The organism is Sporacetigenium sp. TC11 (assembly GCF_058146105.1).
The window spans coordinates 57,672-115,342 of the sequence record NZ_JBYVNY010000008.1; the positions used below are offsets into that span (position 1 = coordinate 57,672).

A 57,671-nucleotide genomic window follows, 5' to 3' on the forward strand; every position below is an offset into this window, starting at 1 on the left:
GTAGTTATCGCCTTTTACTTCTCTAACTTCAAATTTCTCCTTTATTTTTTCAATAAATTCACTGTCTGTTAGCCCATTTAAATCTTTTAAAACTCTATTATAGTCTAGTATCATCAATTCATTATCTGGTGCAATCATTGCTAAATAGTAATTAAATTCTTCTTTGCCTGTATAGTTTGGATTATCTGTTCTCATTTTCTTAGCTATATTTTCAGCAGAAGCTGATCTATGATGACCATCAGCTATATATAAATATGGAACTTTTTCAAATTCCTCAACTAATGAATTTAAAATTTCTTTATCTTCTATTTTCCATATTGTATGAGATATATTATCTGAAGTTGTAAAATTATATATAGGTTTATTATTATAAGCGTAGTCTTTTACTATCTTATTTATTATTTCTTTATTTTTATATGTTATAAGAATTGTTCCTGTGTTTGCGTTGCAATATTCTATATGATTTGTTCTATCTAATTCTTTATCTGGTTTGGTATACTCATGTTTTTTTATTGTACCATTTAAGCTTTCATCAACTGATACACATGCTACTATCCCTGTTTGACTTCTGCCATCCATAACTTGTTTATAAATATATAAACACTCTTCTTCTTCTTTTATTAAAATATTATCATCCCTAAATTTATTTAAATTTTCACTAGCTTTAATATATACACTTTCATCATACTCATATATATCTTTATTTAAGTCAATTTCAGCTTTATCTATATGCAAAAATGAATAAGGATTATCTTGTGCTAGAATTCTAGCTTCTTCACTATTCATTACATCATAAGGCAGTGCTGCGACATTCTCTGCTAAATCATCTCTTGGTCTAATTGCTTTAAATGGTTTAATTGTTGCCATTTGTATTCCCCCTAATTTATATTATTTTTCATTAATATCAAAGTGATCTTTTATTATATTAATAACCTCGTCACCTATTTTTTCTTGTGCTTCTTTTGTAGAAGCTCCTATATGAGGAGTAACTGATACCCTTGGATGATTTAATAATTCTAGATTTTTAGTTGGCTCTATTTCAAAAACATCTAAGCCTGCACCCCTTATTTTTCCACTATTTAAAGCTTCAAGCAGATCATCTTCACGTACAAGTGGACCTCTTGCACAATTTATAATGTATACTCCATTCTTCATACTTTTTATTTCTTCATTAGTTATAATAGGACCTATTTGTTTATCATAAGGAATGTGTAATGATATAAAATCTGACTTTTGTATTATTTCATCAAATGAACAAAATTTATATTCATTATACCCATCAAATTTTCCTAAAGTATCATTATATATAACCTTCATACCTAAGGCATTAGCTTTCTTAGCAACTTCTTTTGCAATCCTTCCAAATCCTATAAGGCCTAATGTTTTTCCATTTATTTCAGTTCCATTGTAACTTTTCTTTTCCCACCTACCTTCTCTCATCTCTACATTTGAAATATTTATAAATCTAGCAAGTGAAAATATATGACCAATAGCAAGTTCTGCAACTGATTCACTACTTGCATTTGGTGTATTTGCTACTTTTATTCCTTTTAAGTTTGCATAATCTACATCAATATTATCTAAACCAACTCCAGCCCTTATTATTAACTTTAGTTTGTTGTATTCACAAGCTTTATCTATTATATCTTTTGTTATTTTAGTAGCTGAACGTACTATAATAACGTCTATATCATCGAGGTTATTACCTAGTTCATCTTGTTTATAAAATTGTTCTATAATATTAAACTCTAACTCTCTTAGTTTATTTATAGCATTTTTATCAAATCCATCTGTAATTAAAATATTATACATATTATTCCCCCCTATGCATTCACCAATATATCTTTATTAAGACCTAATATATCTTCAATATTATTTAATAATTCTTGTATATCTTCTAATGTATAATCACCCATATGAGATATTCTAAATGTTTTTTCTTTTAAATCGCCATACCCATTAGCAATTTGACATCCTCTTTCTTGAAGTTTTTTATTTAAATTTGATACATTTATTTCTTTTGTATTTTTTATTACAGTAAGAGTATTTGATAAATAATTTTCATCTGTAAATATTTCAAAATGTTTTCTAGCCCAATTTCTTACTAAATTTGCCATATCCTCATGTCTTTTAAATCTATTGTCTAATCCTTCTTTTAATATTTCATCTAATTGATAGTCTAAAGCAAACATATGAGAAATAGATGGTGTTGAAGGATATTGATGATTTTTCTTTAAAATATACTCATACATTGCTAATAGATCAAAATATACACCTCTATTAGGAATTTGTTTTGCTCTTTTAATAGCCTTATCAGAAAAAGTGCATATTGCCATACCTGGAGGTAACCCTAATGCCTTTTGTACTGAAGTTATACATATATCAATACCTATTTTATCAACTTCTATTTTTATTCCTGCTGCTGAACTAACTGCATCTACACAATATATAATGTCATCATATTTTTTTATAATTTCTCCAATTTCTTCTATAGGATTTCTTACACCTGTAGAAGTCTCATTATGTGTAATAGTTATAACATCGTATTCACCAGTTGCTAATACTTTTTCAACCATTTCTATATCTACTGCTTTGCCATCTTCAACTTTAAATAAATCTGCAGGTACATTATTTGCTATAGCCATTTTGTACCATCTGTCTCCAAATGATCCAGTTGAAAATACAGCTGCCTTCTTCAATGTAGCACAACGAATTGCACCCTCCATCAAACCCGTACCTGATGATGTTGATAATAATACAGCATTATCGGTATAAAATAGTTTTTGTAGTTTCTCACTTACACCCTTTTGAAGATTAGATGCATCACCACCTCTATGGCCTATCATAGGTGTAGCCATTTTTTCAAGTACCTCCCTTTTCACATCTATAGGCCCTGGTATAAATAATTTTTTTCCCATATCTATTTCCCCCTTTAATAATATAAAAATATATAAAAAAAGACCCTCGTACCCTATAAAAAGGGACGAAAGTCTTTATTCCGCGTTGCCACCCAAATTGGTTATATAAATATAACCCTCTTAGACCTGTAACGTAGGTTTACGTCTAATCTTACTATTATTTCCGATTAGAAGCTCTGGAATGGATTCAAAAATCGTTGTAATGAGTTCTCACCAACCACTCACTCTCTGAATACAAACTTATTTTTTACTATTTTCCTTCTTAGCTTTTTGCCTATTTTTTATTTAATAATGATTATATTCTGTATGGTAAATATATGTGATAATTTTTTTATATATATTTTTTTTATTATATAAATATATAAAAAAAGACCCTCGTACCCTATAAAAAGGGACGAAAGTCTTTATTCCGCGTTGCCACCCTAATTGGCTATATATAATATAACCCTCTTAGACCTGTAACGTAGGTTTACGTCTAATCTTACTATTATTTCCGATTAGAAGCTCTGGAACGGATTCAAAAATCGTTGTAATGAGTTCTCACCAACCACTCACTCTCTGAATACAAACTTATTTTTTACTATTTTCCTTCTTAGCTTTTTAGCTATTTTTATTTAATAATTATTATATTCTGCCTTTTAAATATTATGCTAATTTTTTATATAAAAAAAGACCCTCGTACCCCTATAAAAAGGGACGAAAGTCTGTATCCGCGTTGCCACCCTAATTGGTTATATAAAATATAACCCTCTCAGTCCTGTAACGTAGGTTTACGTCTAATCTTACTGTTATTTCCGATTAGAAGCTCTGGAATGGATTCAAAAATCATTGTAATGAGTTCTCACCAACCACTCACTCTCTGAATACAAACTTATTTTTTACTATTTTCCTTCTTAGCTTTTTGCTTATTTTTTATTTAATAACAAGTATATTATATATGGTAAATATATGCAACCCTTTTTTTGAAAATTTTCTATTTTTTATTTTTATAATTAATCCATTCCTATTAGCTCAAGTCTTTTTATGCCTTTTATCTCCCCTATATGACCAAGCATATTCTCAATACTAATTTCTATATCTGACATATCAAAGGTTATACTAACATTGGCAACATTATCTATTGGAATATCCTGATTTATGGTGAGTATATTCCCTTTATATTTAGATATCATATTAAGAATATTAGATAATACTCCTATCTCATGACTTAATAAAAATGACAATGTAACTTTTTTACCAAACCTTTGCTCGGATAAGGTAAATACATAATCTTTATATTTATAAAAAGCACTTCTACTAATTCCAACACTTTTTACTGCCTCTGTAACTTCCTTAACTTCACCTGTTCTAATTAATTTCTTAACCTCGATTACTTTCTCAAAAATATCTGGTAGTATTTCTTTATCTATTACTAAGTATCTGTTTTCCATAGTATAATCCTCTCCATATTTTTTTCTCTTAGTATATTATACCTTAGATTTCTGATTTATTTGTCGGATTAATGACTAAAATGTTTTTAAAAATCCTATTGCTTTCTCCATCTTATATGATATAATGTTCTTCATATAAATACAAGTGTATTTCATTCAAATACACTTTTGAAAAGGGGTAGGTATAGATGATAAAAATAGGATTGCTAGGATTCGGTACAGTAGGTTCAGGTGTATACGAAATAATAAACAATAGCAAAGGTCAATTAAAAGAATCCACTGGACAGGATTTATATATTGAGAAAATTTTAGTTAGGGATATAGAGAAATATAAAAATCTCGATGTAGACTCTTCTCTTTTAACTGTAGATCCTTCAGAAATATTAAACAACCCAGATATTGATCTTATCGTTGAGGTAATGGGAGGTATAGAACCGGCATTTAGTTATATGAAGTCAGCTCTTTCCAATGGAAAACATCTTGTAACAGCCAATAAAGCAGTTGTATCTAAACATCTAGAAGAACTTTCTCAGCTGGCTCAAAAGAACGATAGGGGATTTCTTTTTGAAGCAAGTGTAGGAGGAGGAATTCCAATAATTAAATCATTAAAGGAAAGTATACAACTAAACAATATTAGTTCAATAAAAGGTATATTAAATGGCACAACAAACTTTATTCTTTCAAAAATGTACGATAATGATTTGGATTTCGATGCGGCATTAAAGCTTGCGCAAGAATATGGCTATGCAGAGGCTGATCCTACATCTGATGTTGAAGGGCATGATGCAGCAAGAAAGGTTGCCATTTTATCTTCGTTGGCCTTTAAAGTTCCTGTAGACTTTGATGACATCTCTTGTTCTGGTATCACTTCTATTTCACCATTAGATATTGGTTTTTTCAAAGATATGGGGCTTTCAGTAAAACTAGTAGGCAGTTCAATTTTTAAGGATAATCAAATGTCAGCTTCTGTTGAACCTGTTTTAGTGAATGAATCCTCTCCTTTTGCTTCTGTTAAAGATGCATTTAATATCGTTTCTATTGTTGGAGATACAGTAGGAGAACTTCAATTTTATGGTCAAGGAGCTGGTAAAAAGCCTACAGGTAATGCTGTTGTATCCGACATTATAGATATACTAAAGAATCAATACGACATAGCTAAATTTTCATTTGATTCTTCTGACTATAGTATGAATAAAGAACTATTGAATGGAAAGTATTATGTGAGATTTAGCCTTCCTTCTAAGAATCAAGCTGTTACTATAATGGATAAATTGGATAATCATAATTTAAAATGCGAAGTTTTATCTATGGATGAAAATCTAGTTTTGATTACAGAAGAATTATCTGCACCAGATATAGATCGAATCACTTCAGATCTAGGTGTTGACAAACATAACTTGTGTTATGCGAGAATAGAAAGTTAATAGGCTAAATCTTAAGGTATAGTTTAGGGGGTAATTAATTATGAAAGGTATAGTAGTTCAGAAATATGGTGGTACATCTGTAGGATCTATTGATAGAATCAAAAATGTTGCAAAAAAAGTTATTGCAACTAAAAATAAAGGTAAAAAGGTAATCGTTGTTGTATCTGCTATGGGAGATACAACAGATGATCTAATAGAAAAAGTAAAACAGATAACCCCCCATTCTTCACCTAGAGAGTTTGATATGCTGTTATCTACAGGCGAGCAAATTTCAATTTCTCTTTTAGCCATGGCAATTCAGGCTTTAGGTCATAAATCTATCTCACTTACAGGGGCACAATGTGGTATATTTACTAATGATAACCATAGATCAGCTCGTATAGAAAAAATAGATAAAGCTAGAATAGAGAAAGAATTGAACAGTGATCATATTGTAGTTGTCGCTGGATTCCAGGGATTAGATAATGAGGGAGATGTAACAACTCTAGGCAGAGGAGGTTCCGATACCTCTGCAGTAGCTTTAGCTGCAGCATTTGAGGCAGAGTCATGTGAAATATTTACAGATGTTGATGGTGTTTATACTACAGATCCTAGGATTGTACCTAAAGCAAAGCTTATCAATAAAATTTCCTATGATGAGATGTTAGAACTTGCTAGACTAGGTGCAAAAGTATTGCATCCTAGATCTGTTGAAATAGCAAGAAAATACAAGGTTCCTCTTATGGTAAAGTCGAGTTTTAACGATAACTCAGGAACACAAATTATAGGGGTGGATACTATGGAACAAGCTATTGTAAGAGGAGTTACATTAGATGAAAATATTGCTAAAATTTCTGTTCTTAAGGTTTTAGATAAACCAGGTATAGCTTTTAAACTATTTTCTCATTTGGCATCAAACAATATTTCTCTTGATATGATTATACAAAACGTAAATACAGATTCGGTAAACGATATTTCCTTTACTGTAGCAAAGGATGATTTGAATCAAGCCATTAAAGTAGTGGAAATGGTTATGGATGAAATCGGTGCAAGTAAAATTATCCATGATAATTCTGTAGTTAAACTATCTATAGTAGGCTCTTCTATCTTAGGAGATCCTACTATCGTCTCTCAGTTTTTCGAGACATTTTATGAATTAGGAATTAATGTTCAGATGATAAGTACCTCTGAAATTAAAATATCTATAATTATCGATCAAGAAAAAGCAAAATACGCTCTTAATAACTTGCATAATAAGTTTGATTTAGATTGCTATGAAGAAATTGAACTAAGTACAATATAAAATGAATATATGTAGTATAAAAAGAGGCTGTCTCTATAATGATTTTTAAAAATCATCTTGAAACAGCTCTCTAATATTATTACATCATTATACTGATTTGAGTCATCTTATTTGCCAAAATTCCGTATGGATTTCCTGAATTCAATCCAAACTAGTAATCCTTATCATTCCCTGCAAACGGTTCTCCCAATGTATTCTTTAGATCTGATATAATTTGCTCATTCTCTCCAACATATAGAATAATAATATTTCCCTTTTTGTAAAAATGAGGAATTGAAATCCAATCTATAGACATTGAATTATTTCCATCGCTATACCCCCATCCATCCATATTTATATTCTTTGCATCAGCTTCCATTTCTTTGTTACTACCGTATGAATAAATATCTAATGATTCCTCACCTATTATCATCCTTTTTCTTGGTGCTTTAAGAAAATCTTTTTCTGCATCTTGTAATTCAAAATTATAGTTCTGTGCTTTCATTTCGCTTTGAAATTGCTCTAAATTGAAAATATCTTGTGATTCTTTTCTGATGCTGCAGCCTATCAGCATTGTAATTGCTAATAACGATAGAGTAAGAAATACAATATACTTATTTAACTTCCTCATAATGCATTATCCCCTTTTCTTAATTTTCATCTCAACTAAAGATATATAAACATTGTGATTTAACTAGAATACTACTTGGGCTCACTGTGAATGGTATGCGAGCGAGGGGACTTATTCATTTACATCAGATAGTAAAATTAAACTTACTAGCTATGATAAAAATAACAGAAAAAAAATAGCAGATACTGGTGTTTATGACTTCACTATTAACGGAAATACTCTTACTCTAACAAGTGAAGGTGGTGATTCACTAACACTTGAAAGAACTAAATAAAACTAATAATCACTTTACAATATATCATAATATACAATAAAAAAGAGCATGATCTGCTGAATAGACCCTGCTATGTGTGAAATTATCACTACATTCAAATAAAAGGTATTTAAGTTATTTGAACTAGATAAATGTATTATGTGTACATACTCTATTAATATTTCTAAAACAAAATTTAAGAGCTATATTTTAGAAGATTTTAGGTTTTCTTTATTAACTCACCTAGGTCATAGCTACTATTCTTGTGTAGGTATTCCATACTTTTCAGGCTGACCCATATACTCATCAAAATCAATATTCCCTTTATATTCAAAGGACTTAGTTTTTTCATTATAATCAAATATTAATAATACATCCTTATCACCAATAACGCTTCTATCTGCCATTATACCTATCCTATTAGGTGCAATTTGAATAGGTTTACTGCTCTCATTTAGTTCAACTGATGCAGCAGGTACATTTATAGATTCTAAGCTAGGTTTAGAAGCTATTATTGCTAAGCAAATCAGAATCCCCGTTAAAAGTCCTATTACAATTTCTTTTGTATATTTATCCATAACACTCCTCCTATAAAACATTATAATTTCTATATATGAAATGAAAATACAGGATAAATAATTCATATTAAACTATCTATCCTGTATGTATATTTTCTACATTTCAACTATTAGTGAAGTTCCCATTCCTCCACCGATACAAAGAGTTGCAAGTCCGTACTTACTATTTCTTCTCTTCATTTCATGTAAAAGAGTAACAAGTATTCTAGCACCTGAGGCACCTATTGGATGACCTATTGCTATTGCTCCACCATTTACATTTACTTTACTCATATCAAAGTTTAATTCCTTTGAAACAGCTAGTGCTTGAGCTGCAAATGCCTCATTTGCTTCAATTAAATCTATATCTTCTAACTTTAAGTTTGCCTTATTTAATGCCTTTTTCACTGCATCTACAGGTCCTATTCCCATTATAGAAGGATCTACCCCTGCTGAAGCATAACTAACTATTTTAGCTAAAGGCTTGAGTCCTAAGCTTTCACATTTTTCTTTACTCATTATAACAAGTGCTACTGCTCCATCATTTATACCTGATGCATTTCCTGCTGTAACAGTTCCATCTTTTTTAAATGCTGGTTTTAACTTTTGTAATCCTTCTATAGTAGCCCCATGTTTTATAAATTCATCATTTTTAAATACTATAGGATCTTTTTTTCTTTGTGGTATAACTACTGGAACAATTTCTTCATCAAACTTTCCATCAACTTGTGCTTTTTCTGCTTTATTTTGAGAAGAAAGCGCAAATTCATCTTGCTCATCTCTACTTATATTGTATTGAGTGGCTAAGTTTTCTGCTGTAATTCCCATATGGTAATCGTTAAATGCATCCCATAATCCATCTTTTATCATTACATCTTTCATTTCTGCATTGCCCATTCTATATCCCCATCTTGCACTATCTAATACATATGGAGCCTTTGACATATTTTCAGTTCCACCAACAACTACTATATCATTATCTCCAGAAAGAATAGTTTGAGCACCTAATGATACAGTTCTAAGACCTGACCCACAAACCTTATTTAATGTCATTGTAGGAACAGTAACTGGTAATCCTGCATCTAATGCACATTGTCTACTTATATTTTGACCAAGTCCTCCTTGAAGAACAGATCCAAATATAACCTCATCAACATGACTTCCTTCAATACCCGCTCTGTTTAATGCTTCTTTAATAACTGTACTTCCAAGAGTTCTAGCATCAACATCCTTAAGACTTCCTCCATAGCTTCCAACTGCTGTTCTAACAGCAGATACTATTACTGCTTCCTTCATTTTTATTCCCCCTTAATATTTATGTTAATAAATAAACAATGCCTTTTCAGCACGAAAGCCACTCTACTAATCTAAGATTAATATAATGGCTTTCTTTATAACTTATTTAGTTGTAGTCATAGAAACCTTTTTTAGTTTTTCTTCCAAGTAAGTTACCTCTTACCATTTTTCTAAGAAGTGGATGAGGTCTATATTTGTCATCTCCAAATTCACTATGAAGTATTTCCATTATATATAAAACTACATCGTTTCCTATTAAGTCAGAAAGCTCAAGTGGTCCCATAGGGTGCCCTGCCCCTAGCTTCATAGCTGTATCTATTTCTTCCTTACTTGCAACACCATCTCCAAGTATTCCTACTGCTTCATTTATCATAGGAATAAGTATTCTATTTACTATAAACCCTGGAGCTTCATTTACCTTTACTGGAGTTTTGCCTATACTTTCACATACTTTATATATAGTATCAAAAGTTTCATTTGATGTTGATATTCCATTTATAATTTCAACTAATTTCATAACAGTTGCTGGATTGAAAAAATGCATTCCTATTACCTTGTCTGGTCTTGTAGTAGCTAGTGCTATTTCTGTTATACTTAAAGAAGATGTATTAGTTGCAAGTATTGCTTCTTTTTTAACTACTTCATCTAATTCCTTAAATATTACTTTTTTTAGTTCCATATTCTCAACTGCAGCTTCAATTACTATATCAACATCTTTTAAGTCATTTATATCTGTTGATGCATTTAATTTTTTAAATATATTTTCTTTTTGCTCTTGTGTTAACTTTCCTTTTTGAACCTTTTTACTTAAGTTCTTTTCTATTGATTCCAATCCTTTTTGTATAGATTTTTCTGTATTAGCTCTCATTACTACTTCATATCCATTTTCTATAAATACTGAAGCTATTCCGCTTCCCATTGTTCCGCTTCCTATAACCCCTATTTTCATAATCCCACTCCTTATTTATTTTTAAATTCAGCCTTTCTTTTTTCCATAAATGCACTCATACCTTCTTTTTGATCTTCTGTGCAAAAACAGTTTCCAAATACTTGAGCTTCATAGTCAAAATTTAAGTTTTTAGAATATGAAAAGTTTATGGCCTTTTTGGATTGAATTAAAGCTAAGTATCCATTTTTAGCTATTGTATTACCCATATTTACTGCTTCTTCAAATGGATTTTCACTTAATTTATTTAACAATCCTATTCTTAAAGCTTCATCCCCATTTATCATAGACCCTGTAAATATTAATTCCTTAGCTTTTCCTACTCCTACAACATTAAACAATCTTTGTGTTCCACCAAATCCTGGTGTTATTCCAAGACCTACCTCTGGTTGACCAAACTTAGATTTGCTATTTCCTATTCTTATATCGCAAGATAATGCAAGTTCCATGCCTCCACCTAAGCAGAATCCATTTATGGCACCTATTACTACCTTATCTAGGTTTTCTATTTTTTCAAATACATAATTTCCAAACTTAGAAAACTCAGTGGCATCTATTGCATTCATATCCTTCATTTCCTTTATGTCTGCTCCTGCTACAAATGCCTTTTCACCTTCTCCAGTAATAATAAGGACATATACACTTTTATCACACTTTATTTCATCTAATATAGAGTTTAGTTCTTTTAGTGTTTCATAATTTAATGCATTTAAAAATTTAGGTCTATTTATTTTTAAAACTCCTATATTTTCCCCTAATTTTTCATAGCTTAAATTAATCATATAGTTGCCCCCTGATTCATAAGGTTTCTATTTACTATTTCAGTTACAGCAAATGAAGCAACATCATCAGCATATTTTCCTGGACCAAATCCAGCATCATATCCAAGTTCTTTAGCTAACTCATGGCTTATTCTAGGTCCGCCACATACTAATATAACCTTATCTCTTAATCCTTCTGCTTCAAGTAATTCAACTAAATTAGTTAGGTTTTGTATATGAACATTTTTTTGAGTAACAGTTTGAGATACTAATAATACATTGGCATTAAGCTCTATTGCCTTTTTTATAAACTCTTCATTAGGAACCTGACTTCCTAAATTATATGCCTCTAACATTTCATATCTTTCTAGTCCATAATGACCTGCATACCCCTTCATATTCATAATTGCATCTATTCCAACAGTATGTGCATCAGTTCCTGTACTTGCACCTACTATTACAACTTTTTCCCCTATATTTTCTTTTATATATTCATTTACTTCTTCCATATCCATAGTGTCTACATCTACGCTTTCAACATGGATTTGAGTATAGTCTACACTATGAGTTAAGCTTCCATAAACAACATAAAATGTAAATTCCTTGTCAAGACTACCATGATGAGCTACATTTGGTTCATTAAGCCCCATTTTCTTGGCAAGAATCTTAGCAGCTTCAATACCTTTTTCGTTGTCTTCAACTGGTAGAGTAAAGCTAACTTGAACTTTTCCATCATTCATAGTGTCTCCATATGGAGTTACTTTTGTTAAATCCAAAGTTTTATCAAATTCTTTTGCATCCATTGAATAAAGACCGCTGCTCATTAGTTTTCCCCCTTTAACATTAAATCTATAAATGGATTGAAGTAGCTCTTTTCCTTTTCAACTACTCCATCAAGTCCTTTTCCTCCATTAATAGGTCTTTTAACCCCTGCAAATATTCCTTTTTCTAATGTTGTAAATAACCCTTGTTTTTCTATTTCAGTTAATAATTCATAAGACTTATTTAAAACCTCATCAGCTCTACTTTGAATTATTCCACCTTCTTTGAATGTTATTTCTTCACCAAAAGAACTCATATTATTAAATATATATTGTGCATTGTCTATAGATAAAGCTCTATCAGACATAAATGGAGTATGGATAGCTTCTGTTAACATTCCTAATAAATGAAGCTTTTGACCAGTCATTATAGTTACCATATTGAATAATGTATTTTGAACGTGACCCTTAAATACATCTCCAGTCATGAATTTAGTTGGAGGCATATACTTTAGTGGAGCCTTTGGGAATATTTCTCTAGCCATTTGTGCTTGAGAAAGTTCAAGTAAAAATCCGTCTTTAATATCTGGATGTATTTCAAATGCATGACCAAGACCCATTTGTTCTTCAGGAAGTCCTGCAGTAAGTGCAAACTGCTCATTTATAAATTGAGAAGCAAGTACTGTATGTGCTTCTTCTACTGCATCTGCTGTAGTTAAATAGTTGTCTTCTCCAGTATTTATAATTACACCTGCAAACCCATTTATTATTCTTGAGAAATATTGGTCTACCATAGTTCTTTTCATATTTATATCTCTAAATAATATTCCATATAATGCATCATTAAGCATTACGTCTAATCTTTCAATTGCTCCCATTGCAGCTATTTCTGGCATACAAAGACCAGAACAATAGTTACAAAGTCTTATATATCTTCCTAATTCTTCTCCCACTTCATCAAGGGCAGCTCTCATTAATCTGAAGTTTTCTTGAGTTGCAAATGTACCTCCAAAACCTTCAGTAGTTGCTCCATATGGTACATAATCAAGTAAACTTTGTCCAGTAGTTCTTATAACTGCTATTATGTCTGCACCTTGCTTTGCAGCAGCCTTAGCTTGAATTATATCTTCGTAAATATTGCCCGTTGCAACTATTACATATAAGTATGGTCCACTTTTATCTCCAAATTCATTTAAATATTCTTCTCTTTTTTCTCTATTTCCTTTTATTTTATGTACAGTTTCTTTTGCAACTTTGTTAACTGCCATTTTAATTTCAAATGAATCTCCTGTAGGAATTTTAGTAAGATCTATTTCTCCACTTGCAACCTTCTCAGCTATTTCTTGAGGAGTAAGGTTTAGGTTGATCATTGCATTTCCAATGAAAAACGATGCTCCAATAGATAGTCCATTTCCCTTTGCAATATTATCTACAACTATATTTGGAAGTGGTACTCCAAACTCATCTACCCCATCAATTCCAAGTAACCTACATATAGTTCTTTCAACTGCAACAGTAGTATGTTGATCTATAAACTCTTGTGTGCCATATGCTATGTTTTTTGCTGACTCTCTTGCTTTTTCTACTACTCCCCAATTTAAGTTTAATTTACTTTGCATATTCATCCCCCGTTTCATAAAAGTTTTTGGCTATGTCTACAATAGATTTTTCAAGTCCTAACAATATGGATATATTAAGTGCATCCTTTGGAACCATATTGTTTGCACAAACTTTTTCTAATTTATAGTCCATATGCTCTTGAATTATTTCTATAGAACTTCCTTTATTCAAATCTATTTTGTATCTTAAAGAATCAAAATTTACATTTTTAAGTCCTACAACTTGATAATGAACTATGTCATCTTCTACTACTCCATCATAGTGAGTAGAAACTAAGCTAATAGTATTAAAATCGTTTAAGTATTTAGTAAGGGATTTTACTAAGAAGTAACCTTCCTTTGGATTTGTTCCCCTAGCAAATTCATCTAATGCAACAAAACCATTTTCCCTTTTGACACATTCTACAACTTCCTTTAACTTAACTATTTCTGCTCCAAAGGTGCTCAGTCCCTTACTTATAGACTGCATATCATCAGATATAAAGTATATAAAATCTAAAATTGAAAATCTTAAATCCTTAGCAAATACGAAAAATCCGCTTTGAGCAAGAAGTAAGTTTAAAACTATTGTTTTTAATGTAACGCTTTTTCCCCCCATATTAGCTCCAGTAATTACACTGACTCCATTTTTAAGAGATATACTAATTGGAGTAAATGTCTTTCCTTTTTTACTTAATATATTTTGGATATATGGATTAAATGAATCTTTTATATAAATACTATCTTCAATACATATATTAGGTTTTTTACCGTTAAATTTAATTGATAGCTTTCCTTTTCCTATTAAAAAATCTAGCTCTCCTAAAGAACTTATATTTTTTTCTAATAAATCTATATATCTTCTTATTTTTTCACTTAAATATTCTTTAATATTAAGCTCTTCTTTTTCTTCTTCGATAACAATATCTAGTCTTTTTTCTTTTAATATTTTTATTTTTTCTTCATCAGATTCTTTAAATATTTTCTCTTCTATTGCTCTTTTTTCATTTCTTATATTTTTTAAAACTTCACTATAAGAATCATATATGTAAAATGTATGTATTTTCTTATTTTCAGGATCTAGTAAAGATATAATATCTTTTAAAGAGTTATATTCTATATTATCTATATCTAGATTTATAATTTTGTATACATTTATTAACTCTTCCATTACAATTGAAAAGTTTTTTAATTCATAAAGTTCTACTTCATCTAATACAACAAATTCTCTACATCTTTTTAAGGAATTTCTTATATCCTTAAACTTACAAAACAATCTTTCTATATCTATATAAAGTTCTTTATTATCATTTATACTTGCTACTATTTTTTCAACATTATTTAATTCATTTATTAATTCATCTTTTTCATTTTTCTTAAAGACTCTTATTTTCTTCTTTTTATCTACTCCATATGGTGTAATTACATCTAATTTTTCTATTATAAAATTAAATCCAATAGCTTCTCTTTGATCTTTATCTAAAAATTTCATATTATTCACCCCCTAGGATATCAAATATAGGAAGGTCTATTTCACCTTTAAGTAGATTTAAAAACTTATCCTTATCAAATTCATATCCGAAAGGTGACTTTGGATTTGCAGTTATGCAAATTATATTTATTGGAGATAAGACGTTTATCTTTCCCCCAGTTTTTTCAAATTTATATAAAACTTCTTTACTTAAAAATAACTTTGTTCCATCTTGAACTAAAAATGTAATCCCTTTATATTTAGTACTGTTCTTCATTATGCTATCTAGAAGCTTATCTCCTAATATTCCATTAATAACAACATAATCTGAAGCCTCATCTAAGGCTTCTATTATTTCACTTGATGAGTCTAGAGCTGTTTTTAAATCTAAACTTTTTATATTTTTATACTTATCTATTATTGATACTTTAGATAAGTTTGAAATTTCTTTTGCTAGCTTTAAAACTTCTTCATTTTCTTCCTTATGTGTAGACAACAACTTAACTGCATGTGCTGTTTCGTCTACAACTTTGTATATATTTTTATTCAATGATGCTCCAGTGCAAAGTATAGTTCCTTTAGTAACACTTGGGGATGCTAGACTTTTTCTTGAAATAGCTCCATCTGCTATTACAATATCACAACCTAATTTTTGTAATTCACTACATATATGTTCTAGGTAATAATTAAATGAAGGACCTGCAAGTTGAACATATCCATCACTTAATGCCCTAAATATAATAATCTCTCCCATAGGGGTGTTAATTCCTGTTGTAGCTATTATTTCATTTGTTACATCACTGTCTAAAAGACAACTCTTAGCACTAGCTATATATGTACCTTTTCTTATATATATCCTCGGTTTGTGAGTACTCGTTACTACATCTTCTTCTTCACCATCTCTACCTATAGAGGTGAGACCGAGGATAGTATTATCCTCAGTCTCATTTATAATATAATTAAGGGTAGTTGTTTTTCCTACATTTTTATCCATTCCTATAATAGATATGCTTTTATATTCCTTAAGCGTGTGCAGGAGCTTCTTCATGATGTTTATGCTCTCTTTGTTTTCTTTCAAGTCCTTCTGGCTCTAATGTCATTTGTTGACCATTAAGTAAACCTGCAACCCCAACCTTTTTAACTTCCTTTTCTCCTGTACATACTTCACATTTGCATCCTGGAACATAATTAGTTGGCTCATCATAAGTAGTTATTACACCTTCAAAGTTTCTAAGTATTACCTTATTGTGACTTTGAGATATTACGTAGTTTGGCATAACTGGAGTTTTTCCTCCACCACCAGGAGCATCAACAACAAATGTTGGTATACAATATCCTGATGTATGACCTCTTAATCCTTCTATTATTTCTATTCCTTTAGATACTGTAGTTCTAAAATGCTCAAGTCCCATTGAAAGGTCACATTGATATATATAGTATGGTCTAACTCTTATTTTTACTAAGTCATTAACAAGATCTTTCATAACATGAACACAATCATTTACTCCTCTTAAAAGTACTGATTGGTTTCCAAGAGGGATTCCTGCATTTGATAGTAATTCACAAGCTCTCTTTGATTCTTCTGTAATTTCATTTGGATGATTAAAGTGAGTGTTTAACCAAATTGGATGATACTTTTTAAGCATATTAACAAGATCTTCAGTTATTCTTTGAGGCATAACTACTGGAACTCTTGATCCTATTCTTACTATTTCAACGTGAGGTATTTCTCTTAATCTCTTGATTATGTATTCTAATTTTTCATCAGACATTAAAAGCGCATCTCCACCTGATAATAATACATCTCTTATTACTGGAGTTTTTGCAATGTAGTCTATTGCATTATCTATTTGTGTCATAGGAAGTGCACTATCATTTTGTCCAGCAAATCTTCTTCTTGTACAGTGTCTACAGTACATTGAACATTGATCTGTTACAAGAAGTAATGCTCTATCTGGGTATCTATGTGTAAGGCCTGGAACTGGCGAATCTCCATCTTCATGAAGTGGGTCTAGCTGATCTGCATCTGCTTTATGTAACTCTAAGCTCATTGGAATTGCTTGCTTTCTTACAGGATCATTTGCATCATCTTTATCTATAATTGATAAATAGTAAGGAGTTATAGACATTCTTAAAGTTTCTAAACACTTTCTAGCTCCTTCTTCTTCTTCCTCTGTTAATGGTATATATTTTGTAAGTTCATCAACAGTTTCAATTCTATTTTTTACTTGCCATTTCCAATCATTCCATTCCTCATTAGTTACATTTGGAAAAAGTTCAGCTCTTCTATTTACTTTCATATTCCCATCCCCCTTTTATTATTTATACATATAAATCTTGGAATATATTTTTTAAAACCTCAGATTCTCTTAGATCCTCTAAAGTTACATCAGCATGCCCCTTTGTATATCCATTTCCTATTATCATTGTTACGTCTTTTCCTACACCTTCTGCTCCTAATGCTGATTTTGTAAAGCTTGTAGCCATAGAGAAGAAATAAACTGTTCCATCATCTTTAACAGGAAGTATTGTTGACATTTCTGTATTTGGAACATTTACAACGTTTATAGCTACATCTATTTCTTTACCGTCATTTGCCTCAAGAACTTTATTTAAAACATCTATTGGCTCTTGAGCATCTGCAATTATTACCTTATGGCAAAAACCTGTTTTTTCTAAGAAATCTCTGCTTTTTTCATTTCTAACAAGGCCTATTACATTTTTTCCTTTTTTCTTTGCTTCATAGCAGCAAAGCATTCCTGATTTTCCATTAGCTCCAAGTACTAAAACTGAATCCCCTTCTTTTACAAGATTTCTAGTTTGAGCTGGTGCTCCTGCTACATCAAGAGCTGCAAGTGCCAAAGTTTCTTCCATATCCTTTGGTAGAACTGCATAAATTCCACTTTCAAATAATATTGCTTTACCTTTTATTTCTACTCTATCTATATCAGGTTTTATATCTATTATTTCTTCTATTTTTAGAGGAGTCAATGAAAGTGATACTAGCGTTGCTATTTTATCTCCTTCATTTAAATCTATTTTTCCTTTTAAGCCTTCCCCTATTTTTTCTATAGTTCCAATTAACATTCCCCCAGAACCTGTAACCGGGTTTTGCATTTTTCCTTTTTCATTAACTATTTCTAGTATTCTATTTTTTATTTTTTCAATATCGTGCTTACATTCTTCTTCTATTTGAGTAAAACTTGCAGAGTCTATATTCAATGCTTGAACATCTATTAACACTTCATTATCAAATATAGTCATATCATTACATATTTTAGTTGCTGCTTGAGGTAGAACACCCTTTGGTTCTATTACTCTGTGAGTTCCGTATTTACATCCGATTTGCATATATTTATCCCCCTTCTTATAAAGCTTCTACTACTTCATCTATCTCCATAATTTTTAAGTCGTCAGCTATTATTAAATCAGCATCCGTTAAATCTTTTATTTCTTCTACAGTTACACTTGGATTTATTTCTTTTAATAAAAGTCCTTCCTTCGTAACTTCCATTACTCCAAGCTCTGTAACTATTAAATCAACTGCGCCCGCTGCAGTAAGAGGTAATGTACAACTTTTTAATATTTTTGATTTTCCCTTTGCAGTATGTTGCATAGCAACTATTACCTTTTTGGCTCCAGTAACTAAATCCATTGCTCCACCCATACCTGGAACTAACTTCCCTGGTATAATCCAGTTAGCTAAATTCCCTTTTTGATCTACTTCAAGTGCTCCAAGAACTGTCATATCAACATGGCCTCCTCTAATAAGACCGAATGACATTGATGTATCAAAGAAAGCTCCATTAGGAAGTATAGTTACATATTGTCCACCAGCATTTGTTATATTTATATTTTCTTCTCCACGCTCTGGTGCTTTTCCCATTCCAACCATTCCATTTTCTGATTGAAAAGTTACATTTATTCCTTCAGGTATATAATTTGTAACTAAAGTTGGAAGGCCTATTCCTAGGTTTACTAATTGCCCATCTTTAAGTTCTTGTGCAACTCTTTTTGCTATTATTTGTTTAGCATCCAAACTACTCTCCCCCTTTTACTATGTGATGAACTAGTACTCCAGGAGTCATTACTGAATCTGGATCTATTTCTCCAACATCGACTATACTATCAGCTTCAACTATTACAGTATCTGCTGCCATAGCTATTAAAGGATTAAAGTTTTTTGTAGTTCCTTTATAGAATGTATTTCCAAATTTATCTACTGTACTTCCCTTAACTAAAGCTAAATCTGCTCTTAAAGGAAGTTCAAGTAAATAATCTTTTCCATTTATGTTAAGCTTTTCTTTACCCTCTTCAACTAATGTATTAACTCCAGTTGGAGTAAGTATTCCCCCAAGTCCAAATCCACCTGCTCTTACTCTTTCAATAAGTGTTCCTTGAGGAGAAAGTTCAACATCTAAAACTCCTTCATTCATAAGCTTTCCTGTTTGAGGATTGGTTCCTATGTGAGATGCTATAACCTTTTTTACTTGGTTATTCACAATAAGTCTTCCTATTCCTTTATCAACAAAGCTTGTGTCATTACCTATAATAGTTAAGTTACGTACATCCATTTCTATTAATAAATCTATTAATTTTTCAGGTGTTCCACAGCCCAAAAATCCGCCTATCATTATAGTCATATCATCTTTTATTAAATCTTTTAAATCATTAGCATTCACAAGTTTGTTCATATTGTACCTCCTTAAGCCCTAGAATTTTTCTAGTTTCAGCAGGAGTTGCTATTTCTCTTCCAAGCTCTTTTGCTATTCTCACTACTTTTTCGACAAGTTCTGCATTCGATTTTGCTAAAACTCCTTTAGATATATAAACGTTGTCTTCAAATCCTACTCTTACATGGCCCCCCATAATTATTGAAATAGCAGCCATTTCAAATTCACTTCTTCCTATTCCAGCTACAGTAAACGTTGCATCATGAGGTATGCTTTCTTTCATAAATACTAAGTCCCTTGGAGATGCACTAATTCCACCGTTTACTCCCATTACGAAGTTAAAATGCATTGGAGCTTTTATGTATCCTTTTCTGTGAAGTCTTAAAGCCATGTCTATCATACCTTTGTCAAATACTTCAATCTCTGGCTTTATATCAAGGCCTATCATTTTTTCTCCAAATTCTTTTATTGTGTTTTCAGTGTTTACAAATATATCGTCTCCACCAAAGTTACAAGTTCCACAATCTAGAGTTGCCATTTCTGGCTTTAAATTAACTGGTTGAAGTCTTTCTGCATTGCTCATTCCAACAGCCCCACCAGTAGATGGCTGAATTATAGCATCTGGACATCTTCTTTTTATTTCTTCTATACATTCTCTAAATCTATTTATATCTTGCGTTGGAGTCCCATCATCATTTCTAACATGAAGGTGAATAATACTAGCCCCTGCCTTATATGCCTTTTCTGCTTCTTCTCCTATTTCAGTTACTGTATAAGGAACACTAGGGTTGTGCTCCTTAGTAACTTCTGCTCCACATATAGCTGCAGTTATTATTAATTTTTCCATAATGTTCCCCCCTATTTTCTTTGCTTATCCTTTGGAACTACACAAGTTCCACTTGCTCTACATACAACTATTGGCTCTTGTAGTACATCTGCAGCTGAATCATTTATATCCTGTCTTGGAACTATAACTTTTCTAGCTTCAAATACCATTTTTCTTGATGTATTTCCACAGTGTACTATTTCTCCAACTGCTTCTATATAATCACCTGCATATACTGGAGCTAAAAATTCAACAGAGTCGTATGCTCTAAAAAGTCCTTCATCTCCATCATTTATAATTAAAAGTTCTGTTGCTACGTCACCAAATAAGTTAAGCATCTTAGCTCCATCAACTAAATTTCCACCATAGTGTGCATCATGCATACTCATTCTCATTCGTATAACTGCTTTCATATTAATACCCCCCTCTATTTTTTAAACAGTTGCAGCCACTTCTTCACTTTCTTTTGCTAATTTTAATTCTTCTATAAGAGCTGGTATTACTTTATTTACATCTCCTACTATTCCAACATCAGCTACTTCAAATATTGGTGCAGATAGATTTTTATTTATAGCTATTATAAATTCAGATTCTTCCATTCCAGCTACGTGCTGTATTGCCCCGGAAATACCACAAGCTATGTAAAGATCCGGTCTTACTGTTTTACCTGTTTGACCTACTTGTCTTGCGCTATCTATAACTCCTGCATCTACCATAGCACGAGAAGCAGATACTATTCCCCCAAGGTTTTGTGCAAGTTCTTCAAGAGCTTCGAAGTTTTCTTTAGTTCCAACTCCTCTACCTCCAGAAACTAATATATTAGCTTCTTCAATATTAACCTTTTGCTTTTCTTCTTTTACAACTTCAAGTATTTCAACATTCATATCTTCTTTTGTAAATTCTATTATGTATTCTTCAATATTACCTTCTCTACTTTCATCTTTAGCAAGCTTTTGCATTACCCCTGGTCTTACTGTAGTCATTTGTGGTCTGTAATCTGGGCAAACTATTGTAGCCATTATGTTTCCACCAAATGCTGGTCTTGTCATAAGTAAATTATTGTTTTCTTCATCTATATCAAGTGAAGTACAGTCTGCTGTAAGTCCTGTATGTACTCTAGCAGAAACTCTAGGAGCTAAGTCTCTTCCTATTGCAGTTGCTCCTATTAACATAGCTTCAGGCTTTTTATCATTTATAAGAATTGTAAGTGCTTTCGTATAAGGCTCTGTCATATATATATCAAGTGCCTTATCATCTACTACAACTACATCATCTGCTCCGTATGATATAAGATCTTTTGCTTTATCTTTTATGTCATGGCCTAATATTACTGCTGTAAGTTTTGAATTTAATTTATCTGCTATCTCTCTTCCTTTTCCTAAAAGTTCTATTGATACATTTTGAACTTTTTTACCTCTTTGCTCTACGAAAACCCAAACACCTTTATATTCTGAAATACTCATATTAAGATCCCCCCTAAGTTATATAATGTATTTTTCCTTTAGTTTTTCAACTATTATTTTTGCTCCCTCTTTTGCATCTACTTCAAATACTTTTCCAGCACTCTTTGCTCCCTTAGTAAATGATTTTTTAACTTTAGTAGGAGAACCTTTAAGACCCATATTTGCCATGTCAACTTCTATATCATTTACAGTCCATATCTCTACTTGCTTTTCTCTATAAGCATCAAATATGCCCCCTACACTCATGTATCTAGGTTCATTCATTTCCTTTAATGTAGTTATAAGACATGGAGTTTTAACCTTTATTTTGTGATATCCATCTTCAAATACTCTTTTTAATATAATATCTTTTTCATATATATCTAAATCCTCAACATAACTTACATGAGGTATTTGTAAATGTTCTGCTATTTGAGGTCCAACTTGTGCTGTATCTCCATCTATTGCCTGTCTTCCAGCTATTATTAAATCGTAATCTAATTTTTTAAGTGCTCCTGCTATTGTACTTGATGTAGCCCATGTATCTGCACCTGCAAATGCTCTATCAGTTAAAAGTATTGCTCTATCTACACCCATTGCAAATGCTTCTCTTAATGCTTCTTCAGCTTGTGGTGGCCCCATTGTAATTACTGTAATATTTGCTCCAATTTCATCTTTTAATCTTAGAGCTGCTTCAAGTCCACTCTTATCATCTGGATTTATAATACTTGGTATCCCATCTCTTATTAATGTTCCTGTTTTAGGATCAAGTCTAACTTCTGTAGTATCTGGTACTTGTTTTATACAAACAACTATATTCATGTTTAATCCCCCCTGTTTATTTAAGTACGTTAGCCGCTATAACCATTCTTTGAACTTCTGAAGTTCCTTCATATATTTCTGTTATCTTTGCATCTCTCATCATTCTCTCTACTGGATATTCTCTTGTATATCCGTATCCACCATGTAACTGTACTGCCTTTGTTGTAACTTCCATTGCTGTTTCTGAAGCATATAATTTTGCCATTGCAGCTTCTTTAGAGAAAGTTACCCCTAGGTCTTTAGTCTTAGCAGCCTTGTAAACAAGCATTCTTGCTGCTTCAGTTTTTGTACTCATATCTGCAACCTGGAATTGCGTATTTTGGAAATATGATATAGGTTTTCCAAATTGTCTTCTTTCTTTTACATAAGAAACAGTTTCATCTATTGCTCCTTGAGCTATACCTAATGCTTGAGCTGCTATTCCTATACGTCCACCGTCTAGTGTTTTCATAGCAATACCAAATCCCTTACCTTCTTTTCCAAGTAAGTTTTCTTTTGGAATTCTACAGTTTTCAAATATAAGTTCACAAGTTGCAGAACCCTTTATTCCAAGTTTGTGCTCTTGTTTTCCTATGCTAAATCCTTCAGTTCCTTTTTCAACTATGAATGCTGATATACCCTTTGTCCCTTTACTTTTATCTGTCATTGCCATAACTATGTAAGTATCTGCATATCCTGCATTAGTTATAAATATCTTAGAACCATTTATTATGTATTCATCTCCATCTAAAACTGCTATAGTTTGTTGACCAGCAGCATCAGTTCCTGCATTAGGTTCAGTTAATCCAAATGCCCCTAATTTTTCTCCCTTTGCTAGCGGAGTTAAATATTTTTGTTTTTGAGCCTCTGTTCCAAATTCATAAATAGGTGCTGCACATAATGAAGTATGAGCAGAAACTATTACCCCAGTAGTTCCACAAACCTTAGATAATTCTTCTACCGCCATAGCATAAGCTAAATTATCTGCACCTTGACCTCCATATTCCTTAGGAAAAGGTATTCCCATAAAGCCATACTTTGCTAATTTTTTAACAGTTTTTATAGGAAATTCTTCCTTTTCATCTACCTCATGGGCAAAAGGCTTTACCTCTTTATCTGCAAATTCCTTATACATTTTTTGGAGCATATTATGCTCTTTTGAAAAACAAAATTCCATTGTTATTCCCCCTTTTTTATTGTCTTCTATTATTAATGTTTATAAATAAAAGGCACTGAAAGATTTTCAGTGCTTTTTTCTACAATAGAAAAAAGCTATAAATGTAATGAAAATCCTTCTTTTCACTACATAAATAGCTCTCCATAATATCTTATGGCAGTTATAGGGCATTTCTGCTCTATACCCAAGAACATACTTAAGAACAAATATATTCTTTCGGCAAAGAAACCATTCGCTTTTAGTATCGGACGTTCTTATCCTTAACATCTAAAAGTTACCCTTTTCCTTGCACCTCTATTTATGCCAATTTTTAATTTTGCCTTTATTTATAATGTTTATAATATTCTTGATTTGATTGTATATCTTTGACTAATTATTGTCAATCCCATTTTTGGCTTTTTATGTAAATTTTTGGAAATCGATTAAAAATTAATTAGCTCGTACTTATACAAATATATATGCATAAAAAAAGCTATTTATGCAATGAAAATTTTTCTTTTCACTACATAAATAGCTCTCCATAACAATCTATGGCAGTTATAGGGCACTTCTGCTCTATACCCAAGAACATACTCAAGAACAAATATATTCTTTCGGCAAAGAAACCATTCACTTTCAGTATCGGATGTTCTTATCCTTAACATCTAAAAGCTACCCTTCCCCCTGCACCTCTATTTATGTTAAAATTTTTACTTTTTTAATCTTGTTTATAACTTTCATACTATTTCTTGTTTTCATTATATATTTTAATCCATATATTGTCAATTGTATTTTTGAATTTTTAATCGAAATTTTCAGAAAATATTTTTAATTATTCAACTTCATTTTCACTTTCTGAATTTTCATTTTCAATTATTTTATTTTCTAAATTCTTTTTTCTGTTATCCAATGGATTTAGGTTTATATGATGAACTCTTTCTTCTTCACCTGGCTTCATTATAACATCTTCCATGCGAATTTTACCATTTGGAGTATGAGCTATAACTTGAGCTTGTCTATAACCCTTATGATAAACCCATGTATAATTGTCGTTTACTAATTCATCTAAGTCTTCAGATGATATTAAAGCTTTTGCTTGAGGCTTACCGTATTTATCTTTTAATATTACTGCTATAGTTTCATCGTCTATAACTTCATATTCATTTTTTTCTTTTGGATTTACAATTTCTAAGTTAGATTTTCTGTTGTCTAATGTGTCTCCATTTATATGCTTGATTGGAGCTTTCGTGTCTAATATTACAGATTGAAGGTTTCTCTTAGTACCTTTCATTTTCTTATTTGCTTTATTTACAGTTAAGTTTTGAACTAAGTAGCTATTAAAATCTTTGTGCCATTCAGCAAACCAATCTCCTATAGCTTGAACTTTTTCTAGATCTTCAGTATCTATTTTAGCCACAAACTCAGCATTCTTTTTATTAAGTATTGTAATAAGGGTAACTGAACCTTGAGTTTCATACTTATTTTCTTTTGTCTTATAATTATTTATGACAAACACCTCTTTCTTTTATTCATATCATTTAAGTGTAACAGAATTAAACAATAAAAGCTAATAAGTTTTATTTTAAACTTATTAGCTTATTTACATACATTAATTACACAATAAATAATCAACTCATTATCTAATTTCATAATAATCCATTGTCGATGTTTCTATGAAGCCACAGGACTTATATAAATTGAGAGCATTAGAGTTTTCAGCAGCCACTTGAAGCATAATTTCACTTGCATCGGCCTCTTTTAATTTTTCTATAGCCATCATTAAAATTGATCTTCCATATCCCTTCCCACGATACTCAGATAATACACCTAATCCATAAATTCCACCGATTCCAGAATGCAATTGAATATGAACCTTTCCAACAATATTTTGGTCTATTTCTGCCAGATATATAGTCATTCCTCTCTTTTCTTCCTCTTCAGGTAATATTATATCTTGTTCAGCATCAAATTCGCCATTAAAATAAATTGTATTTTGTCTAGCAATCTCAATCGCATCTGCATTTGTTGCTTTTCTAAAGGTGATTTCACCAAATTTACTTTGAAGTAGTTCTAAGTTATCTTTTTTAAGATACATTTCATATTCTGAGTGTCTGTACTGTGCTCCAATTTCTTTTATAAATTTCTGCCCAGAATTTGACTTTCTATCACTTAGTAGAAGCATACACCCGGAATTTCTTTTCTTCCAATCTTCAATAACTAAATCACTTAATGTCTTAAACACACCTTGGCCCCTGTATTCAGGATGTACCATACCATTTGCTTCTATAGGTCCTCCAAATCTACACGTTCCAATATATCCAATAAGAGACTCTCCGTCAAAATACATAAATTCATTTAAATTTCCAATGCTTGTATTTTTACTTTCAGAAGAAACTGCCAGTTTATAATCGAGTTCAAGTTTTAGGGCTGTTTGATCTTTATTTATACATTCCTCTTGAAGTTTATTTATCAACTCGTAATCCTCATGGTCAATAAACTCTTTAAGTTTTATCCAAGGCCTTTGTATATTCTTCATGAAAATATCTCCTTATATTATTATTTTAATTTGCCCACAGCAGAAATATAAACAACGTATTCATTTTCTCCATTTATACGAAGAAGATCGTCAAAAGCTTCTTGGACATACCCTGCAATTGCACAAGTGCCAAATCCAATGCCCTCACATGCTAAATATAAATTTTGACATACATGGCCAATATCTAAAAGCATTAATCGGTGGGCTTCACAATGATATCTCCATTCTCCACGATATGGAATGCACGACCATAAGAATACAACAGGTGCTTTTCCCAACCATATAGCTTCATCTTGATAATTTTCACCACCGTAAGCATATGTAAGTTTATGTGGCAAATTATCTTCAGAATGACAAAATGCAAGTTTATGTTCTAATGGCAAATAAATATAAATACCTTTTTCTAATCCTTCTACATTATTAACTGCAAGATATGTCTCATATGTATGTCTGCCCCCTGCAGAAGGAACCGGACGCAATGTTATATGACCTGTCTTTTTATATGCAGGTATAACTCTTTGCACACCTTGAGTCGACCATAACAAAAACGATAACTCTTCTAATGTAATTGGCATATCAGTATAATTCCGTCTACTTCTACGGTTATTAAGGCAAGAGTATAAGTCACTTTGTTTAATAATATTCTTATCTACAGCTGGAAGTTCAATAATTTTAAAATTGCTATCAATTGCTTTATCAACAGGTGGTGCTGGCAAACCACGTTCTTGATCTGAAACGAATTCACGTTCAGGAATATCAAATCCACTTTTCATAAAACTTCGATTATCTCTAAAAGAGTCCATATTGTATCCCCCTTGATAATATATATCCCAATGGACAGGTTTCTATATCAATACTCTAATTCCTTCTATTCACTTTATTATATTATATATAATTTTTTATTTATTAGTTTATGTAGCTAAGAAAAGTATATTAAAAATGTAAATAATAAATCCTATAAAAATTTAAAAGGAGTTACTTTTTTTTATAAAGCAACTCCTTTTAATCTATTTTTCTATTTTCTTTTCTATACGGCTAGTTGTATTGTTTTCTTCAGGATCTGGGTTTACATCATCATTGCCTCTTCTATCGCACCCAGCAAAAACTAAGCTCATTGTAATTAATCCTAGTGCTGTTAGTTTTTTTATCATTTTGTGACCTCCTAATTTAGACTTCAAATATATTATTATATTAATAAATTAAACTTATTCTGTATAACTTTACCTATATTTGAATAAGAGGCCAATATGAACTTTTTTTAATTTATATATTTAAAACTCCATTGATTTTTCGGAATATACTTAGATACATCTTTGTTTATAAAGTCCTTTGAGTTTTCAGGCACATATCCTTCAAAATATCTTTTCATGCATTTTTTATCTTGAATATTATGCCATCTTTCAGGAACATATACCGTTTTTACAAGTCCACGATATACTCCAAATACATAGCTACATTGTTTAACTCTATCTATTGAACACTTCCAATTTCCCCTTGTTATTTTATATAATTCTTCTTCTGACATATCTTTTTTATAACTTCCATTTATGCATACTAACAATATCTTAGTATCATCTACTATAAGTTTTTCTGCATCGTATTTTGATTTTATATCAGTTGCACTCATTAAACCTCTATCATTTGATTTGTGGCCTGCTTTAATATTAGCTAAATTCTCCAATCCAAAACAGTCTATTAGCGCTGATTCAATCTCAAAAGCCGTTTCCTCATCTAGACCATGTCTTATAATTATAGGTTCTAATTCATAACCATCACTTATTATATTTTGAATGGTACTTATCTTGTCGATTTTCTTTCCTCTTCCTCTAAATGCTTCTTCTATATGAGAAAAGGCCCTATTTCTAATCCCTTTACCAATATAAAAAAACTTATTATTTCTTGGGTCTTTTAATCCATACACATAATATCCTAGCTTTTCAATAACTAATTGAGAAAACATACATAATCCCCCTACTGCGTATTATTCATATTACAGTATATGCATTTTCCTTTTTATACTATAAAATAACTGCAAAAATTAGTTTTGAATTACTTTCAGAATTATTTTCCCAACGATGATTTATTCCTGCAGGTATTTTTATACTATCTCCCTTGTATAAAGTGAATTTTTCGTTATCAAAGTATAAATTTACTTCGCCTTCTAATACATACGATATTTCATATCCATTGTGGAAAATAAAATCATTACATGAAGATGTATTTGGCGATAAATTCATTATTGCAAACTCTAAATTATCATTATTTCCAGGGGTTAGCATTTCATAAATAACATTATCACTTCCTGGTAATATAACTTTGCTTCTTTTATCTCCTCTTACTATTAAATCTTCTTTTATAACTTCTGAAGTGAAAAATGTAAATAAAGGTGTATTTAATGCATTTGCAATTGATTTTAATGAGTTTACAGATGGATTAGCAAGACCTCTTTCTATTTGACTAAGTAGTGATGGAGTAATATTAGCTAATTCTGATAACTCTCTAACATTTAAGTTTTTATTTTTTCTAACTTGTGCTATTTTTTCTCCTATATTTAAATCGCTCATTAATATCTCCTTTAATCCTTCGTAATTTCTTTTTATTATATCATAATATAAAAAGGATATACCTCATGTATTAAGATATATCCTCTACTAATTTAAGTATTTTATATATTAGTCTTCAAAATATCCTTTAGGATATAATGGGAACTTTGAGATAAGTTCTCTTGCTTCAACTTTACAAGAATCTAAGTTTTCTATATCTTGTGGATTTGAAGCTGCTTTATTCATTATACTAGCAATCTTAACTACTTCATTTTCCTTTAATCCACGTTGTGTAATTGCAGTAAGTCCAATACGTACACCACTAGTTACAAATGGCTTTTCTGTATCAAAAGGAATCATATTTTTATTTACAGTTATTCCTACATATTCTAGGGCTTTTTCAAATTCTTTTCCAGTTAAGTTCTTTGGTCTTAAATCAACTAACACTATATGATTGTCAGTACCACCACTTACAATACGGAATCCATATGTAGATAGTTCATTAGCCAATGTCTTGGCATTTACTACAACTTGTTTCATAATTTCTCTAAATTCTTCAGTTGCTAAATATCCTAGTGAAAAGGTTTTAGCTGCCATGGTATTTAAGTGCATAGATCCTAGTGTTCCTGGGAAAACAGATTTATCAATTTTCTTTGCATGTTCTTCTTTACATAATATTAACCCACTTCTTGGACCACAGAAAGTTTTTGTTGTAGAGCTTGAAACAAAATCTGCATATGGAACTGGACTTGGTATAACTTTAGCCGCTACTAACCCTGCAACATGGGCCATATCAACCATAAAATATGCTCCAACTTCATTAGCTATTTTGCTTATTCTTTCATAATCTATAAGTCTTGGATATGAACTTGCTCCAGCTATTATAAGCTTTGGTTTATGTTCTATGGCTTTTCTTTCAAGCTCTTCATAATCTAATAATTCTGTTTCAGGATTTACTCCGTAAAATACAAAGTTATATATATTATAAAGGAAGTTTGCTGTAGAACCATGAGTTAGATGTCCACCTTGGTCTAATCTCATACCTAAAACAGTATCATTTGGTTTTAGTATAGCATTATAAACACAGTAGTTAGCAGTAGATCCTGAATATGGTTGAATGTTTACATGCTCTGCTCCAAATAATTCTTTTGCTCTTTTCCAAGCCAAAGTTTCCAATTTATCTGCATGTTGTGACCCAGCTTGAAATCTATTCCCTGGATATCCTTCTTCTGTTTTGTTAGTAAATACACAACCACTTAATTCAAGTACTTCTGTTGGAGCTGTACTTTCTGAAGCAATCATTTCTATATTATACTCCTGTCTATCTAATTCATCTACTACTATTGCATATACTTCTGGGTCTGATATTTTTGTTGTTTTTAACATAAATTATTCCCCCTTATAAACTTAATATTTACTATTAATATATTTAAAAAGTGTATATAAATATGAAATTTATATACACTTTTATAACATTAAGACATACCCCTTAAGTCTTTTGTATTATTTCTTTATAACATCCATTCCCATATATGGTTTTAGAACCTCTGGAACTACTACTGATCCATCAGCTTGTTGGTAATTTTCTAAAATAGCTGCAAAACTTCTACCTATAGCTAGCCCTGATCCATTTAATGTATGTGCATACTCTGCCTTAGAGTTTTTATCTCTTTTAAATCTTATCCCAGCTCTTCTTGCTTGGAAATCTTCACAATTTGAACAAGAAGAAATTTCAACATATCTATTATAACTTGGCATCCAAACCTCTACATCGTATTTAAATGCAGCTGTAAAGCCTAAATCTCCAGTACATATTCTGACTACTCTGTATGGTATATTTAACATTTGTAATAATTTTTCTGCATTGTTAGTTAATTTTTCTAATTCATTGTAAGATTGCTCTGGTGCTACTATTTTTACCATTTCTACTTTGTTAAATTGATGTTGTCTTATTAACCCTCTAGTGTCTCTACCTGCAGATCCAGCTTCTGATCTAAAGCATGGAGTGTATGCAGTGTAATTTATTGGTAAATTTTCAAATGGTATTATTTGATTAGCATGTATATTAGTTAATGGAACTTCTGATGTTGGTATTAAATAATAATCTAGTCCCTCTATTTTAAACATATCTTCTTCAAACTTTGGAAGTTGCCCTGTTCCAAAAAAGCTATTTTTATTAGCTATAAATGGGGGTATTATCTCTGTATACCCTTGTTCTTCTATATTAGTATTTAAGAAAAAGTTTATTAAAGCTCTTTCTAGTCTTGCTCCTAAGCCTTTATATAAAGTAAATCTTGACCCTGTTATTTTAGCTCCCATTTCAAAGTCTAATATACCTAAATCTGTTCCTATTTCCCAATGAGGTTTGTGCTCAAAGTTAAATTTAGTAGGCTCTCCCCATGTTCTCACTTCAACATTATCTTCATCAGTTTCACCTTGAGGGACATTTTCATTTGGCACATTTGGTATTCTTATTAACTTGTACTCAAGTTCACTTTCTACTTCCCTAACTTTTTCATCTAAAATTTTTATTTCATCTGATAAATCTTTTAATTTAGCTTTTTCCTCACTTGTATCCTTACCTTCTTTTATAAGTTTAGGTATATTACTAGATTCTATATTCATCTTATTTTTAAGTGTCTCTACTTCTTGAAGTAAATCTCTTCTTTTATCATCTAATGCTACAACTTCATCTAGGTTAAATTCTTTTTCCCCTCTTCTTGCCATAGCATTTTTTATATCTTCTAGATTCTCCCTTATTCTTTTTATGTCTAACATATTAGCCCCTCCTGTCTTATCATCTGTATAATAAGCGTTATATATAATTAGGTTTGATTAAATATTATTTAATTAATTAAGTTATATTTAATTATATTTTACCTAGAACATACTATATTGTCAAATAGTTTTTAATAAATTAAATGTAATTTAACATAATAAAAGACGGCTATTGCCGTCTTCACTTGTTACTATAAACTTTTAATAGATTTTTAATCCTTGTAATAATCTCATCTCGCACATGTGTAGGTTCTAAACATTCACATTTATCACCCAAGCTAAGCAAAAGATTATATCCAAATTCATCTTCTAAAAATGGAAAGTCTACCATTAATTTATTATCTCCATAAGATTGAATATTTTCTTCTCCACAGTGTTCCACCATTCTATCTCTTAGTGATTCATGGACCAAAAGCTTGATTATAATAATATTGTTTTGTATATAGTCCCACGACCCTAATGGTTGGGGATCAAATTCTCGTGGAGTAAATTTATCTTCTAGAATTTGCAGTTCCGAAATACGAGATAGTTTAAAAATACGGAAATCCTGACTAAAACTACAGTAACTTTGTAAATACCAATTGGATTCCTTTAATATCAATCTATAAGGCTCAACTCTTCGATTGCTTTTTTTACCATCACGATTATAATAGTCAAAGGATATAATTTTTTTCTCATTTAATGCATTTTTTATTTTTTCAATATTGTATTGCAAGTTCTTATTTCCAATCCATGGAGTAAGGTCGATAGTAATCTGATTTGATTTTAATTCAATATCTCTAATATGTTCATCTGGAACTAAGCCCTTCACTTTTGCAATAGTATTAATAATATTTTCATTTGTCATTGTTGAAGATATGCCTTTAAGCCCCCTTAAAAGGGTTTCTATGTCAGAAGTAGTAAAAAGTTTCTTATCAATTTTATATTCTTCAATAATTCCAATACCACCATTAATTCCAGGATAAGTAATTATGGGTATACCCGCTGAGTTAATACTTTCTATATCCCTATATATAGTTCGAGGACTTACTTCAAACATTTCAGCAAGTTTAGTTGCACTAATTTTTTTACGTTCAAGTAATATCATAATAATAGAAATTAGCCTATCTATTTTCAATTTCATCAATCCTTTATTTTATTTATTTTATCATATAAATATGACATACTGTTGTCAAGGTTGCATGATAAAATAGATCTGTATTAATTAGAGAATATTAATAATAAAAATAACTTACAAAAGGAGAATGACAATGGATTTTTTAAAAGAGTTTAATAGAATAATGGAAGAAACAACTAACATAGCCTTAGCAACTGCTGTAAATGATATACCAAATGTAAGGATCTTAAATTTTTGTTATAATCCTCAAAACAAAGGTGTTGCTTATTTTTCATCATTTAGAGGTAACCCTAAGACAATAGAATTTGCCCAAAATAATAAGGTAGCATTTACAACAATACCAATAATGCAAACTGAAAATAGCGAACATGTTAGAGTTACTAATGCCACAATTCAAAAAAGTGATTTAACAATATATGATTTAAAAGATGAATTTATAAAAAAACTACCAAGTTATGAAATGTTAATAGCACAGACTGGGAATATGTTAGATATTTATGAGATTCATTTTAATGAAGCATCTGTAATTATAGCGCCCGACAAAAGTGATAAAATAACTTTATAAATACTTTTAGTTACTATAATATATTTATGTAAACCAATCTTATCTATATTGAAATTTGGAATAATAAAAGACGGCTATTGCCGTCTTCTTTTAATAAGGTGAATTTATGAGACTGTCATCTCATGTTCAGTTATAAGACTAGTAATTTTTTCATTTACAGCTTCAGAAGTAGTATTTAATGAGTATGCCAATTCTGCAAACAATATATTTTGAATAAGATCTAATAGTTGTTTATCTCTTATGTGGAATTTCCTGCCAGCTGTTTCAATTTTAATCTTTTGTCTCATCAAAGTATTAACTATCATAGAAATTTCTTTACGATTTCCTGTCTTTACAATATCAGAATAAATTTGGCTTCGATGATTATCTATATCTATCCATTCTATACCTGGAAGCTCAAAAAATTCTATGATTTTTTCTGCTTCGTCTTTATTTAGAAGTTGTAGCATAATTACCTTATCATTATCTATAGGAGTACTTATTTTTAATTTTGGATCTTCAATGGGATGTAAAATGTAATAAGTTTTGGTAACACCCGAATGTTCCCTTTCAACTATATCATCTATGCGGCAAATACCATGTGCTGAATATATAATCAAATCATCTATATTAAACATTGATTTTTCTCCTTGTTCTATATTGTCAACATAGTTGACTAAGGATATTTTATCTTATTTTTCGATAATTGTCAACTTAGTTGACATCCTGAAGTGTTTTGTATATATTTAAGTAGTAATTAAAATGATTGGAGTGGAATGAATGAATTCTGAATTAGAAAATTTAAATTTAATTGACTTAATAAGTGAGCGTCATGTTCTCCTTCGTAAGATATTAGAAGAAGCTTGGAACGATAGTAGTAATATTTATATTTCAAATTCTGAATGGTTTATTATGGCAAGAATATATAAAAAACAAACAACTATTTCATATGTTTCAAAACATGTAGACATTTCTCGTCAGGCAACTCATAAGTTCATAAAAAGCCTTGAGCGTAAAGGGTTAATTGAAATTAAAAATTCAAGAATTAATAATAAAGATAAGTGCATACAGTTAACTACATTAGGTGAGAAATGTTATGAAAAAGCCCTGTCTCAAAAATCGAATCTCGAGGAAAAAATAGCACAAAAAATTGGAGTTGAACAATTAAAGTTTCTTAAAGATATTTTAAAATCTGACTGGGGATTATAGTTTATTACTTAAAAATAAGCTAATAAGTTTATTTTTAACTTATTAGCTTATTTAAATACATTAATTAAATTTTAAATTTATTCAAATCTAAACTAACTTGCTTCGTTCTCTTCACCAGAGAATTGACTCTGATAAAGATCAGCATAGAAACCACCTTGATTAAGTAGTTCCTTATGGTTACCCATTTCAATAATACTTCCTTTATTCATAACTAAGATAAGCTCTGCATCACGGATAGTAGAAAGTCTATGAGCAATTACAAAACTTGTTCTATTCTTCATTAAATTAGACATAGCTTTTTGAATTAATACTTCTGTTCTCGTATCAACACTACTAGTAGCTTCATCTAGAATTAAAATTGTAGGGTCTGCAAGTATAGCACGTGCAATAGTTAGAAGCTGTTTTTGTCCTTGAGAAATATTAGTTCCTTCTTCATTAAGAACTGTATCATACCCCTGATGAAGTGTTCTTATAAAATGGTCTGCATGAGCTGCTTTTGATGCACGTACAATCTCATCCATAGTTGCTCCTTCTTTTCCATAAGCTATATTTTCTTTAATTGTTGCATTATATAGCCATGTATCTTGAAGAACCATACCAAACATTTTACGAAGTTCACTACGCTTAATATCATTTATGTTAACACCATCAATGCTTATTTTACCACTATTTAATTCATAAAAACGCATTAATAGGTTAACAAGAGTTGTTTTACCAGCACCAGTTGGCCCAACAATGGCAACTGTATGCCCTTGTTTTACATCTAAGTTCATATTTTCTATAAGTGGTACATCTTCTTTATATCTAAAGTCTACATTTTCAAATTTAACATCCCCTCTTGGGTTTGTAAGCACTACTGCATCACTACTATCAGGAATTTCTTCTTCTTCATCAATTATTTGGAATACTCTTTCTGCACAAGCAATTGTTGATTGAATAACATTTGCTATATTGGCAGTTTGAACAATCTTTGTGTATTTAACCTTAAAATATTAATTAGTCGTCTAATATATTTTATGATATCATTTAGCCGACTAACTTTCAATATATATATTATTTTTCTCTATATAACAATATGCATATTATAAGTTAGATTATATATTTTACAAAACTGGATATACTTCAAATTAATAGGAGGTGGAAAAATGAAACCAGCTAAAGGACTTTTTTTATCTGAGCTTGTGGATTTTGCTATAACTCATTTACCTGAAAATATAGATTTTGTTGATGAAGATGACGATGACTTTGATTATAGTTATTATGATTTTGATGATTATGATTATGGTACTGATATACCTAATGATGCAGAAAAAACTATATTGAATACATTAAATAATCCCTTTAATTTTAAATAACATCAATATTACTATATGGTAGGTCTTGGGATAAAGGAGATATTTTTATGAATTTTTTACAAGGTCAAGAAACACTTACTACCATTGAGTGGATTTTGCGTGCTGTTATTGCTTTTTTGTTTTTGGTTATTGTTGCAAAGGTTTTAGGACAACGTAGCATATCCCAATTAAGACTACTTGATTTTGTTATCGCTTTAGTAATTGGAAATATTATTGCCCATCCTTTGTCTGACGAAAATCTTGGATTAAAAGGGTCTCTGATTACAACAGTTGTACTAGTTGTTCTATATCTTGTTGGAGTATTTAGCGTTCTTAAATTTCCATCTATAAGAAAACTTATTAATCATAAACCAATCACAATTGTCAAAGATGGAGAAATTCTTTATGAAGGATTAAAAAAGGCAAGAATATCTATTGATATATTATTAGAAGAATTACGTGAAGAAAAGGTAGAAGATGTGAAAAAGGTGGCATTAGCAATTTGGGAGGCTGACGGAAAGATTTCTGTTTTTTTAGATCCAAAATATCAACCGATTACTCCTTCATTCTACCAAATGAAAACAGAGCCCTTTGAGTTACCTAGGACAATTATTAAGGACGGTAAAATTAATTCCGAGGAACTAAAACAAACTAATAAAGATGAAAACTGGGTTGCTTCCAGTTTAGAAAAATTATATAAAACTGAAATAAAAAACGTTCTACTTGCTACCCTTGATAGTAAAGATAATCTAAAGATTTTTTTATATGAATAAGAAAAAGGTATTACCATAACTTTATGGTAATACCTTTTTCTTATTCATATATATCGGAAAACTCAATGTGAATTTTTTCTACATTAGTTTGTTGTGTAAAATCATTTACTATATTTATATCCTCTTCTTCAGTAATAGTTTTCACAGGTAATTCAATAATAAACTTTGTTCCTTTCCCAAATTCACTTTTTACAGAAATTTTACCCCCATGCATTTCAATTAGAGATTTAACAAGTGATAAACCTATTCCGCTTCCCTCATGTCTTCTGCTTAGTAAATGATCAACTTGCCTAAATCTTTCAAAAATCATTTCTTGTTTTTCTTTTTCTATACCTATGCCTGTGTCTTCTACCGAAATTATAATATTATCTACAACATCATGAATTACAACTTTTATTTCATCATTAGTTTTTGTAAATTTTACAGCATTTGAAATAAGATTTAGGATAATTCTTTCCATTTTCTCTGGATCAAAAGCCATGACTTTTTCTTCTACATCTGTATCAAATATAATTGTTCTTGACTTATTTTCTGCATATTCAACAGTAGATAAAGTTATATTTTCAACAACTTCTACAATATTTTTATTTTGCAAATTTAGTTCTCCAAATCCAGAGTCTATTTTAGTAATGTCAATTAAGTTATTAACTAATCTTAATAATCTATAACAATTTTGCTTCATTATATTTATATGTTTATCAATTTTTTCATTCTCAAAGTTTTCCTTATCATTTTTAATATATAACGGTAACAATTGTATTGTAGAAAAAATCATGTTTATTGGCGTTTTTAACTCATGAGATATATTAGAGAAAAATTCAGTTTTTAGCCTATCATATTCAATTGTTTCTTCTAATAATCTTTTATTTTCTTTTATCAATTTATTAAAACTTTTTGCAAGTACACCTATTTCATCTTCGCTATCTATATCACATTGAACAGATAAATCTCCTTTAGTAGCTATTTCCATATGTTTTTTTAGTTTATTAATAGGCTTAACTATAGTATCAATATGGTAATATAATAATATTAGAATTAAAACGAGAATACCAATTCCCATTAATAACATAAAATTCCTTAACATTACTATACTCTTAGTTTCTTCATCGTAATTAGCACTCATTGCGATAGACCATTCTGTAGATTTAACAGGCATGTATGAAGCTATTTTCTTTATACCCTTATGTTCATAATATTTTATTCCTACTTCGTCATTTATCATTTTTTTGCCCAGATCAACGACATCTTTATTTTTATCATTTAATAGATTAAATTTGTATAAATAATGCTTATCTGGATGAGCCACAACTACACCATCTTTGTTAATCATATATGCATAGCCACCAGTTCCTAGTTTTTCATCGTTGATTATATCTGTAATTACAGATAAGTTTACATCTAACCCAACCAAACCTATAATGGCTCCATTATCATCTTTAATAGGTGTTGCAACAACAATAATATAGTTTCCAGTATCTTTTGATATTATAGGTTTTGAAATAATTGTATTCCCACTATTTATAACTTCATAAAAATAATCTCTATCTGAAATAGTACCTTTATTCCCATCAATAGATAAATAATTACCTTTTATATCGCTAATAAATAAAAACTCATACTCTTTATTATATAATTTTTTATTATTAGAAACATATTCTTCAAATGCTCCATAATCCATATTTTTAGCTATATCCATAGAAGCAAACATGTTCACTACTGACTTCCATTTTTCTAGTTTATATTCAACATTAGATACTAGCTTTTCAGCCTTATTTTGAGCTAACAACTCAACATAATCAATTATTATTTCTTGAGATTTATAGTATGCAACAAATGACAACACTAAAGTACCTAGTATGGATAATAAAAATACAGGTATCATTATCTTTTTCTTTAAGCTTTTCATATATTTAGCCCTTTCTTTAACATGTAACATATAATATTTACATGTTTTATGATAACATATATAAGTTGGATGAAAAGAGCGAATCTCCTCTTTTTTTGTATAAAAATAAATTTTTACATAAAATTTGTCGTATTTAAATTATTAAATAAACTTGTCAATATAGATACAAATTAAAAGGAGTTACTCTAGATTTTCTAGAGTAACTCCTTTTAATAATATTTATTAACATAAAACAACTATTTAATAATAAGAGACAGTATAATCCCTATAAATAGTGTCATGCTCAAAATTTTCATATCTCTCTCATCCGATTCTATTATAGATTTCAATGCTTTTTGGAATTTCATATGTATTACACTCCTTTTTTATTTATGTAATTAATTCAATATGAACATGAGTATAGACAAAAAAACAAGTAAATATAAACTAAAAAGGGACATATTATAAATTTATAATATGTCCCTTTTTAGTTTATATTTCTCGCTGTTTTAACTTGTATGATTTCATTAAATAGACAGAATACAATATGCAAATTATTCCTGTTATAATCACCATATATGTCTCCATTTCCAAATTGCTGTTAGTAATAGTTCCACTTATATTAAAAAATATGTGATAAAGTACACACGGTATTATGTTGTTTGTAAAAGCAACTAATAAAGCTAGAACAATTCCAATTAAAATTCCAACTATAACCTGATTTACTTGGTCAGCCATAGAATATCCCCTTAGTAAATTTACAACATGACCTATACCAAATGTTGTTCCTGAAATAATAACTGCTTTTATCGTTCCACTTTTTTTCAAAATGCCTTGATAAAGAAAGCCTCTAAACAGTAATTCCTCAATGAAGCCCACACATATCATAGTTAAAATTCCAAGAGCAAAACCTGTGTATCCAAGTTCTTGATTTATGCCTCTGAAATAATGAATAAATATAGTTATTATTAATGGTATATAAAATAGAGTTTTGAACAAATCAGATTTTTTCATTTTATTGAATCCATAATATACATCTAATAAAACAATAGTGCAATATATTTTAGATATCTGATTTATTCAAAATTTTCATAATAAAAGACGGCTAATTGCCGTCTTATTTCAATATATTACATGGTTTTCCTAAATAATATCCTTGCCCATAATCTACACCTAATTTAATTAGGGTTTCTAATTCTTCCTTAGTTTCTATACCTTCACATATAGTTTTTGTTTTAGAATATTTATTATAATCTACAATTCTTCTTATTAGATCTTTTTTCTTATCTTCTTTATCTATATCCTTTATAAACTTTGCATCTACTTTTACAAAATCGCTAAATATAGATATACGTATATCCATATTTGAATATCCAACTCCAAAATCGTCTAGTGCAATTCTTATACCTAGAGCTCTTATATTTTGCAAACATGTTTTTAATTTTTTCATATCATTAATCTGAACATATTCAGTTAACTCTATAATTATTTTTTCTCTCAACTCTATATTCAAACTTTTTAAAAAATTATATATTTCATCAAAGTTTTGTTTCAATGTTTTAGGATCTATATTAACAAACACGTATTTATCTTTTTCTAGTCCTCTAAATCCATTTATTGAGTTTTGTATTGTTAATAATGTAAATTCTCCTATAAGGTTAAATTTATATACATCATCTATTAAATTTTTCGTATTTCTATATTTAGAGTGATACGCCCTAGTTAAGCTTTCATATCCATATATTGATCCTGTTTTCAAATCTATTATTGGTTGATATAAACAATATAACTTGTTATTTTTTATAATTCGCTTAAGAATGTATTTTCTTAATATTTCTTTAGTATAAATGTAGTTAATTAGTAATACTATACAAAATATTAACATTGCATAAATAATAATATTTTCCATACTCTCCTCCTAAGTCGTTATATATGTTTATTATATATATGAGACAAGTCATATTATTGTTCCAATATAAAATGTGGATTTTAACATATCAAAAAAAGAGTTACTTTAGATTTTCTAAAATCACTCTTTATAAAATATTTATATATGTCCTATTCTATATTCTTCAATTACTTTTTAATACTCTGATAACATAATTGAACAACACCTGAGGAGAATCTTTTTACGTCAGTAAGTTCAAATCCTTTTCTCTCATTTATGCCAACAAATAAAGGCTTACCTGAGCCTAAAATAATAGGATGAATAGATAATCTATATTCATCAACAAGTCCTAGATTTATAAATGTTGTTATAATACTTGATCCACCATATAACCAAATATTTTTACCTTGTTCTTTCTTTATTTTTTTTACTTCTTCCTCTAAATTTTTATTTATCAATATAGCATTACCATCGACCTGATTTAAAGTCTTTGAAAAAACATATTTCTTCTTGGTACGAAGTAGTTCCCACATTTCTTTTTCGTCATCATAAACCTCACTTTGTGGGATATATTGTCCCCATAAATCATAGCTTTTTCGTCCATATAATATAGTATCAATATCATTTAAAAAATCTTATACTATTTTTTGCATTTTATCAATAGAAACTTCATTGGAGGTTTATCTTTATTATCACTATCTATTTCATCAATCTCACAAAATTCTATAAGCCCATATTCTTGAAAATCTTTTTTTATTGACTCAGAGTCATAAAAAAAGATTTTTACTCCGTTCATTGTTTCATAATAGTTTTCATCAAGTTTTTGGCCTTTTCCAAACATAGGAGCTTTTTTTGAAATAGCTGTAAATATCATATATCCACCTTGTTTTAATTGATCATAACAATCACTAATAAATTTTTTTCTTTCATTTTCATTTAATAAATGAATAAGTGCATAGCTAAATATACCTTCATAAAGCTTATCTTCAAAAGGCATATCTCCAACTGAACCATGATAAATATTAATATTAACCCCACATTGTCTTGCCAAATCAATAGCTGTTTTTGAGATTTCGATTCCTGTAACACTTATATTATTATCAATGAATACCTTTGCATTTCTTCCATAACCAATACCTGGTATTAATATATCTTTTATATTATTTTTAATAAAGAAATCTTTTGCGATAACAGCTGATTCTGATGGCTTAAATCCCCACATTGTTTTTCTTTCTATAAAACTTTTTTCCCAAAATTCCGTCATACCTATTCTCCTTAAAATATATTTTTGAATTTACTCTTTAATTTGCTTAAACAATATTTAAATTAATTATATTATAGACTCAAATTATCTATAAATAATAGCCGTTAACAAATTTATTAACGGCTATTATTATACCCTAAGATAGTTATATCAATCACTTTGATTACCATCTAATAATATTACTAGTTCTTTAAATTTCTAAATCAAATGTACTTATATAAAGATAGTTTATAATTTTTTATAGATCCTCATTGCAAATATATAAGCAACAACTATTATTGCTATACACCAAGCAAGTGCAACCCAGATACCATTTCCTACTGGTTGATTTGCTAATAAATTACGAATAGCTTCTACTATAGGAGTTACAGGTTGATTTTCTGCAAAAGCACGTACTGCTGAAGGCATAGTATCTGTTGGTACAAAGGCAGAACTTATAAACGGCAAAAATATTATTGGATAAGAGAATGCGCCTGCACCATCTGGTGTTTTAGCTGCAAGCCCAGCTATTACAGCAATCCAAGTTAAAGCAAGTGTAAATATCCCAAGAATTCCGAATACCGCTAACCATTCTAAGATTCCTGCTGAAGAACGGAAGCCTATTAATAATGCAACAAGTATAATCACTACTACAGAAATTCCATTAGAAATTAACGAGGTTAATACATGCCCCCATAATACTGTAGAACGAGCGATAGGCATAGAGTGAAAACGTTCAAAGATACCACGTTCTTTATCTATAAACAAACGGTAAGCTACATATGCAATCCCACTACCAATAGTCATTAACATTACACCTGGTAATAGATAATTAACATAATTTTCTGTACCTGTTTCTATTGCACCACCAAATACATAAACGAATAATAACATCATCGCAATTGGTGTGATACTAACTGTAATAATTGTATCCATACTTCTAAAAATATGACGCATAGAACGTTCAAACATAACACTCATATCTTTGAAAAAATATTTATTTGTAGCTTCCATTTATTTCTCCTCCCCTTTCCCAATAATTGTTAGAAATATTTCTTCTAATGTAGGTTGTTTTTCAACATATTCAACTTTTGCAGGTGGGAATAATTTTTTCAATCCTTCTAATGTATCTAGAGCAATGATTTTTCCTCCATGAAGAATAGCTATTTTATCTGCAAGTTGTTCTGCTTCCTCTAAATATTGAGTCGTCAAGAATACTGTAGTTCCCGCAGTTGATAGCTCTTTTACAATTTTCCAAACTTCTATACGTGCCTCTGGATCTAGACCTGTTGTTGGCTCATCTAGGAAAATAATCTTTGGATTTCCCACAAGGCTCATTGCAATATCAATTCTTCTCTTCATACCTCCAGAGTAAGTACCAACTCTCCTGTCTGCAGCATCTGCCATTCCAAAACGATTAATTAACTCATCTGCTACTTTATTTGGATTTTTAAGATGTCTAAGTTTTGCTATCATTTGAAGATTTTCACGTCCAGTCAAAATTTCATCAATAGCAGCAAACTGACCAGTAAGACTGATAGAACTTCTAATCTCCCCTGGATTTTTTTCAATATCAAAACCATTAATCACAACACTTCCAACATCTGCTTTAAGTAAAGTAGCCATGATCCTAATAATCGTTGTTTTCCCTGCTCCATTGGAACCTAGTAAAGCAAAGATACCTCCTTGCTCTACTTCAAAATCTACTCCTTTGAGTACCTCTATATCTTTGTATGATTTCTTTACACCTTTAATTTGTATGATATTTTTTTTCATTTTCACATCCCCCTCCACAATATATCCTCTTACTCAATCTACATATTAAACAGCTCTATTTATCATTATTTGTTCCGATTTTATTCAACATGTTTCGGTTTAATTTTTCACGATAGTTATCGGTCCACTTTTTCGTGTCACGTATAAACTCGTCGCAAAAGCCAGCAACATCTTTTCCTGTCACTTCAAGAACATGCTTTCCATCTTCTGCGCTAGTTTCAAACAACTCTATCAATTCCTGCTGAGTTTTCAACATATCAGAACCGTCTCCTCCTGCGAAACTCCACATGTATTTATGCATTTTTTTAAATACAAACCTATAATCTTCTGGCAATGCTTCTACCCTTGCCATTTGCTCTTTATACTCTTTTTTGTCACCAATGATTTTTTGAATAAATTTTATCATTATTATCGTCCCTCCTTATTAAACTTTTCCATAATCTCTTTATTTAGTTTTTCTCGTAATGTTTCAGAATCGGTAGTATAGGCACTCATAAATTCATCACAAAACTTACCTACATCACTTCCAATGACATCAATAACCTGTCTTCCATCTGCTACGCTAACTTCAAATAAATCTACTAAATCCTTAAACATGGTCATATCCGTAAATATTGTTATGTCACCACCAGGTGCGCCAACGCTATACATATACTTTTGAATTTTTTTAAATGCAAAGTTATAATCTTCTGGTAGTGCATCAACCCTCTTCATCATTTGTTTATATTCACGCTTCTCATTTAAGTCCCCTATTATAAATTTTATAAAATTATCAATCATTTTTTCTTTCCTCCTTTAATTGGTTTATTTTCGTAGAAACAAATTCCCATTTATCCCAGAACTTCCTCAATTCCTCACGCCCCGCATCATTGAGGGTGAAAAACTTTCGTGGCGGTCCCATATCTGATTTCTTTTTTGTAATTTCTACCAATTTGTTTTTCTCAAGTCGCATCAAGATGGTATAAACTGTTCCGTCTACAACATCTGAAAATCCAAGCTCATTCAGCCTCTTGGTAATCTCGTAACCATATGTTTCCTCATGACTAATGATTTCAAGAACACAGCCTTCCAGTACACCTTTTAACATTTCTGTTATATTTTCCAAATGATTCACCTCTTCACTATCTAGTATTACTGGTATTCAGTATTACTTACTACCACTATATAGTATCACTAAATAGTGGTAGTGTCAATATTGATATATATTTTTTTTTGCATTTATTTTGACCAATGCAATTTAAAATAATACTAAAGATGAGAACAATCAACTTATACTATAAGTAAATGACATACTTTTCTATCTCAAACACAATTGTTTAAATATTTGTATAAAAAAAGAAGTGTAATGCATACACTTCTTTTACTAAAAATTGATTTTTCACCTGTTAAGTGAGCCCGATAACATAATCTATATATGAAATCAGTGTTTCCTCGTTTTTAATTATTATTTTCGCAAAATCTTTTCCATCGCTTTTCCTTTTGCTAACTCATCAATCAGCTTATCCAGGTAGCGAATTTCCTGCATAGTTGGTTCTTCGACGTCTTCCACTCGGATACCGCAAACCACACCTTTGATCAAAGCCCTCGAAGGATTCAGTTGGGGAGCTTGCTCAAAGAAGGTCTCAAAGTCTGTCTGTTTTTCTAGTTGGGCTTCTAACTCTTCCTGGTTATATCCTGTTAACCAACGGATAATTACATCGACTTCTGTTTTTGTACGTCCTTTTTTCTCCGCCTTTGTAACATAAAGGGGATAGACATTTGCTACACTCATTGTATATATGTTATGTTTGGTCATAATACATCCTCGCTTATATGTTTTTTTATTATATCACGAAAAATAATATATCAAAATAATTTTGAGTGAATTTAAAACTATACTGCTTATAGTCATAAGCATGCTACATGTCAATCCTATACACTAGTTGATATGCCTATCATATAGTAAAAACTATCGTTATTTATGATACGGTTCCCCGCTGCATCTCTAAATGATATTTTATTTTATATTACCCTGAAACCGCTTCATAACCCCATTTTCCATAAGGTCGTGCATTAATGAAACTAAATCTTCTGCAGGCAATATTTTATCCTCCATGAACCAGTAGCTCATTATGCCTATCATAGCGGAAAGAACAAACTCTAAAATAAAGTCAAATTCTATAGGATTTATATTATAGTTTTCAAGGAATGCTTGCTTAATTACAGGCTTTGTTGAATTTTTCAGCTTTCTTGCAAATGCAGGGTCACCCTTATCGCTAAGTAGGACAGAATAATATTTGCTGTTCTGCTCATATAGAGTCATAAACATATCAAGAGGCATCCCAGTATTTTTATTTGCAATAGAAATTGGAGGCAATTCGTGAATTGCTGGTATGAGGGATTCCTCAAGCTTCTCAAGCACATCATAAACACTCGTAAAATATTCGTAGAAAGTCCCCCTGTTATAGCCTGCTTTCTGTGTTATTTCCTTTACAGTTATTTTCTCAATTCTCTTCTCGCAATATAAGGCCCAGAATGCATCAACTAAGTTCTGCCTGGTCTGTGCCGTTACTTCCGGTTGCTTTTTCATTTTCACACTCCTGTTCTCTTTTCCCCATACCTATTAAAATCCGACATTCAGCATGTGATTGTCGGTTGATGGATGATTGAAACGCAATTATACTATGAATATACAACAGGCTGTCGGATAATACAAGGAGGAATGATATATGATTACAATACTTTGTTCAGGTTCAAGAGGAGATTTTCAACCGTACATTGCTCTGGCGCAGGAGCTTAAAAAATCAGGAAAAGCTGTTCGTATTGCTGGTATGAGAGAGTTTGAAGCCTTTGTTAAAAGCTATGGCATAGATTTTTATCCAATACAGGCAGATTTCAAATCCCTTAATGTTGACGAGAATATGCTTAAGGAAGCCCAATCAGCAGACAACCCGTTAAAGATGCTTCTAACCTTCAACAAAATGAAAAAGTATGGTTTAACCATAGCCAATGAATTCTATGCTGCCTGCGAAGGAAGCGAATTAGTTATTTATCACCCCGGCTGCACCATAGGGTATTTTGCAGCTGAAAGGCTTGGTATACCTGCTGTTTTGGCTTCTCCCTTCCCAATGCACAAAACAAAGGAGCAGACCTCTATAATTCAGTATGGAAGAGTTAAGTCCACCCCATTTAAAAATATAATTAGCTACCATATGCTTCAAGGCATGCTTTGGCTGGCATCAAACAATTCAGTGAAATACCTTTGGAAGAAAGAATTCGGTAGCCTTCCAAAAAACTTTGGTAAGCCTTATGAACGTCATACAGACAAAAGACAACCTGCTGTAATATCTTGTAGCAACTTTGTTTTTAAAAGACCAAATGACTGGAATGAGAATATACATCAATATGGATATTGGTTCGTAAAGGAGCAAACTGGATATACCCCGTCAAAGGAACTAGATGATTTTTTAAATTCTAGTGAAAAGCCTATTTATATCGGATTTGGAAGTGTATTTCATAAGGATCAGAAAGAAACTTTATCCAAGCTGATTATAGATGCTCTTTCAAAAGCTAACAGACGGGGAATAATCTGTGGAATGGGCAAGATTGACAATCTACCAAGCAATATAATAACCATAGACAGCATACCTCACACCTGGCTTTTTGAGAGAGTGGCGGCAGTATGCCATCACGGAGGGGCAGGAACTACCTCTGCAAGCTTTGCAGCTGGTGTTCCAAGCGTTATTATACCTTTTGCCAACGACCAGCACGCCTGGGCTCATAGAGCTTATGACCTTAAAGTCAGTTCAAAACCTATTCCTATAAAGAAGTTAACTTCCGATAATCTTGCTGAAGCTATTAAATATGCCCTTCAGGATGAAACTGTTCTGAATGCAAAGAAGCTGGCAACAGACATATCTACTGAAAATGGTGCTAGAGATTGTGCAAAAGTTATTGTAGACAGTCTAAGGAGGTAATTCAATGAGAAAGCTTGATAAATGGCAGAAATCTTTCTTTACAATGTATATAGGCCAGGCATTTTCACTTTTAAGCTCCAGTGCTGTACAGTTTTCAATCATTTGGTGGATTACTGTACAAACAGGCTCTGCCATTGCCCTTACAGTTGCAAGCGTAGTGGGCCTATTACCTCAGGCTGTAATTGGACCCTTTGCAGGAATTTGGATAGACAGATACAACCGTAAAACTATAATGATAATTGCTGACAGCGCCGTAGCAGTATCCAGCCTTGTTCTAGGACTATCCTTTTTTTTCACTTCACCGTCTTTGACATTCATTTACTTCATTTTGTTTATCAGAGCACTAGGAGAAACCTTTCACAAGCCAGCAATGCAGGCAGCTATTCCTCAGCTTGTGCCTGAAAGCCAGCTTACTAAAGCTGGAGGTCTTGGACAAATGGTTCAGTCAGCCTGCTCTATGGTTGGGCCTATGCTTGGTGCCTTTTTAATGAGCGTCACAACTCTTCAGTATACAATGGCTGTTGACGTATTAGGAGCTATATTAGCTGTGCTGACACTTTCCTCAGTTAAAATAGCTAAGTATACTGTGACTTCAGCCAAGTTAAACGTTATAGCTGATATGAAGCAAGGCATAAGGGCCATAAAAGCAAATAAAGCTCTAGTGAGAGTATCTATTCCAATACTTCTTTCAACTATTGTTTTTGTACCTATGGGTACACTATTACCTTTAATCGTTAAAGAATATTTCCATGGTACCGCCTGGCACAATGGAATTGTGCAGACTCTCTTTTCTAGTGGAATGCTTATAGCTGCTATGATAATAAGTATAACAGGAGGGATGAGAAAACAGTTTTTCATGATTTCTGTGGGAGTATTTATATTAGGAGTTTGCTCCCTAGTTGGAGGAATACTTCCTTCCAGTACCTTTTGGATATTCTGTATAGTTGTTTTCATAATGGGTACAACTAGCATGTTCTCTAACATCCCCTTCACCGCTTATATACAGAAAACAATACCCCAGGAAAACTTGGGTAAAGTTATTTCCCTTGTAACCAGTGTGATGAGCTTTGCAGCTCCCGTAGGAATGTTTATAGCAGGGCCTGTATCTAGTTTAATAGGCATAAATAGCTGGATGATATGTGCAGGAGTGCTTATGCTTATAGTTGGAGTTCTCTGTTATTTACTCACAAGAAAATATGATGAAATAGCTTTCGATGAGGTGGTTTTAAGTGAATAGAATTTTCAAAAGGATTCTGTTGCCCCCTATGGTAGCTCTCTATATATTAGGTTCAGCTTATACTTGCACTGCCTATCATAAACAAAATAAAAATTGCTAATTTCAGAAAATAGAAAATACCTCGCAAGATGTGCTGAACTTTTAAGCAGGCTTTTCTTGTGAGGTACTTGGAGCCTATATTGTAGTAATCCTTTGAAATATACAACATACCTGAACCCATTTATAGATGCAGTACATTTAGATATATTAATAATTGGAAACTAATGTTAGAAAACCGCAGTTACTTATGGTACGGTTCTTCGTGCCTTACTCTACGGAGCGTAATTTCTTTATTTCATAATTACTTATCTAGACATGTAAATGTCTTGGATTTGCTACGAAAAAATCCAATTTTAAATAATTGAAATTAGCCTTAAAAAGTGTTATGCTATCAAAAGAAATCAAAAAATGTCGTTACTATATACTATCAATTACAAAATTGAGATTGATTATATATTAAAGAACTTATTTTTATAGGCTCTTTTTATATCTTATGGAGCTACAGACCTTTAGGTCGTTGGCGACGTGAAGTGATTCTCTGACACGCCGCTCAAGCAAAGGAAATTTTTTTAAATGATAAAGAGAGGTAATTATATGATAAAATTTGACAACTTGTCCTACTCATTTCCGCAAAAAAATCTATATAATAAGGTTTCATTTACATTAGAAGATGGTCAACATTGTGCTTTTATAGGAGCAAGCGGTAGCGGAAAAAGTACACTTATCGATATAATAATGGATCCAGAAAGATATATGTTTGATGGTAAGTTAGAAATGAATCCAAATTTAAGAATTGGGTATGTAAGTCAGTTCTCACAACTAGACAAAATAAAAGAAACTACAGTTTTCGAATATATAGCTGATCAATTTATCAAGCTACAAGATGAAATAGCATCTATTTGCAGTGAAATGGAAACATCTTCTGATATTGATGCTTTACTAGAAAAGTACCAAGAAGCTTTAGATGCATTTGATGCAATTGATGGTGATGATTATGAAAGCAACATTAATAAGAAACTAAATCTTGCAGATTTAACTAAGCATAAAGATAGAATGATCTCTGAACTTAGTGGTGGAGAATTTAAACTTATTCAAGTTATTAAGGAAATGCTTAATAACCCAGATTTAATGATTATGGATGAGCCAGATGTGTTCTTAGATTTTGAGAACCTTAACGCTCTTAAAAATTTAATTAATTCTCATAAGAAAACAATTTTAGTTATTACACACAACCGATATTTATTAAATCATTGTTTTAATAAAATTATCCATCTTGAGAATACAGAGCTACAAGAATTTGATGGCAGATATATTGATTACAACTTCTCTCTTCTTCAAACTAAAATCGAGTTACAAGAAATGGCTATTGTTGATGAAGAAGAAATTGCGAGAAATGAAGCTTTAATCGAAATATTAAGAGAGAAAGCAACCTATAATGCTGAAGCTTCTAGAGGTAGAGCTCTAAGAGCTAGAGTTAAAATCCAAGAAAGATTAGAAGCCAAAAGAATTAAAGCACCATTTGTAGATATTAAACAACCGTATATCAATTTAGATACAAATAATGAAATTGAAGAAACTATTGCTTTAAAGGCTTGTGATTTTGGTATATCATTTGATGAAGTTCTTTTAGAAAATGTTAACTTCGAGATAAAATCTACTGATAAAGTAGCTATTGTTGGTACAAACGGTGTAGGAAAAACTACTTTATTAAAAGAAATATTTAAAAATAATAATAACTCTATTGAAATAAATGAAAACATTAATCTAGCTTACTTATCTCAAATGCAAAGTGAAGTAATAAATGAGTCTAATACAATACTTCAAGAGTTCTATGATGTTGGATTTGAGACTTATGGTGAAATTAGAAGGTATGTTGGAAGATATGGTTTTGATTCAGATATACTTACACAAAAGATTGAATCTTTATCTGGTGGAGAAAAAAATATACTTCAATTGGCGAAGGTTTCTGCTAGTAAATCAAATATGTTACTAATGGATGAGCCTACAAGCCACTTAGATATTTATTCTCAAATGGCTCTAGAAAAAGCCATAGCAGATTACAAAGGTGCTATTTTAATGATTTCTCATGATTATCATTTTATAGTTAACTGTGCTGATTATGTTTTACTTATTGAAGATAAGACAATTAGAAAAATGAGCATGCGTAAATTTAGAAAGATGATTTATGCTAATCATTTTGATAAAGACTATCTGCAAATTGAAGAAAAGAAAAAATCAGTTGAAATGGAAATAGCTTCCGCTTTAAAGGATACTGATTTTGAACGTGCAAAAACTTTATCTAAAAAGTTAGAAGAGTTAATTAAATCACTTTAAATAAATAACCCCCTTAGAATTGACAGATTTGTCAATTTTAAGGGGTTCTTTTGTAAAGAAAAATAAGTACCTTTCGAATAGGTACTTATTTTATCTCATAAATTAAAATCTATAGCTCACTAAATTATACAAGTCCTAGCTCCGTTATTTATGATACGGTTCACCGTTTCTACTCTATCGGAGGTTTTTTAACACAAACTTAATATAAATTATCTATTTGGATTAAGTTTTGGAGTCTAATGTTTTTCCATGTTTAAAAAGAGCTAACTCTTCTTTGGAATAACATGGATCAAATTTATCTTTATACAAATCAATTATTTCTACCTCTTGTTTTTTATCTTCAAGATATTTAACAATCGTTTGAAATATTGCATGGTTAAAACTCTTTTCATATGGATGACAATAAATTACCAATGTTCGACTCAAATATTTCTTCTTTTATAACATCTATATATCCTTTTTTCATAGTGCTCCGATATTGCGGTTTACTGTAGTTTAATCTAGTAAATGCTAAGACTTGCTTACTGGAACATTTCCGTAATAGCATTTAAGCGGTCCCCTTTCCACGCCAATTATACAAAAATTGCATTGTATACATTTTGACTGTGTCTGTTTTCCTGTTTTGAACTTATTCACCAAATCGGATTCAATTATAAATGGCCTTGACATGGATACTACATCACATTTAACATTATTAATTACGTCTTCTATTTCTTCTAATTTCGTTATTCCTCCTACTACAATAACTGGAATATTTACAGCTTTCTTGATTGACATGGCTGCTTCCAAATTATATAAGTTTTTCGGTTGAGGTTGAGGTACCGCTTTTTTTGCTACTATACCAACGGAACTTTTTATAAATTCTGGCATTTTATTTAGCTTCTTATTTTGAGCTATTATCATTTTCCACGGCACCTGTCCGCGCATTGTCGCCAACCCAGCTTTTAGTGTTCCATTCGAAACTTCAATTCCGTCACATCCCACCTGTTCGAATAATTTAGCAATTTTTACAGACTCTTCAACTGTCATACCATTTTTTAATGTTTCATATCCATTTACTTTTACGATGATCGGGTAATCTCCCACTTCCTTTCTAGCCTTTTCAAATATCATTTTAAGAATTCTAAATCTGTTTTCTGTACTTCCTCCCCACTCATCTTTTCTAATGTTCATTCTTGGCGATACAAATTCTGAAAGTAAGTATCCATGTGCTACATGAATTTGTACACCATCAAAACCTACTTCTTTTGCATTTTTTATTCCTTGAACAAACGCTTCTATTACTTCTAAAATTTCGGCTTTAGTCATTTCTCTTGCTTTATAGTCAGATATTTTAGAAGGTGCAACAATCGGCATATGGGCACTTTCTTCTTTTGACTGACCGCCACAATGATTAAGTTGTGCAATAATTGGGGTTCCCATTTCATGCATTCTCTTCGTTAATTCTTTGAAGGTCTCAATATTTTCAGCTTTATTAATCATAGCCATATTATCTGAAGCCTTTCCTTGCTGATCCACTCCAATAAATCCAGTAATAATTCCACCAACCTCTCCTTTAGCTAAAGTTTCGTATTTTTTAAGTAATTGCTCTTTAGGCTTGCCATTTTCATCACTCATTCCTTCAAAAGTTGCCGATCTAATAATTCGGTTACGAAATGTTATACCTGCCAATTCAAATGGCTCAAATACCTTATTTCCTGCTAATTTTGTTTGGTCAAATACTGTTTTCATTAAACTCGCTCCTTCTCATAATTTTTTTGTTTTTCATTAATATAGGTATCAATATACCCTTTGTCCGAGTCAGCATTTTATCACCGGGTTTGCTAGCTAGTTTTAAAATTGATTAATTACTTTTTCATAAAAATCAATTCTTTCTTTATTAACGATTTGCATAGTGATTTTACTTGCTTAATTGTGCAATAGGATTTTCAAAGGAGATAAGCACATTTTCAGGAATGTTCATTCTAGTTAATGTAAAAAAATTTCAACTCCCATAAGAATGTTTTTGGGAATGTTCATTCTAATTAGTGTAAAAAAAATTATTTATCCAACAGATCCAAGAAAAAGTTTGCTATACGATGCATTTTTTCTTTGCTCGCTGAGGTTCTTACAAGTACACGAATTCCAAGCAAAGTATTTTGCAAGATTTCTGATAAAACTTCAGCATCATAATCACAGGAAAATTCACCTGTTTGCTGGCCTTTGCGAATAAGATCCGCAAGAAATTGCTCTGTCTGCATAAATGCTGCTTCTGTCTTTTTTCCTACCTCTTCATCCCAGAGAGCCATCTCAGTTGCTGAGTTTACAATTAAGCACCCCCATGGTTTATTGCCGTATCCTTCTATCATAAAATCAAAGATAAATTGTATCGCTTGTTTTGCCGTTTCTGCGTGTGAAATCCCAGCTTGTAGTTTGTCTTTTATTAATTCTTCGTAACAATCTATCGTTTTTAAAAATAATGTATGCTTATCACCGAAGGTATCATATAAACTTCTACGATGTATTCCCATACGCTCTACAAGGTCGCTAATAGATGTCTTTTCATAACCTTGTTCCCAAAATAATTCCATTGCCTTCTGGAGAACTACATTTTCCTCAAATTCTTTGCTTCTTCCCATCACTTTCCCTCCTTGATAATATCATAATAACTTTTTGAGAACGAACGGTCAAGAATTATTTTCATATTCCTTCAATGTCTATATTTTCGTTTAAAAATCAGAACAAAAAACGGGTATTTTTTAGCCTTTTGGGGCCCGTTTTATGTTGCAAAACCACAACATTTTGAGGTTAAAGCATCTTATTAATCCTTCTGGCCACATTTTGCCATCAGAATTATCATCTCCACCCGGGGAATGTATGATGAAACATATCTTAAACAATTCACCTACCTCTGGTACAGTTCACTTAGCATCTTTTAACATTTCTTTTAATACGAGCCTAGCATTTATACATTTACCACTAATACCTTTATCTGAATAACATTTATTCGTGACCTTCTATAGCGGACCTATTTAATTATATAAAAACTAAAAAACAGACTCAGCACTTCTAAGTGCTAAATCTGTTTTGAATAGGTACAAATCTATTTATTTTATAAAATCAACTGCGCTCTTACCTGCTATTCTACCGAATATAGTTATATCAGCTACAGCATTTCCGCCTAGTCTATTACCTCCGTGTACACCGCCAGTAACCTCTCCTGCAGCAAATAAGCCTTCTACTATTTCACCTGAATTATTTAAAACTTCTGCTTTTGTATTTATCTTAATTCCACCCATAGTGTGGTGAATTGCTGGTTTAACTTCCGCTACATAGAAAGGACCTTTATTTAATTCTCCAGCTAAGACTCTTCTACCAAATTCCTTATCATTCTTATCCTTAAAATAACTATTATACGTTTTTACAGTTTTTTCTAGTTCCTCTGCACTGACACCTACTTTTTCTGCTAGTTCCTTTAAAGATGCTGCTTCTGTTATTAATCCGGCATCTTTATACTTCTTAATAGCAGCTAATCTACTAACTACTCCTGAATCTAGTACTAAGAAAGCTTTTTTATCTTCTTGACTTAAAATTGCTTTAGACACAGTATCACGAGTTTCAAGTTCGTTTATAAATCTTTTTCCTGCCTTATTAACAAGTATAGCACCTTCTCCTCTTACTCCTTCTGAAATTAATTCATTCCCTACCGCAGTTGGATGAATTTGAATTTGTTCCATATCAACTAAATCTACATCTAGTTTTTCAACCATTTTAAAAGCATCACCAGTAGCACCTGGTTGATTTGTTGTACTAAAGTCTTTTAATTCTGGCTTATATTTAGTAACTAGTTCTTTATTAGCTCCAAAACCTCCACTTGCAATAATAACTGCCTTTGCATTTATTTTATATTGTTGTCCCTGTGAATTTTCTACCTTTATACCACTTACCTTGTTTCCCTCTGAAAGTATTTCTACTGCTTTTGTGTTTACTCTAACATCGATTCCTAACTTATCAATATTTTCTTCAAAAATACTAATAAGATAACTTCCTATAGGTGCTCCGTCTTTTGTTGTATGAATTCTATCAACACTCTGTCCACCAGATCTTGATATTTTTGATAAATCTGCTCCCAACCCCTCAAGCCAATATATAGCTTCTGCTGACTGCTCTGTAAGTGTTTTTAATAATTCAGGATCGTTTAAATTATGTCCGCCTTTCATTGTATCTTGATAAAAAAGCTCTGGAGTATCTTTTATTCCCTCAGCTTCTTGATATTTTGTTCCTGCAGCATTCATTCCACCTGTAGCATAATTTGTATTTCCACCCATAAAGGAATTTTTCTCAACTACTATTACTTCTTTACCTTCTTTAGTAGCTTCAATTGCAGCTGTAAGACCAGCTCCACCTGCTCCTATTATTACAATATCGGTAGATGTATCTTCTGCCTTATCACTTACCTTTGAAGTAGCTTTTGCTGCTAATATAATACCAGATTTTTCTATAGCATCCTTAACTGCTTCAATTATAGCATTTGATGTAAGGGTTGCACCTGAAATGACATCTACGTCTGCTGTATTAGCATTTATCATATCTTTTGGCAGTTGTTCAAAGATACTTTTTGTGAAATCAGATTCATGACTTTCTATAGCCTCGATTTTTTTAATTTTAGCATCTTCAATTGTAACTTCCATTTTAATTTTTCCACTTTTACCCTTAGCCTCTCCTATAAAAACTCCGCTATTCTCATTACTTGCAGTTGATTGACACCCTACCATTAGCAATATCATTACTAATGAAAGATATGTAGCTATAATTCTTTTAAAGTTTTTCATTGCCTTTTTCTCCTATCTTGTTTATTATTTAACTTACTCTAAGGTAGATTATAATAACCAAATCTTAAAATATTCTTAGTAAATCTTAAAATTTATTAAGAATATAAAAATTTATTCTAAATTAAGCACAAAAAGGTTTACATATTCTTATAAATACGCAAACCTTTTAATATAATATGAAATTTATTTTTATACATCTTTAGTATATTTTACGGAAGGTAAATATATCTCTGCAACTGTACCTACATTTATATGACTTTTTAAAATAATATTCCCATTATGATTCTTAACAATCCCTTGGACAACAGATAATCCCAAACCCGTACCTTCTCCTGTTTCCTTTGTTGTAAAAAATGGATTAAATATTTGACTCAGTATTTCTTTATCCATACCTACACCAGCATCCTTGACTTGTATCTTAACATATGTGCCTTCCCCCAAACTTAGTTCATTATACCTCTGTGAATTAATATACACCCTTTCTACGTTAATTTCTAATATACCTCCATTTTTTTTCATAGCGTGATATGAATTTGTATACAAATTAATCAAAACTTGCTCTAATTGAGTTGCACTTCCAAGTACCATATCGTTGCTACTAATATTTTCTACTATCTTTATATTATTAGGTATAATAGATTTTATTAGTTTAATACTTTCCTTTATAACGTACTCTATTTCTAAAAGCTTAAATTTATCTATACCATTTTCATTCCTGCTAAATTTTAAAATTTGTTCTATAATTTCTTTTCCTCTTAAAGCACTTTTCTTTATTTCTATTACATCTTCCGTTATACTCTCCTCACTATCTATATTTTCTAATATTATTTCTGAATAACCAAGTATAGGTGATAATAAATTTCTAAATTCATGAGCAATTCCACTAGTTAACATTCCAATAGTTTGAAGTTTTTGAGAATGCCTTAATCTAGCTTCACTTTTAATAAGTTTATCCCAAGCTTTGTTTAATTCCTTTAGATACTTAGCCTCTATTTCTAGGGCCTTTCGCTCCTTGTCTATTTTAAAAATTATATAAGTTGCTATTAATATAAAAATTATAATAATTACAGCAATTAGAGAAATATTGATAAGTGTTCCTTTAATTGGTTGCTCAATTTCCGAATAGTCCATTTGTACAGATATAATCCAAGAAATACTATCATTTTGTATAGTTGTATATGCACTTACTTTTTTTATCCGTTTAAGTTCATTATCCTGCCACCATTTTGAGTGGTAAATATGGTATCCTTCCTTTTCCTCTAGTTGTTTACGATTTAAATCCTCTAACTCCTTCCAATCAAACTCTGGAAACCTTTCTTTTCTTACTCTTATTGATTCTATTCCTATTTGTTCCGTTACAGGATGCATTACAATTATGCCTTCTCTATTCTTTATCATTGCATATCCTTTTTTCCCTGCCTTTATTGGATCTATTAAGCTCTTATATAACTTATTTATATTGA

58 protein-coding genes, 1 pseudogene, 2 riboswitches and 3 other annotated features (2 of these 64 cut by a window edge) are annotated in these 57,671 nt (G+C 30.9%); of the genes and pseudogenes, 9 read left to right on the plus strand and 50 right to left on the minus strand.

The annotated features are described in order from the left end of the window. The 4 genes from ACUSRV_RS12035 to ACUSRV_RS12050 form a co-directional block, all read right to left on the minus strand. On the minus strand, positions 1-867 hold the 5' portion of the coding sequence (locus tag ACUSRV_RS12035; RefSeq protein ID WP_490142211.1) for a DUF1015 domain-containing protein. Its footprint begins 375 nt before the window's first position; the window shows 867 of its 1,242 coding nt (coding positions 1-867); it begins with the start codon at positions 865-867; its stop codon lies beyond the left edge, outside the window. A 21-nt stretch (positions 868-888) separates the two neighbouring features. Beyond that, positions 889-1,812 (minus strand): D-2-hydroxyacid dehydrogenase, encoded by a 924-nt coding sequence (locus ACUSRV_RS12040; protein WP_490142212.1) that lies wholly within the window; start codon positions 1,810-1,812, stop codon positions 889-891. 11 nt (positions 1,813-1,823) lie between these two features. Continuing rightward, the gene (locus ACUSRV_RS12045; RefSeq protein WP_490142213.1) at positions 1,824-2,918 is read right to left on the minus strand and encodes a pyridoxal-phosphate-dependent aminotransferase family protein; all 1,095 of its coding nucleotides are present in this window, start codon (positions 2,916-2,918) and stop codon (positions 1,824-1,826) included. Between the two features lie 58 nt (positions 2,919-2,976). After that, positions 2,977-3,191: a binding site (T-box leader), on the minus strand. A gap of 114 nt (positions 3,192-3,305) precedes the next feature. Continuing rightward, positions 3,306-3,521 (minus strand) — a binding site (T-box leader). A gap of 86 nt (positions 3,522-3,607) precedes the next feature. Then, positions 3,608-3,822 (minus strand) — a binding site (T-box leader). Positions 3,823-3,910: 88 nt separating this feature from the next. After that, complete coding sequence (locus ACUSRV_RS12050; protein WP_490142214.1) at positions 3,911-4,348, minus strand: ACT domain-containing protein; 438 nt, start codon at positions 4,346-4,348, stop codon at positions 3,911-3,913. 188 nt (positions 4,349-4,536) lie between these two features. Between ACUSRV_RS12050 and ACUSRV_RS12055 the strand changes: the two genes are divergently transcribed. Continuing rightward, the gene (locus tag ACUSRV_RS12055; protein ID WP_490142215.1) at positions 4,537-5,772 is read left to right on the plus strand and encodes a homoserine dehydrogenase; all 1,236 of its coding nucleotides are present in this window, start codon (positions 4,537-4,539) and stop codon (positions 5,770-5,772) included. Between the two features lie 40 nt (positions 5,773-5,812). Next, on the plus strand, positions 5,813-7,054 hold the full coding sequence (locus ACUSRV_RS12060) for an aspartate kinase (RefSeq protein ID WP_490142216.1): 1,242 nt from the start codon (positions 5,813-5,815) through the stop codon (positions 7,052-7,054). Positions 7,055-7,205: 151 nt separating this feature from the next. Here ACUSRV_RS12060 and ACUSRV_RS12065 read toward each other — a convergent pair whose 3' ends face one another. The 27 genes from ACUSRV_RS12065 to ACUSRV_RS12195 all read right to left on the minus strand — a co-directional run bounded on the left by ACUSRV_RS12065 (position 7,206) and on the right by ACUSRV_RS12195 (position 33,179). After that, positions 7,206-7,664, minus strand: a complete 459-nt coding sequence (locus tag ACUSRV_RS12065) for a hypothetical protein (RefSeq protein ID WP_490142217.1) — start codon at positions 7,662-7,664, stop codon at positions 7,206-7,208. Positions 7,665-8,174: 510 nt separating this feature from the next. Beyond that, the gene (locus tag ACUSRV_RS12070) at positions 8,175-8,495 is read right to left on the minus strand and encodes a hypothetical protein (protein WP_490142218.1); all 321 of its coding nucleotides are present in this window, start codon (positions 8,493-8,495) and stop codon (positions 8,175-8,177) included. 96 nt (positions 8,496-8,591) lie between these two features. Further along, positions 8,592-9,770: an acetyl-CoA C-acetyltransferase gene (locus ACUSRV_RS12075; RefSeq protein WP_490142219.1), complete on the minus strand. Its 1,179-nt coding sequence runs from the start codon at positions 9,768-9,770 to the stop codon at positions 8,592-8,594. Positions 9,771-9,876: 106 nt separating this feature from the next. Then, positions 9,877-10,719, minus strand: a complete 843-nt coding sequence (locus tag ACUSRV_RS12080; protein WP_490142220.1) for a 3-hydroxybutyryl-CoA dehydrogenase — start codon at positions 10,717-10,719, stop codon at positions 9,877-9,879. A gap of 11 nt (positions 10,720-10,730) precedes the next feature. Then, positions 10,731-11,498 carry an enoyl-CoA hydratase-related protein gene (locus ACUSRV_RS12085; protein ID WP_490142221.1) on the minus strand — a complete coding sequence of 256 codons (768 nt, stop codon included), beginning with the start codon at positions 11,496-11,498 and terminating at the stop codon, positions 10,731-10,733. After that, positions 11,495-12,301, minus strand: coding sequence for a lysine 5,6-aminomutase subunit beta (kamE, locus tag ACUSRV_RS12090; RefSeq protein WP_490142222.1), 807 nt, complete (start codon positions 12,299-12,301; stop codon positions 11,495-11,497). Before kamE ends, ACUSRV_RS12085 begins: the two co-directional genes overlap by 4 nt. Then, complete coding sequence (gene kamD / locus ACUSRV_RS12095) at positions 12,301-13,857, minus strand: lysine 5,6-aminomutase subunit alpha (protein WP_490142223.1); 1,557 nt, start codon at positions 13,855-13,857, stop codon at positions 12,301-12,303. Before kamD ends, kamE begins: the two co-directional genes overlap by 1 nt. Beyond that, positions 13,847-15,328, minus strand: coding sequence for a lysine 5,6-aminomutase reactivase ATPase KamC (gene kamC / locus ACUSRV_RS12100; RefSeq protein WP_490142224.1), 1,482 nt, complete (start codon positions 15,326-15,328; stop codon positions 13,847-13,849). The genes kamD and kamC overlap by 11 nt, the downstream gene beginning before the upstream one ends. 1 nt (position 15,329) lies before the next feature. After that, positions 15,330-16,355, minus strand: a complete 1,026-nt coding sequence (gene kamB, locus ACUSRV_RS12105) for a lysine 5,6-aminomutase reactivase subunit KamB (protein WP_490142225.1) — start codon at positions 16,353-16,355, stop codon at positions 15,330-15,332. After that, the gene (kamA, locus tag ACUSRV_RS12110; RefSeq protein ID WP_490142226.1) at positions 16,330-17,607 is read right to left on the minus strand and encodes a lysine 2,3-aminomutase; all 1,278 of its coding nucleotides are present in this window, start codon (positions 17,605-17,607) and stop codon (positions 16,330-16,332) included. Before kamA ends, kamB begins: the two co-directional genes overlap by 26 nt. 22 nt (positions 17,608-17,629) lie before the next feature. Then, entirely contained in the window at positions 17,630-18,658 is a 1,029-nt protein-coding gene (kdd, locus tag ACUSRV_RS12115) for an L-erythro-3,5-diaminohexanoate dehydrogenase (protein WP_490142227.1), read from the minus strand. Between the two features lie 16 nt (positions 18,659-18,674). Next, positions 18,675-19,346: a 3-oxoacid CoA-transferase subunit B gene (locus ACUSRV_RS12120; RefSeq protein ID WP_490142228.1), complete on the minus strand. Its 672-nt coding sequence runs from the start codon at positions 19,344-19,346 to the stop codon at positions 18,675-18,677. Position 19,347: 1 nt separating this feature from the next. Beyond that, the gene (gene atoD / locus ACUSRV_RS12125; protein ID WP_490142229.1) at positions 19,348-20,001 is read right to left on the minus strand and encodes an acetate CoA-transferase subunit alpha; all 654 of its coding nucleotides are present in this window, start codon (positions 19,999-20,001) and stop codon (positions 19,348-19,350) included. Further along, complete coding sequence (gene kce / locus ACUSRV_RS12130) at positions 19,979-20,827, minus strand: 3-keto-5-aminohexanoate cleavage enzyme (protein ID WP_490142230.1); 849 nt, start codon at positions 20,825-20,827, stop codon at positions 19,979-19,981. Before kce ends, atoD begins: the two co-directional genes overlap by 23 nt. Positions 20,828-20,838: 11 nt before the next feature. Then, a complete protein-coding gene (gene kal / locus ACUSRV_RS12135; RefSeq protein WP_490142231.1) occupies positions 20,839-21,219 on the minus strand; it encodes a 3-aminobutyryl-CoA ammonia lyase in 381 nt (126 codons plus the stop codon). A 21-nt stretch (positions 21,220-21,240) separates the two neighbouring features. Then, on the minus strand, positions 21,241-22,269 hold the full coding sequence (locus ACUSRV_RS12140) for an electron transfer flavoprotein subunit alpha/FixB family protein (protein ID WP_490142232.1): 1,029 nt from the start codon (positions 22,267-22,269) through the stop codon (positions 21,241-21,243). An 18-nt stretch (positions 22,270-22,287) separates the two neighbouring features. Further along, positions 22,288-23,070 (minus strand): electron transfer flavoprotein subunit beta, encoded by a 783-nt coding sequence (locus ACUSRV_RS12145; protein WP_490142233.1) that lies wholly within the window; start codon positions 23,068-23,070, stop codon positions 22,288-22,290. Between the two features lie 16 nt (positions 23,071-23,086). Next, positions 23,087-24,226: an acyl-CoA dehydrogenase gene (locus ACUSRV_RS12150; protein WP_490142234.1), complete on the minus strand. Its 1,140-nt coding sequence runs from the start codon at positions 24,224-24,226 to the stop codon at positions 23,087-23,089. A gap of 126 nt (positions 24,227-24,352) precedes the next feature. Then, positions 24,353-24,531: riboswitch (Lysine riboswitch) on the minus strand. 198 nt (positions 24,532-24,729) lie between these two features. After that, a riboswitch (Lysine riboswitch) is annotated at positions 24,730-24,908 on the minus strand. A gap of 129 nt (positions 24,909-25,037) precedes the next feature. Further along, positions 25,038-25,721 (minus strand): hypothetical protein, encoded by a 684-nt coding sequence (locus tag ACUSRV_RS12155; RefSeq protein ID WP_490142235.1) that lies wholly within the window; start codon positions 25,719-25,721, stop codon positions 25,038-25,040. A 120-nt stretch (positions 25,722-25,841) separates the two neighbouring features. Then, a complete protein-coding gene (locus tag ACUSRV_RS12160) occupies positions 25,842-26,741 on the minus strand; it encodes a GNAT family N-acetyltransferase (protein WP_490142236.1) in 900 nt (299 codons plus the stop codon). A gap of 20 nt (positions 26,742-26,761) precedes the next feature. Next, positions 26,762-27,544 carry a SagB/ThcOx family dehydrogenase gene (locus ACUSRV_RS12165; RefSeq protein ID WP_490142237.1) on the minus strand — a complete coding sequence of 261 codons (783 nt, stop codon included), beginning with the start codon at positions 27,542-27,544 and terminating at the stop codon, positions 26,762-26,764. 204 nt (positions 27,545-27,748) lie between these two features. Beyond that, on the minus strand, positions 27,749-27,892 hold the full coding sequence (locus tag ACUSRV_RS12170; RefSeq protein ID WP_490142238.1) for a hypothetical protein: 144 nt from the start codon (positions 27,890-27,892) through the stop codon (positions 27,749-27,751). Between the two features lie 107 nt (positions 27,893-27,999). Then, positions 28,000-28,701, minus strand: a complete 702-nt coding sequence (locus tag ACUSRV_RS12175) for an LEM-3-like GIY-YIG domain-containing protein (protein ID WP_490142239.1) — start codon at positions 28,699-28,701, stop codon at positions 28,000-28,002. A gap of 58 nt (positions 28,702-28,759) precedes the next feature. After that, positions 28,760-29,305: a cupin domain-containing protein gene (locus tag ACUSRV_RS12180; protein WP_490142240.1), complete on the minus strand. Its 546-nt coding sequence runs from the start codon at positions 29,303-29,305 to the stop codon at positions 28,760-28,762. A 108-nt stretch (positions 29,306-29,413) separates the two neighbouring features. Next, entirely contained in the window at positions 29,414-30,670 is a 1,257-nt protein-coding gene (gene glyA, locus ACUSRV_RS12185) for a serine hydroxymethyltransferase (protein ID WP_490142241.1), read from the minus strand. Positions 30,671-30,787: 117 nt separating this feature from the next. Beyond that, on the minus strand, positions 30,788-32,062 hold the full coding sequence (gene serS, locus ACUSRV_RS12190) for a serine--tRNA ligase (protein WP_490142242.1): 1,275 nt from the start codon (positions 32,060-32,062) through the stop codon (positions 30,788-30,790). Between the two features lie 181 nt (positions 32,063-32,243). Further along, positions 32,244-33,179 (minus strand): helix-turn-helix transcriptional regulator, encoded by a 936-nt coding sequence (locus ACUSRV_RS12195; protein ID WP_490142243.1) that lies wholly within the window; start codon positions 33,177-33,179, stop codon positions 32,244-32,246. Positions 33,180-33,312: 133 nt separating this feature from the next. Between ACUSRV_RS12195 and ACUSRV_RS12200 the strand changes: the two genes are divergently transcribed. After that, positions 33,313-33,744: a pyridoxamine 5'-phosphate oxidase family protein gene (locus tag ACUSRV_RS12200; protein ID WP_490142244.1), complete on the plus strand. Its 432-nt coding sequence runs from the start codon at positions 33,313-33,315 to the stop codon at positions 33,742-33,744. Positions 33,745-33,848: 104 nt separating this feature from the next. Here ACUSRV_RS12200 and ACUSRV_RS12205 read toward each other — a convergent pair whose 3' ends face one another. Next, positions 33,849-34,361 carry a CarD family transcriptional regulator gene (locus ACUSRV_RS12205; protein WP_490142245.1) on the minus strand — a complete coding sequence of 171 codons (513 nt, stop codon included), beginning with the start codon at positions 34,359-34,361 and terminating at the stop codon, positions 33,849-33,851. A 142-nt stretch (positions 34,362-34,503) separates the two neighbouring features. Between ACUSRV_RS12205 and ACUSRV_RS12210 the strand changes: the two genes are divergently transcribed. Continuing rightward, positions 34,504-34,932, plus strand: a complete 429-nt coding sequence (locus ACUSRV_RS12210; protein ID WP_490142246.1) for a MarR family winged helix-turn-helix transcriptional regulator — start codon at positions 34,504-34,506, stop codon at positions 34,930-34,932. A gap of 92 nt (positions 34,933-35,024) precedes the next feature. Here the strand turns inward: ACUSRV_RS12210 and ACUSRV_RS12215 are convergent. After that, positions 35,025-35,882: pseudogene (locus ACUSRV_RS12215) on the minus strand (ABC transporter ATP-binding protein); the annotation flags it as partial. A 195-nt stretch (positions 35,883-36,077) separates the two neighbouring features. Here ACUSRV_RS12215 and ACUSRV_RS12220 point away from each other — a divergent pair. Both ACUSRV_RS12220 and ACUSRV_RS12225 read left to right on the plus strand, forming a co-directional pair. Then, positions 36,078-36,287 carry a hypothetical protein gene (locus tag ACUSRV_RS12220; RefSeq protein ID WP_490142247.1) on the plus strand — a complete coding sequence of 70 codons (210 nt, stop codon included), beginning with the start codon at positions 36,078-36,080 and terminating at the stop codon, positions 36,285-36,287. Positions 36,288-36,334: 47 nt separating this feature from the next. After that, positions 36,335-37,039, plus strand: a complete 705-nt coding sequence (locus ACUSRV_RS12225) for a DUF421 domain-containing protein (protein ID WP_490142248.1) — start codon at positions 36,335-36,337, stop codon at positions 37,037-37,039. 40 nt (positions 37,040-37,079) lie between these two features. On the opposite strand, the gene ACUSRV_RS12230 is transcribed toward ACUSRV_RS12225, so the two are convergent. From ACUSRV_RS12230 to ACUSRV_RS12285, 12 genes are all read right to left on the minus strand, one after another. Next, the gene (locus ACUSRV_RS12230) at positions 37,080-38,945 is read right to left on the minus strand and encodes a sensor histidine kinase (protein ID WP_490142249.1); all 1,866 of its coding nucleotides are present in this window, start codon (positions 38,943-38,945) and stop codon (positions 37,080-37,082) included. 471 nt (positions 38,946-39,416) lie between these two features. Continuing rightward, positions 39,417-39,938 (minus strand): CPBP family intramembrane glutamic endopeptidase, encoded by a 522-nt coding sequence (locus ACUSRV_RS12235; RefSeq protein ID WP_490142250.1) that lies wholly within the window; start codon positions 39,936-39,938, stop codon positions 39,417-39,419. A gap of 103 nt (positions 39,939-40,041) precedes the next feature. After that, positions 40,042-40,833, minus strand: coding sequence for an EAL domain-containing protein (locus ACUSRV_RS12240; RefSeq protein WP_490142251.1), 792 nt, complete (start codon positions 40,831-40,833; stop codon positions 40,042-40,044). Between the two features lie 167 nt (positions 40,834-41,000). Further along, positions 41,001-41,345: a dihydrofolate reductase family protein gene (locus ACUSRV_RS12245; protein WP_490142252.1), complete on the minus strand. Its 345-nt coding sequence runs from the start codon at positions 41,343-41,345 to the stop codon at positions 41,001-41,003. 107 nt (positions 41,346-41,452) lie between these two features. Beyond that, positions 41,453-42,076, minus strand: coding sequence for a class I SAM-dependent methyltransferase (locus tag ACUSRV_RS12250; protein WP_490142253.1), 624 nt, complete (start codon positions 42,074-42,076; stop codon positions 41,453-41,455). A 228-nt stretch (positions 42,077-42,304) separates the two neighbouring features. Then, positions 42,305-43,069 carry an ABC transporter permease gene (locus ACUSRV_RS12255; protein ID WP_490142254.1) on the minus strand — a complete coding sequence of 255 codons (765 nt, stop codon included), beginning with the start codon at positions 43,067-43,069 and terminating at the stop codon, positions 42,305-42,307. Beyond that, a complete protein-coding gene (locus ACUSRV_RS12260) occupies positions 43,070-43,831 on the minus strand; it encodes an ABC transporter ATP-binding protein (protein WP_490142255.1) in 762 nt (253 codons plus the stop codon). A 55-nt stretch (positions 43,832-43,886) separates the two neighbouring features. Beyond that, a complete protein-coding gene (locus tag ACUSRV_RS12265) occupies positions 43,887-44,237 on the minus strand; it encodes a DUF1048 domain-containing protein (RefSeq protein WP_490142256.1) in 351 nt (116 codons plus the stop codon). Between the two features lie 2 nt (positions 44,238-44,239). After that, on the minus strand, positions 44,240-44,611 hold the full coding sequence (locus tag ACUSRV_RS12270) for a DUF1048 domain-containing protein (protein WP_490142257.1): 372 nt from the start codon (positions 44,609-44,611) through the stop codon (positions 44,240-44,242). Next, a complete protein-coding gene (locus ACUSRV_RS12275) occupies positions 44,604-44,936 on the minus strand; it encodes a PadR family transcriptional regulator (RefSeq protein ID WP_490142258.1) in 333 nt (110 codons plus the stop codon). Before ACUSRV_RS12275 ends, ACUSRV_RS12270 begins: the two co-directional genes overlap by 8 nt. A gap of 339 nt (positions 44,937-45,275) precedes the next feature. Continuing rightward, positions 45,276-45,626: a DUF2200 domain-containing protein gene (locus tag ACUSRV_RS12280; RefSeq protein WP_490142259.1), complete on the minus strand. Its 351-nt coding sequence runs from the start codon at positions 45,624-45,626 to the stop codon at positions 45,276-45,278. Positions 45,627-45,827: 201 nt separating this feature from the next. Next, positions 45,828-46,400 (minus strand): TetR/AcrR family transcriptional regulator, encoded by a 573-nt coding sequence (locus tag ACUSRV_RS12285; protein WP_490142260.1) that lies wholly within the window; start codon positions 46,398-46,400, stop codon positions 45,828-45,830. A gap of 139 nt (positions 46,401-46,539) precedes the next feature. Here ACUSRV_RS12285 and ACUSRV_RS12290 point away from each other — a divergent pair, with 139 nt between their 5' ends. The 3 genes from ACUSRV_RS12290 to ACUSRV_RS12300 all read left to right on the plus strand — a co-directional run bounded on the left by ACUSRV_RS12290 (position 46,540) and on the right by ACUSRV_RS12300 (position 51,397). Next, a complete protein-coding gene (locus ACUSRV_RS12290) occupies positions 46,540-47,787 on the plus strand; it encodes a glycosyltransferase (RefSeq protein ID WP_490142261.1) in 1,248 nt (415 codons plus the stop codon). Between the two features lie 4 nt (positions 47,788-47,791). Continuing rightward, a complete protein-coding gene (locus ACUSRV_RS12295; RefSeq protein ID WP_490142262.1) occupies positions 47,792-49,024 on the plus strand; it encodes an MFS transporter in 1,233 nt (410 codons plus the stop codon). Positions 49,025-49,657: 633 nt separating this feature from the next. Beyond that, entirely contained in the window at positions 49,658-51,397 is a 1,740-nt protein-coding gene (locus ACUSRV_RS12300; RefSeq protein WP_490142263.1) for an ABC-F family ATP-binding cassette domain-containing protein, read from the plus strand. A 222-nt stretch (positions 51,398-51,619) separates the two neighbouring features. Here ACUSRV_RS12300 and ACUSRV_RS12305 read toward each other — a convergent pair whose 3' ends face one another. From ACUSRV_RS12305 to ACUSRV_RS12325, 5 genes are all read right to left on the minus strand, one after another. Further along, entirely contained in the window at positions 51,620-51,823 is a 204-nt protein-coding gene (locus ACUSRV_RS12305; protein WP_490142264.1) for an NAD(P)H-dependent oxidoreductase, read from the minus strand. 84 nt (positions 51,824-51,907) lie between these two features. Continuing rightward, positions 51,908-53,128, minus strand: coding sequence for an NADH:flavin oxidoreductase (locus ACUSRV_RS12310; protein ID WP_490142265.1), 1,221 nt, complete (start codon positions 53,126-53,128; stop codon positions 51,908-51,910). A 308-nt stretch (positions 53,129-53,436) separates the two neighbouring features. Further along, complete coding sequence (locus ACUSRV_RS12315; protein ID WP_490142266.1) at positions 53,437-54,015, minus strand: TetR/AcrR family transcriptional regulator; 579 nt, start codon at positions 54,013-54,015, stop codon at positions 53,437-53,439. 468 nt (positions 54,016-54,483) lie between these two features. Then, positions 54,484-56,208: a flavocytochrome c gene (locus ACUSRV_RS12320; RefSeq protein WP_490142267.1), complete on the minus strand. Its 1,725-nt coding sequence runs from the start codon at positions 56,206-56,208 to the stop codon at positions 54,484-54,486. A 189-nt stretch (positions 56,209-56,397) separates the two neighbouring features. Beyond that, positions 56,398-57,671, minus strand: partial view of a cache domain-containing protein gene (locus tag ACUSRV_RS12325; RefSeq protein ID WP_490142268.1) — the 3' portion only. 547 nt of this gene lie beyond the right edge of the window; the window shows 1,274 of its 1,821 coding nt (coding positions 548-1,821); its start codon lies beyond the right edge, outside the window; its stop codon occupies positions 56,398-56,400.

Excerpts from the sequence above, each read along its gene's own strand:
- ACUSRV_RS12040 (WP_490142212.1), bottom strand. The coding sequence starts at position 1,812 with ATGTATAATATTTTAATTACAGATGGATTTGATAAAAATGCTATAAAT.
- ACUSRV_RS12045 (WP_490142213.1), bottom strand. The coding sequence starts at position 2,918 with ATGGGAAAAAAATTATTTATACCAGGGCCTATAGATGTGAAAAGGGAG.
- ACUSRV_RS12050 (WP_490142214.1), bottom strand. The coding sequence starts at position 4,348 with ATGGAAAACAGATACTTAGTAATAGATAAAGAAATACTACCAGATATT.
- ACUSRV_RS12055 (WP_490142215.1), top strand. The coding sequence starts at position 4,537 with ATGATAAAAATAGGATTGCTAGGATTCGGTACAGTAGGTTCAGGTGTA.
- ACUSRV_RS12060 (WP_490142216.1), top strand. The coding sequence starts at position 5,813 with ATGAAAGGTATAGTAGTTCAGAAATATGGTGGTACATCTGTAGGATCT.
- ACUSRV_RS12065 (WP_490142217.1), bottom strand. The coding sequence starts at position 7,664 with ATGAGGAAGTTAAATAAGTATATTGTATTTCTTACTCTATCGTTATTA.
- ACUSRV_RS12070 (WP_490142218.1), bottom strand. The coding sequence starts at position 8,495 with ATGGATAAATATACAAAAGAAATTGTAATAGGACTTTTAACGGGGATT.
- ACUSRV_RS12075 (WP_490142219.1), bottom strand. The coding sequence starts at position 9,770 with ATGAAGGAAGCAGTAATAGTATCTGCTGTTAGAACAGCAGTTGGAAGC.
- ACUSRV_RS12080 (WP_490142220.1), bottom strand. The coding sequence starts at position 10,719 with ATGAAAATAGGGGTTATAGGAAGCGGAACAATGGGAAGCGGAATAGCT.
- ACUSRV_RS12085 (WP_490142221.1), bottom strand. The coding sequence starts at position 11,498 with ATGATTAATTTAAGCTATGAAAAATTAGGGGAAAATATAGGAGTTTTA.
- kamE (WP_490142222.1), bottom strand. The coding sequence starts at position 12,301 with ATGAGCAGCGGTCTTTATTCAATGGATGCAAAAGAATTTGATAAAACT.
- kamD (WP_490142223.1), bottom strand. The coding sequence starts at position 13,857 with ATGCAAAGTAAATTAAACTTAAATTGGGGAGTAGTAGAAAAAGCAAGA.
- kamC (WP_490142224.1), bottom strand. The coding sequence starts at position 15,328 with ATGAAATTTTTAGATAAAGATCAAAGAGAAGCTATTGGATTTAATTTT.
- kamB (WP_490142225.1), bottom strand. The coding sequence starts at position 16,355 with ATGAAGAAGCTCCTGCACACGCTTAAGGAATATAAAAGCATATCTATT.
- kamA (WP_490142226.1), bottom strand. The coding sequence starts at position 17,607 with ATGAAAGTAAATAGAAGAGCTGAACTTTTTCCAAATGTAACTAATGAG.
- kdd (WP_490142227.1), bottom strand. The coding sequence starts at position 18,658 with ATGCAAATCGGATGTAAATACGGAACTCACAGAGTAATAGAACCAAAG.
- atoD (WP_490142229.1), bottom strand. The coding sequence starts at position 20,001 with ATGAACAAACTTGTGAATGCTAATGATTTAAAAGATTTAATAAAAGAT.
- kce (WP_490142230.1), bottom strand. The coding sequence starts at position 20,827 with ATGGAAAAATTAATAATAACTGCAGCTATATGTGGAGCAGAAGTTACT.
- kal (WP_490142231.1), bottom strand. The coding sequence starts at position 21,219 with ATGAAAGCAGTTATACGAATGAGAATGAGTATGCATGATGCACACTAT.
- ACUSRV_RS12140 (WP_490142232.1), bottom strand. The coding sequence starts at position 22,269 with ATGAGTATTTCAGAATATAAAGGTGTTTGGGTTTTCGTAGAGCAAAGA.
- ACUSRV_RS12145 (WP_490142233.1), bottom strand. The coding sequence starts at position 23,070 with ATGAATATAGTTGTTTGTATAAAACAAGTACCAGATACTACAGAAGTT.
- ACUSRV_RS12150 (WP_490142234.1), bottom strand. The coding sequence starts at position 24,226 with ATGGAATTTTGTTTTTCAAAAGAGCATAATATGCTCCAAAAAATGTAT.
- ACUSRV_RS12160 (WP_490142236.1), bottom strand. The coding sequence starts at position 26,741 with ATGAAGAATATACAAAGGCCTTGGATAAAACTTAAAGAGTTTATTGAC.
- ACUSRV_RS12165 (WP_490142237.1), bottom strand. The coding sequence starts at position 27,544 with ATGGACTCTTTTAGAGATAATCGAAGTTTTATGAAAAGTGGATTTGAT.
- ACUSRV_RS12170 (WP_490142238.1), bottom strand. The coding sequence starts at position 27,892 with ATGATAAAAAAACTAACAGCACTAGGATTAATTACAATGAGCTTAGTT.
- ACUSRV_RS12175 (WP_490142239.1), bottom strand. The coding sequence starts at position 28,701 with ATGTTTTCTCAATTAGTTATTGAAAAGCTAGGATATTATGTGTATGGA.
- ACUSRV_RS12180 (WP_490142240.1), bottom strand. The coding sequence starts at position 29,305 with ATGAGCGATTTAAATATAGGAGAAAAAATAGCACAAGTTAGAAAAAAT.
- glyA (WP_490142241.1), bottom strand. The coding sequence starts at position 30,670 with ATGTTAAAAACAACAAAAATATCAGACCCAGAAGTATATGCAATAGTA.
- serS (WP_490142242.1), bottom strand. The coding sequence starts at position 32,062 with ATGTTAGACATAAAAAGAATAAGGGAGAATCTAGAAGATATAAAAAAT.
- ACUSRV_RS12200 (WP_490142244.1), top strand. The coding sequence starts at position 33,313 with ATGGATTTTTTAAAAGAGTTTAATAGAATAATGGAAGAAACAACTAAC.
- ACUSRV_RS12205 (WP_490142245.1), bottom strand. The coding sequence starts at position 34,361 with ATGTTTAATATAGATGATTTGATTATATATTCAGCACATGGTATTTGC.
- ACUSRV_RS12210 (WP_490142246.1), top strand. The coding sequence starts at position 34,504 with ATGAATTCTGAATTAGAAAATTTAAATTTAATTGACTTAATAAGTGAG.
- ACUSRV_RS12220 (WP_490142247.1), top strand. The coding sequence starts at position 36,078 with ATGAAACCAGCTAAAGGACTTTTTTTATCTGAGCTTGTGGATTTTGCT.
- ACUSRV_RS12225 (WP_490142248.1), top strand. The coding sequence starts at position 36,335 with ATGAATTTTTTACAAGGTCAAGAAACACTTACTACCATTGAGTGGATT.
- ACUSRV_RS12230 (WP_490142249.1), bottom strand. The coding sequence starts at position 38,945 with ATGAAAAGCTTAAAGAAAAAGATAATGATACCTGTATTTTTATTATCC.
- ACUSRV_RS12235 (WP_490142250.1), bottom strand. The coding sequence starts at position 39,938 with ATGAAAAAATCTGATTTGTTCAAAACTCTATTTTATATACCATTAATA.
- ACUSRV_RS12240 (WP_490142251.1), bottom strand. The coding sequence starts at position 40,833 with ATGGAAAATATTATTATTTATGCAATGTTAATATTTTGTATAGTATTA.
- ACUSRV_RS12245 (WP_490142252.1), bottom strand. The coding sequence starts at position 41,345 with ATGTGGGAACTACTTCGTACCAAGAAGAAATATGTTTTTTCAAAGACT.
- ACUSRV_RS12250 (WP_490142253.1), bottom strand. The coding sequence starts at position 42,076 with ATGACGGAATTTTGGGAAAAAAGTTTTATAGAAAGAAAAACAATGTGG.
- ACUSRV_RS12255 (WP_490142254.1), bottom strand. The coding sequence starts at position 43,069 with ATGGAAGCTACAAATAAATATTTTTTCAAAGATATGAGTGTTATGTTT.
- ACUSRV_RS12260 (WP_490142255.1), bottom strand. The coding sequence starts at position 43,831 with ATGAAAAAAAATATCATACAAATTAAAGGTGTAAAGAAATCATACAAA.
- ACUSRV_RS12265 (WP_490142256.1), bottom strand. The coding sequence starts at position 44,237 with ATGATAAAATTTATTCAAAAAATCATTGGTGACAAAAAAGAGTATAAA.
- ACUSRV_RS12270 (WP_490142257.1), bottom strand. The coding sequence starts at position 44,611 with ATGATTGATAATTTTATAAAATTTATAATAGGGGACTTAAATGAGAAG.
- ACUSRV_RS12280 (WP_490142259.1), bottom strand. The coding sequence starts at position 45,626 with ATGACCAAACATAACATATATACAATGAGTGTAGCAAATGTCTATCCC.
- ACUSRV_RS12285 (WP_490142260.1), bottom strand. The coding sequence starts at position 46,400 with ATGAAAAAGCAACCGGAAGTAACGGCACAGACCAGGCAGAACTTAGTT.
- ACUSRV_RS12290 (WP_490142261.1), top strand. The coding sequence starts at position 46,540 with ATGATTACAATACTTTGTTCAGGTTCAAGAGGAGATTTTCAACCGTAC.
- ACUSRV_RS12295 (WP_490142262.1), top strand. The coding sequence starts at position 47,792 with ATGAGAAAGCTTGATAAATGGCAGAAATCTTTCTTTACAATGTATATA.
- ACUSRV_RS12300 (WP_490142263.1), top strand. The coding sequence starts at position 49,658 with ATGATAAAATTTGACAACTTGTCCTACTCATTTCCGCAAAAAAATCTA.
- ACUSRV_RS12310 (WP_490142265.1), bottom strand. The coding sequence starts at position 53,128 with ATGAAAACAGTATTTGACCAAACAAAATTAGCAGGAAATAAGGTATTT.
- ACUSRV_RS12315 (WP_490142266.1), bottom strand. The coding sequence starts at position 54,015 with ATGGGAAGAAGCAAAGAATTTGAGGAAAATGTAGTTCTCCAGAAGGCA.
- ACUSRV_RS12320 (WP_490142267.1), bottom strand. The coding sequence starts at position 56,208 with ATGAAAAACTTTAAAAGAATTATAGCTACATATCTTTCATTAGTAATG.